The 56233-nt window shown below is 59.5% G+C and carries 59 protein-coding genes and 2 pseudogenes (2 of these 61 cut by a window edge); 22 read left to right on the forward strand and 39 right to left on the reverse strand.

Features of this window, described 5'->3' with window-relative positions; translation table 11 throughout:
• The 6 genes from AACY36_RS00540 to AACY36_RS00565 form a co-directional block, all read right to left on the reverse strand.
• Positions 1-1613 carry the 5' portion of a hybrid sensor histidine kinase/response regulator gene (locus AACY36_RS00540; protein WP_339418195.1) on the reverse strand. 655 nt of this gene lie to the left of the window's left edge, so 1613 of the gene's 2268 nt are visible here — the first part of the coding sequence; its start codon is at positions 1611-1613; its stop codon lies beyond the left edge, outside the window.
• On the reverse strand, positions 1610-2311 hold the full coding sequence (locus AACY36_RS00545) for a chemotaxis protein CheW (protein WP_339418197.1): 702 nt from the start codon (positions 2309-2311) through the stop codon (positions 1610-1612). Before AACY36_RS00545 ends, AACY36_RS00540 begins: the two co-directional genes overlap by 4 nt.
• A complete protein-coding gene (locus tag AACY36_RS00550; protein WP_339418199.1) occupies positions 2308-3567 on the reverse strand; it encodes a CheR family methyltransferase in 1260 nt (419 codons plus the stop codon). Before AACY36_RS00550 ends, AACY36_RS00545 begins: the two co-directional genes overlap by 4 nt.
• Positions 3564-4076 (reverse strand): chemotaxis protein CheW, encoded by a 513-nt coding sequence (locus AACY36_RS00555; RefSeq protein WP_339418201.1) that lies wholly within the window; start codon positions 4074-4076, stop codon positions 3564-3566. The genes AACY36_RS00550 and AACY36_RS00555 overlap by 4 nt, the downstream gene beginning before the upstream one ends.
• Positions 4076-5698 (reverse strand): methyl-accepting chemotaxis protein, encoded by a 1623-nt coding sequence (locus tag AACY36_RS00560; RefSeq protein WP_339418203.1) that lies wholly within the window; start codon positions 5696-5698, stop codon positions 4076-4078. Before AACY36_RS00560 ends, AACY36_RS00555 begins: the two co-directional genes overlap by 1 nt.
• Before the next feature lie 147 nt (positions 5699-5845).
• Complete coding sequence (locus AACY36_RS00565; RefSeq protein ID WP_065872488.1) at positions 5846-6556, reverse strand: tellurite resistance TerB family protein; 711 nt, start codon at positions 6554-6556, stop codon at positions 5846-5848.
• A 191-nt stretch (positions 6557-6747) separates the two neighbouring features.
• On the opposite strand from AACY36_RS00565, the gene AACY36_RS00570 reads away from it, so the two are divergent.
• From AACY36_RS00570 to AACY36_RS00605, 8 genes are all read left to right on the forward strand, one after another.
• Positions 6748-7659, forward strand: coding sequence for a LysR family transcriptional regulator (locus AACY36_RS00570; RefSeq protein WP_339418205.1), 912 nt, complete (start codon positions 6748-6750; stop codon positions 7657-7659).
• Between the two features lie 133 nt (positions 7660-7792).
• Positions 7793-9250: a gamma-aminobutyraldehyde dehydrogenase gene (locus AACY36_RS00575; protein ID WP_339418206.1), complete on the forward strand. Its 1458-nt coding sequence runs from the start codon at positions 7793-7795 to the stop codon at positions 9248-9250.
• 149 nt (positions 9251-9399) lie between these two features.
• Positions 9400-10551 carry a putative ABC transporter substrate-binding protein YdcS gene (ydcS, locus tag AACY36_RS00580; RefSeq protein WP_339418207.1) on the forward strand — a complete coding sequence of 384 codons (1152 nt, stop codon included), beginning with the start codon at positions 9400-9402 and terminating at the stop codon, positions 10549-10551.
• A gap of 138 nt (positions 10552-10689) precedes the next feature.
• Positions 10690-11724 carry an ABC transporter ATP-binding protein gene (locus tag AACY36_RS00585; RefSeq protein WP_339418208.1) on the forward strand — a complete coding sequence of 345 codons (1035 nt, stop codon included), beginning with the start codon at positions 10690-10692 and terminating at the stop codon, positions 11722-11724.
• A 1-nt stretch (position 11725) separates the two neighbouring features.
• A complete protein-coding gene (locus AACY36_RS00590; protein WP_339418209.1) occupies positions 11726-12655 on the forward strand; it encodes an ABC transporter permease in 930 nt (309 codons plus the stop codon).
• The gene (locus AACY36_RS00595) at positions 12645-13454 is read left to right on the forward strand and encodes an ABC transporter permease (RefSeq protein ID WP_339418211.1); all 810 of its coding nucleotides are present in this window, start codon (positions 12645-12647) and stop codon (positions 13452-13454) included. Before AACY36_RS00590 ends, AACY36_RS00595 begins: the two co-directional genes overlap by 11 nt.
• A 179-nt stretch (positions 13455-13633) precedes the next feature.
• A complete protein-coding gene (locus AACY36_RS00600) occupies positions 13634-15058 on the forward strand; it encodes a gamma-aminobutyraldehyde dehydrogenase (protein ID WP_339418212.1) in 1425 nt (474 codons plus the stop codon).
• Positions 15059-15374: 316 nt separating this feature from the next.
• Positions 15375-17000, forward strand: a complete 1626-nt coding sequence (locus AACY36_RS00605) for a glucan biosynthesis protein D (protein ID WP_339496674.1) — start codon at positions 15375-15377, stop codon at positions 16998-17000.
• Between the two features lie 49 nt (positions 17001-17049).
• Here AACY36_RS00605 and AACY36_RS00610 read toward each other — a convergent pair whose 3' ends face one another.
• The 4 genes and pseudogenes from AACY36_RS00610 to AACY36_RS00625 all read right to left on the reverse strand — a co-directional run.
• Positions 17050-17235, reverse strand: a complete 186-nt coding sequence (locus AACY36_RS00610) for a hypothetical protein (RefSeq protein ID WP_339418214.1) — start codon at positions 17233-17235, stop codon at positions 17050-17052.
• Positions 17236-17509: 274 nt separating this feature from the next.
• Entirely contained in the window at positions 17510-18616 is a 1107-nt protein-coding gene (locus tag AACY36_RS00615) for an NADH:flavin oxidoreductase/NADH oxidase (RefSeq protein ID WP_339496675.1), read from the reverse strand.
• A 126-nt stretch (positions 18617-18742) separates the two neighbouring features.
• Entirely contained in the window at positions 18743-20644 is a 1902-nt protein-coding gene (locus AACY36_RS00620) for a potassium transporter Kup (RefSeq protein WP_339418218.1), read from the reverse strand.
• A 343-nt stretch (positions 20645-20987) separates the two neighbouring features.
• Positions 20988-21496: pseudogene (locus AACY36_RS00625) on the reverse strand (helix-turn-helix domain-containing protein); the annotation flags it as partial.
• Positions 21497-21664: 168 nt separating this feature from the next.
• Between AACY36_RS00625 and AACY36_RS00630 the strand changes: the two are divergent.
• The 7 genes and pseudogenes from AACY36_RS00630 (at position 21665) to tsaA (ending at position 27297) form a co-directional block, all read left to right on the forward strand.
• Positions 21665-22609, forward strand: a complete 945-nt coding sequence (locus AACY36_RS00630; protein ID WP_339418219.1) for a fimbrial protein — start codon at positions 21665-21667, stop codon at positions 22607-22609.
• A gap of 395 nt (positions 22610-23004) precedes the next feature.
• Positions 23005-23262 (forward strand): annotated as a pseudogene (locus AACY36_RS00635) (transposase); the annotation flags it as partial.
• Between the two features lie 127 nt (positions 23263-23389).
• Positions 23390-24715, forward strand: a complete 1326-nt coding sequence (gene rimO, locus AACY36_RS00640; protein WP_339418220.1) for a 30S ribosomal protein S12 methylthiotransferase RimO — start codon at positions 23390-23392, stop codon at positions 24713-24715.
• 97 nt (positions 24716-24812) lie between these two features.
• The gene (locus tag AACY36_RS00645; RefSeq protein ID WP_339418222.1) at positions 24813-25286 is read left to right on the forward strand and encodes a GNAT family N-acetyltransferase; all 474 of its coding nucleotides are present in this window, start codon (positions 24813-24815) and stop codon (positions 25284-25286) included.
• A gap of 71 nt (positions 25287-25357) precedes the next feature.
• Positions 25358-26068 carry an rRNA pseudouridine synthase gene (locus AACY36_RS00650; protein WP_339418223.1) on the forward strand — a complete coding sequence of 237 codons (711 nt, stop codon included), beginning with the start codon at positions 25358-25360 and terminating at the stop codon, positions 26066-26068.
• Positions 26069-26136: 68 nt separating this feature from the next.
• Positions 26137-26598 carry a YehS family protein gene (locus tag AACY36_RS00655; protein WP_049709728.1) on the forward strand — a complete coding sequence of 154 codons (462 nt, stop codon included), beginning with the start codon at positions 26137-26139 and terminating at the stop codon, positions 26596-26598.
• Positions 26599-26601: 3 nt separating this feature from the next.
• The gene (tsaA, locus tag AACY36_RS00660; RefSeq protein ID WP_339418224.1) at positions 26602-27297 is read left to right on the forward strand and encodes a tRNA (N6-threonylcarbamoyladenosine(37)-N6)-methyltransferase TrmO; all 696 of its coding nucleotides are present in this window, start codon (positions 26602-26604) and stop codon (positions 27295-27297) included.
• 45 nt (positions 27298-27342) lie between these two features.
• On the opposite strand, the gene fpr is transcribed toward tsaA, so the two are convergent.
• Complete coding sequence (fpr, locus tag AACY36_RS00665) at positions 27343-28122, reverse strand: ferredoxin-NADP reductase (protein WP_003189055.1); 780 nt, start codon at positions 28120-28122, stop codon at positions 27343-27345.
• A gap of 125 nt (positions 28123-28247) precedes the next feature.
• Here fpr and AACY36_RS00670 point away from each other — a divergent pair, with 125 nt between their 5' ends.
• Entirely contained in the window at positions 28248-29174 is a 927-nt protein-coding gene (locus tag AACY36_RS00670) for a LysR family transcriptional regulator (protein WP_049709730.1), read from the forward strand.
• Positions 29175-29177: 3 nt separating this feature from the next.
• On the opposite strand, the gene AACY36_RS00675 is transcribed toward AACY36_RS00670, so the two are convergent.
• The 3 genes from AACY36_RS00675 to AACY36_RS00685 form a co-directional block, all read right to left on the reverse strand.
• On the reverse strand, positions 29178-29540 hold the full coding sequence (locus tag AACY36_RS00675) for a diacylglycerol kinase (protein ID WP_339418227.1): 363 nt from the start codon (positions 29538-29540) through the stop codon (positions 29178-29180).
• A 75-nt stretch (positions 29541-29615) separates the two neighbouring features.
• On the reverse strand, positions 29616-30266 hold the full coding sequence (gene erdR / locus AACY36_RS00680) for a response regulator transcription factor ErdR (protein WP_065872500.1): 651 nt from the start codon (positions 30264-30266) through the stop codon (positions 29616-29618).
• Between the two features lie 252 nt (positions 30267-30518).
• Positions 30519-31238 carry a tRNA-uridine aminocarboxypropyltransferase gene (locus AACY36_RS00685; protein ID WP_339418231.1) on the reverse strand — a complete coding sequence of 240 codons (720 nt, stop codon included), beginning with the start codon at positions 31236-31238 and terminating at the stop codon, positions 30519-30521.
• Between the two features lie 179 nt (positions 31239-31417).
• On the opposite strand from AACY36_RS00685, the gene AACY36_RS00690 reads away from it, so the two are divergent.
• Entirely contained in the window at positions 31418-31858 is a 441-nt protein-coding gene (locus AACY36_RS00690) for a PA3611 family quorum-sensing-regulated virulence factor (RefSeq protein ID WP_049709734.1), read from the forward strand.
• Between the two features lie 292 nt (positions 31859-32150).
• Positions 32151-33263 (forward strand): LOG family protein, encoded by a 1113-nt coding sequence (locus AACY36_RS00695; RefSeq protein ID WP_339418232.1) that lies wholly within the window; start codon positions 32151-32153, stop codon positions 33261-33263.
• Positions 33264-33394: 131 nt separating this feature from the next.
• On the opposite strand, the gene recX is transcribed toward AACY36_RS00695, so the two are convergent.
• From recX to AACY36_RS00815, 24 genes are all read right to left on the reverse strand, one after another.
• The gene (gene recX, locus AACY36_RS00700; RefSeq protein ID WP_339418233.1) at positions 33395-33862 is read right to left on the reverse strand and encodes a recombination regulator RecX; all 468 of its coding nucleotides are present in this window, start codon (positions 33860-33862) and stop codon (positions 33395-33397) included.
• An 8-nt stretch (positions 33863-33870) separates the two neighbouring features.
• A complete protein-coding gene (gene recA / locus AACY36_RS00705; RefSeq protein WP_017137075.1) occupies positions 33871-34929 on the reverse strand; it encodes a recombinase RecA in 1059 nt (352 codons plus the stop codon).
• Between the two features lie 84 nt (positions 34930-35013).
• Complete coding sequence (locus tag AACY36_RS00710; RefSeq protein WP_339418236.1) at positions 35014-35514, reverse strand: CinA family protein; 501 nt, start codon at positions 35512-35514, stop codon at positions 35014-35016.
• A gap of 81 nt (positions 35515-35595) precedes the next feature.
• Positions 35596-36066, reverse strand: coding sequence for a lysis system i-spanin subunit Rz (locus AACY36_RS00715; protein WP_339418238.1), 471 nt, complete (start codon positions 36064-36066; stop codon positions 35596-35598).
• On the reverse strand, positions 36054-36611 hold the full coding sequence (locus AACY36_RS00720; protein WP_339418240.1) for a glycoside hydrolase family 19 protein: 558 nt from the start codon (positions 36609-36611) through the stop codon (positions 36054-36056). Before AACY36_RS00720 ends, AACY36_RS00715 begins: the two co-directional genes overlap by 13 nt.
• A gap of 22 nt (positions 36612-36633) precedes the next feature.
• A complete protein-coding gene (locus tag AACY36_RS00725; protein WP_339427110.1) occupies positions 36634-37644 on the reverse strand; it encodes a contractile injection system protein, VgrG/Pvc8 family in 1011 nt (336 codons plus the stop codon).
• Between the two features lie 9 nt (positions 37645-37653).
• A complete protein-coding gene (locus tag AACY36_RS00730) occupies positions 37654-37866 on the reverse strand; it encodes a tail protein X (RefSeq protein ID WP_339418243.1) in 213 nt (70 codons plus the stop codon).
• Complete coding sequence (locus tag AACY36_RS00735) at positions 37859-38242, reverse strand: phage tail protein (protein WP_339418244.1); 384 nt, start codon at positions 38240-38242, stop codon at positions 37859-37861. The genes AACY36_RS00730 and AACY36_RS00735 overlap by 8 nt, the downstream gene beginning before the upstream one ends.
• Complete coding sequence (locus AACY36_RS00740) at positions 38242-39393, reverse strand: hypothetical protein (RefSeq protein WP_339418245.1); 1152 nt, start codon at positions 39391-39393, stop codon at positions 38242-38244. Before AACY36_RS00740 ends, AACY36_RS00735 begins: the two co-directional genes overlap by 1 nt.
• Before the next feature lie 6 nt (positions 39394-39399).
• Entirely contained in the window at positions 39400-39525 is a 126-nt protein-coding gene (locus AACY36_RS00745) for a hypothetical protein (protein ID WP_024073744.1), read from the reverse strand.
• Entirely contained in the window at positions 39522-40094 is a 573-nt protein-coding gene (locus tag AACY36_RS00750) for a phage tail assembly protein (RefSeq protein ID WP_339418252.1), read from the reverse strand. The genes AACY36_RS00745 and AACY36_RS00750 overlap by 4 nt, the downstream gene beginning before the upstream one ends.
• A 183-nt stretch (positions 40095-40277) precedes the next feature.
• Positions 40278-40784, reverse strand: a complete 507-nt coding sequence (locus tag AACY36_RS00755; RefSeq protein ID WP_339418254.1) for a phage major tail tube protein — start codon at positions 40782-40784, stop codon at positions 40278-40280.
• Positions 40784-41950 carry a phage tail protein gene (locus AACY36_RS00760; protein ID WP_339418256.1) on the reverse strand — a complete coding sequence of 389 codons (1167 nt, stop codon included), beginning with the start codon at positions 41948-41950 and terminating at the stop codon, positions 40784-40786. The genes AACY36_RS00755 and AACY36_RS00760 overlap by 1 nt, the downstream gene beginning before the upstream one ends.
• A 2-nt stretch (positions 41951-41952) precedes the next feature.
• Positions 41953-42144 carry a hypothetical protein gene (locus AACY36_RS00765; RefSeq protein ID WP_339418258.1) on the reverse strand — a complete coding sequence of 64 codons (192 nt, stop codon included), beginning with the start codon at positions 42142-42144 and terminating at the stop codon, positions 41953-41955.
• Positions 42145-42232: 88 nt separating this feature from the next.
• Positions 42233-42484: a tail fiber assembly protein gene (locus AACY36_RS00770; RefSeq protein WP_339418259.1), complete on the reverse strand. Its 252-nt coding sequence runs from the start codon at positions 42482-42484 to the stop codon at positions 42233-42235.
• The gene (locus AACY36_RS00775; protein ID WP_339496677.1) at positions 42485-43102 is read right to left on the reverse strand and encodes a hypothetical protein; all 618 of its coding nucleotides are present in this window, start codon (positions 43100-43102) and stop codon (positions 42485-42487) included.
• Positions 43103-43149: 47 nt separating this feature from the next.
• Positions 43150-43683, reverse strand: coding sequence for a hypothetical protein (locus AACY36_RS00780; protein ID WP_339418261.1), 534 nt, complete (start codon positions 43681-43683; stop codon positions 43150-43152).
• Complete coding sequence (locus AACY36_RS00785; RefSeq protein WP_339418263.1) at positions 43680-44318, reverse strand: phage tail protein I; 639 nt, start codon at positions 44316-44318, stop codon at positions 43680-43682. The genes AACY36_RS00780 and AACY36_RS00785 overlap by 4 nt, the downstream gene beginning before the upstream one ends.
• Positions 44315-45310, reverse strand: a complete 996-nt coding sequence (locus AACY36_RS00790) for a baseplate J/gp47 family protein (protein WP_339418265.1) — start codon at positions 45308-45310, stop codon at positions 44315-44317. Before AACY36_RS00790 ends, AACY36_RS00785 begins: the two co-directional genes overlap by 4 nt.
• Complete coding sequence (locus AACY36_RS00795; protein ID WP_339418267.1) at positions 45307-45639, reverse strand: phage baseplate protein; 333 nt, start codon at positions 45637-45639, stop codon at positions 45307-45309. The genes AACY36_RS00790 and AACY36_RS00795 overlap by 4 nt, the downstream gene beginning before the upstream one ends.
• 9 nt (positions 45640-45648) lie before the next feature.
• The gene (locus tag AACY36_RS00800; RefSeq protein ID WP_339418269.1) at positions 45649-46260 is read right to left on the reverse strand and encodes a phage baseplate assembly protein V; all 612 of its coding nucleotides are present in this window, start codon (positions 46258-46260) and stop codon (positions 45649-45651) included.
• Between the two features lie 9 nt (positions 46261-46269).
• On the reverse strand, positions 46270-46779 hold the full coding sequence (locus AACY36_RS00805) for a hypothetical protein (protein ID WP_339418271.1): 510 nt from the start codon (positions 46777-46779) through the stop codon (positions 46270-46272).
• Positions 46780-46800: 21 nt separating this feature from the next.
• The gene (locus tag AACY36_RS00810; protein WP_339418273.1) at positions 46801-47145 is read right to left on the reverse strand and encodes a phage holin family protein; all 345 of its coding nucleotides are present in this window, start codon (positions 47143-47145) and stop codon (positions 46801-46803) included.
• 598 nt (positions 47146-47743) lie between these two features.
• Positions 47744-48478 (reverse strand): LexA family transcriptional regulator, encoded by a 735-nt coding sequence (locus tag AACY36_RS00815; protein ID WP_339418274.1) that lies wholly within the window; start codon positions 48476-48478, stop codon positions 47744-47746.
• A 210-nt stretch (positions 48479-48688) separates the two neighbouring features.
• Here AACY36_RS00815 and mutS point away from each other — a divergent pair, with 210 nt between their 5' ends.
• Together mutS and fdxA are read left to right on the forward strand one after the other, a co-directional pair.
• Positions 48689-51280 (forward strand): DNA mismatch repair protein MutS, encoded by a 2592-nt coding sequence (mutS, locus tag AACY36_RS00820; protein ID WP_339418276.1) that lies wholly within the window; start codon positions 48689-48691, stop codon positions 51278-51280.
• A gap of 142 nt (positions 51281-51422) precedes the next feature.
• Complete coding sequence (gene fdxA / locus AACY36_RS00825; RefSeq protein WP_065872510.1) at positions 51423-51746, forward strand: ferredoxin FdxA; 324 nt, start codon at positions 51423-51425, stop codon at positions 51744-51746.
• A gap of 493 nt (positions 51747-52239) precedes the next feature.
• On the opposite strand, the gene apbC is transcribed toward fdxA, so the two are convergent.
• Positions 52240-53334 (reverse strand): iron-sulfur cluster carrier protein ApbC, encoded by a 1095-nt coding sequence (gene apbC, locus AACY36_RS00830; RefSeq protein WP_339418279.1) that lies wholly within the window; start codon positions 53332-53334, stop codon positions 52240-52242.
• A gap of 172 nt (positions 53335-53506) precedes the next feature.
• On the opposite strand from apbC, the gene metG reads away from it, so the two are divergent.
• Complete coding sequence (gene metG / locus AACY36_RS00835; RefSeq protein WP_339418281.1) at positions 53507-55558, forward strand: methionine--tRNA ligase; 2052 nt, start codon at positions 53507-53509, stop codon at positions 55556-55558.
• A 48-nt stretch (positions 55559-55606) separates the two neighbouring features.
• Positions 55607-56233: the 5' portion of an electron transport complex subunit RsxB gene (rsxB, locus tag AACY36_RS00840; RefSeq protein ID WP_339418283.1), read on the forward strand. It continues 393 nt past the right edge of the window; the window shows 627 of its 1020 coding nt (coding positions 1-627); its start codon is at positions 55607-55609; its stop codon lies off the right edge, out of view.

A 56233-nucleotide genomic window follows, 5' to 3' on the forward strand; every position in this document is an offset into this window, starting at 1 on the left:
CTCTGCCCCGCCGGGCGCTGCAACAACTGGCTGGCGGCAACCAGGCCGACATGCCGGCCCTCGTGCCAGAAATGCTGGCGGCCTTCGAGTTGCACAATATCGTCGGGCGCCAGGTCGCACATGCGCTCGATATGGGCCAGCGGGAACGCGTAGGCTTCTTCGCCGACCTCCACCACCAGGCTGCGCACCACCGACAAGGTCAACGGCACTTCCAGGTGGAAACGACTGCCCTGCCCCGCCGCCTGCTCCAGCACCACCGCACCCCGCAGTTGGCGGACCATGTGTTGCACCGCATCCAGGCCGACCCCGCGCCCGGACACTTCGGTGACCTTGTCGCGCAGGCTGAACCCCGGCAGGAACAGGAACGTCAGCAGCTCTTCTTCGCTCAGGCGCAGGGCGGTTTCCAACGGCGACAGATGTCGATCGACGATGGTGCCGCGCAAGCGCTCCAAGTCGACGCCATTGCCGTCGTCGCTCAACTCCAGCACCAACAAACCGGCCTGATGGGACGCGCGCAGGCGGATCAGGCCTTCAGCCGGCTTGCCCGCGAGCAGGCGTTGCTCAGGCATTTCAATGCCGTGGTCAACGGCATTGCGCAACAAATGGGTGAGTGGCGCTTCGAGCTTTTCCAGCACGTCGCGGTCGACCTGAGTCTTTTCACCCTCTATCTCCAGGCGCACCTGCTTGCCCAGGCTGCGGCCAAGGTCGCGCACCATGCGCACCTGCCCAGCGAGGACATCGGCAAACGGTCGCATACGGCAGGCCAGGGCGGTGTCATACAGCACTTGGGCACGCTGCCCGGCCTGCCAGCCGAACTCGTCCAGCTCGGCATGTTTTTCCGCCAGCAAGGCCTGGGCTTCGCTCAACAAGCGGCGGGTGTCGGCCAAGGCTTCCTGGGCCTCGAGGTTAAAACCCACGGTTTTGAGCTGGCCGTCCAACGTGTCGAGGGCGCGCACGCTTTGGCTTTGAATGCGTTTGAGGCGCTGTAGGCTGGCCAGGTAGGGCTTGAGCCGCTGGGTTTCCACCAGGGATTTGCTCGACAGGTCGAGCAAGCTGTTCAAGCGCTCGGCGGTCACCCGCAGTACGCGCTCGCCGCCTTCGGTCATGCGTTTGTTCTGGCGCGGCGGCTCGGCGGTAATCGGCGGAGCGGGCTCGGGTTCCGGCGGCAGTTCTTCAACGACCGGCTCCGGCGCTGCCGGCGGCGTAGCCTTGACCGGCGCCTGGGACGGGCCCAGCAGGCGCTCCATCAACGCCACATAAGCTTCGATGTCCGCCGGCCCCACGTCATTGCCCGGCGTGGCGATGCGCATCAGCAGATCAGTGCCTTGCAGCAGCGCATCAATATGTTCGGGTTGCAGGTACAGGCGGCTTTCCTGGGCGCTGACCAGGCAATCCTCCATGACGTGGGACACGCTGACTCCGGCGTCCACCCCAACGATGCGCGCGGCGCCCTTGAGCGAGTGCGCCGCGCGCATGCACGCTTCAAGCTGGTCAGCCTGGGTCGGGTTGCGTTCCAGGGCCAGCAGGCCCGCGCTGAGTACCTGGGTCTGCGCATCAGCTTCCAGGCTGAACAGTTCCAGCAGTGAGGCGTCGCGCATCTGGTCGGGGGTCATGTGAGGCTCCGGGTCACGGCGGACAACAATTGCGCCTCGTCCAGCCAACGCAGGCTGCGGCCTTTCCACTGCAGCACACCCTGGGTAAAGCGGCCGCTGGCCTGGGTGCCGGAGGCCGATGCGGCCTTCAGGGTGCGCTCATCAACAGCATGGATACCGTCGACTTCATCCACCGGCACCACCACCGGACCATCCTGGGCGGCGATGATCAACATGCGCGGCATGATGCGCCCACCGCTGGCGCTCTGGGGGGTGGCGTCCAGGCCCAGCAACTCCACCAGCGACAGGCACGCCACCAGCGCGCCGCGCACGTTGGCCACGCCAAGCAAGGCGCGGGAGCGTTGGTGTGGCAGGGAGTGAATCGGTTGCAACGGCGCCACTTCCACCAGGCAACGGGTGGCAATGCCCAGCCATTCTTCGCCGAGGCGGAACATCAGCAGGGAATGCGTGACCACCTCCTCGCCCAATTCGACCGCGTTGTACGCGCGATGCGCGTCCTGCTGCAATGCGTAGCGATCCAGCAATCGCGTGGCCGCAGCCGAGTACACCGAGCAGTTGCGGCAATGGATGTGGTCCGCCAGCAACGGGCAGGACTTGTCGCCATGGATGCCGATGCGGTTCCAACAGTCATCGATGGCTTGGGTGTCAGCCAGGGTCAGGTCCAGGCCTGCGGTATCGAGCGCCTCGGTGTTATTCATCGCTTGGACTCACTGTCAGCTCGCTCGCTCCGCGCGGCGCGCGCCTGCAAGCGGCGCGCCCCCGCGCTGTCACCCTGGGACTCAAGCAACGCGGCCAGGTGCATCAACGCCTGCGGATGCTGGGGTTCCAGGTACAAGGCTTTTCGATAATAGCCCTGGGCCTCCAGGGCACTGCCGGCCACGTCGCTGAGCAGCCCAAGCCAGTAGAACACTTGGGCGGCCGGCGGGTGGTTGTTCAGGTATTGCTCGCAAGCGGCGCGGGCATCAAGGCTTTTGCCTTCGTTGGCCAGGGAGGCGATCCGACTGAGCAGATCAGCCGCGTCGGAATGCGCCACCTTGATTGGCAACACTTGGGCGCTGACCGCGCTGAAGGGCCGCGGCCTGGTGGGAATCGGCGCCGCACTGCGCTGCGGGAAGGGCGCGGCGATAGGCACAAACACCGGCTCCGGCTTGACCGGCTCAGCCTGCCGACTGAACGCAAATGACTGCGGTACACCAATCGAACGCATGCCATGGCGCCCCAGCAGGCTGCCCTCGGCCGGGCCGATAAACAGCACGCCCTCCTCATGGGTCAAGCCTTTGAGCACATCAAACACTTGCTTCTGGGTCGGCTGGTCGAAATAGATCAACAGGTTGCGACAGAACACAAAGTCGTAGCTCGCCTCATTGGCCAGCAGCGCCGGGTCAAGCAGGTTGCCGACTTGCAGGCGCACCTGTTCGCGCACGCGGTCGGCGATGTGGTAGCCGTCACCGAATTCGGTGAAATGTCGGTCGCGAAACGCCAGATCGCCGCCGCGAAACGAGTTCTTGCCATACACCCCGCGTCGCGCGCGCTCAACCGACAGTGGGCTGACATCCAAGCCCAGCACCTTGAACTGGTGCGGAGCCAAACCGGCATCCAGCAGCGCCATGGCAATCGAATAAGGTTCTTCGCCGGTGGAGCACGGCAGGCTGAGGATGCGCAGGGCGCGCATCTGCTTGATGTCGAGCAGGCGGGCCTTGGCCAAGCGGGAGAGGGTTGCAAAGGATTCGGGATAACGGAAAAACCAGGTCTCGGGAACGATTACCGCCTCGATCAGCGCCTGCTGTTCATCCTCGCAGCTTTGCAGGTGCTGCCAGTATTCGCCGGCCCCTTGGGCATTGACGGCCTGGCTGCGTTGGCGCACCGCACGCTCGATAATGGCTTCGCCCACAGACGCAACGTCCAGGCCGATGCGCTCTTTCAGGAAGGCAAAAAAACGCGGGTCGTGGCTCATACGCTCGGCTCTGCAGAAAACAGCAAGGCGCGCACTTCGTCGGTGAGCAATTCGTTAACCCCAATCCACTGCATCAAACCCAAGGTGTCTTCACGCACCAGCCCCAGGTAAGGCGCCTCGCGGTTATCCAGGCCATAAGGCTTGAACTCGCCAAGGTCGCAACGCAGGGTGTCGGTGGCTTGTTCCAGGATCAGCCCCAGCCAACGCGCTTGAACCCAAGACTGCGGTTGATAATTGACCAGCACCAGGCGCGTGCTGGTGCGCGCCTGGGCCGGCGTACCGAAGGCCAGGGCGCTGAGGTCGATGACCGGCACCAGCGCGCCACGATGGGCAAAAATGCCCGACACCCACTGCGGTGCATGGGCAATCGGTTTGAGTGGCAGGCGCGGCAGTACCTCGGCGACTTCCGTGGCCCTGAGGGCAAAACGCTCGTCGCCGATGTGGAACACCAGGAACAACGCCTTTTTCGCTGCCGGGACGACACCGTGTCTAGCCGCGTGATCGCTCATCAGACTTTGAAACGCGACACGCCGCTGCGCAGACCGACCGCAACCTGGCTCAGCTCATCAATGGCAAAGCTGGCCTGGCGCAGCGAGTCGACAGTCTGGCTGCTGGCATCCCCCAGTTGCACCAACGCGTGGTTGATCTGCTCGGCGCCGGTAGCCTGGGCCTGCATGCCTTCGTTGACCATCAACACCCGCGGCGCCAGCGCCTGTACCTGATGGATGATCTGCGACAGCTGCTCGCCCACTTGCTGCACTTCGAACATGCCGCGACGTACTTCTTCGGAGAACTTGTCCATGCCCATCACACCTGCGGACACCGCCGACTGGATCTCGCGCACCATCTGCTCGATGTCGTAGGTGGCCACGGCGGTCTGGTCGGCAAGGCGGCGAACTTCGGTGGCAACCACGGCAAAACCGCGACCGTATTCACCGGCCTTCTCGGCCTCGATGGCCGCGTTGAGCGACAGCAGGTTGGTCTGGTCAGCGACCTTGACGATGGTCACCACCACCTGATTGATGTTGCCGGCCTTCTCATTGAGGATCGCCAGCTTGGCGTTCACCAGGTCGGCGGCGCCCATCACCGAGTGCATGGTTTCTTCCATGCGCGCCAGGCCTTGCTGCCCGGAACCGGCGGCGACCGACGCCTGGTCGGCAGCGGTGGACACTTCGGTCATGGTGCGCACCAGGTCCTTGGACGTGGCAGCGATTTCGCGGGACGTGGCGCCGATCTCAGTGGTAGTCGCAGCGGTTTCAGTGGCGGTGGCCTGTTGCTGCTTGGACGTGGCGGCAATCTCGGTGACCGAGGTGGTCACCTGCACCGACGAGCGCTGGGCCTGGGACACGAGGCCGGTGAGCTCGGTCATCATGTCGTTGAAGCCGGTCTCTACCGCACCGAATTCGTCCTTGCGCTCCAGGTTCAGGCGTTTGCTCAGGTCACCGGTGCGCATGGTTTCAAGGATCTCGACGATGCGCTGCATCGGCGCCATGATCGCGCGCATCAGCAGCAGGCCGCAAAGGCCGGCGGCAAGGATGGCGATAAGCAGCGACACAGCCATGCTGATCTTGGCCGACAAGACTGCCTCGTCGATCGCCGCCGTGGCGCGGTCAGACACGTTCTTGTTTTCAGTGATGATGTCGTTGAGTTTCATGCGCCCTTCAGTCCAGATAGGCGTCAATTGCTCCTCGACCAATACGCTAGCCCCTGGCAGGTCGTTGGCTTCGATGCGCTCCAGCACCTGGGCGAGGACTTTGTTGTACGTCGTGTGCGCCGCCTTGAAGTTATCGAATTCCATGCGGTCAGCCTGGTTATGAATGGTTTTTTCATAGTTGGCCATCTGCTGTTCGATACGCGCTTCGAAGGACTTGTAGTGCGACCTATCGTTGTTGCTGAGCGTTTTTCCGTCGCGCAGACCAATGATATCGACGGTTTCAAGGTAGCTGTCGACCCACGCGCTGCGGATCATCGAGCTGAGGTAAACGCCCGGTACCGCGTCGTCACGCACCACCTCCTGGCTGGTTTCGATCTTCAGCAACCGTGAGTAGGAGACCACAACCATTAACAGCATGATGGCGATAATGACCGCAAAGCTTGCCAAGATCCGTTGGCGCAAGGTCCAGTTCTTCACAGTAATTCCTCGAAGGGCCATTCAAATGGGGGGAGTATAGCTGAGCAGGTGCCCTCATTTATCAATGGGTTTTTATGCAGCGCGCACGAAATGCAAAAACACCCCGGGCTGCTAAGGCAGCCGGGGTGATTGTATTAACAAGCGCGTTTAAAGTGTGGCCTGGCGCACCTGTTTTTCCAGCTCCAACTTCAACCCAGGCTCGAGTTTAAGCTGACGGGCCAGTTCATCGAGGTAGGACTTCTCCATGAAATTCTCCTCATCCACCAGCATCACACTGGCGATGTACATTTCGGCGGCCATTTCCGGAGTGCCGGCTGCCCGCGCCACATCGGCAGGGTCCAGGGGTTTGTTCAGTTCGGCATGCAGCCAGCTTTGCAGCTCGCGGTCGTTATCCAGCTTGGTGAACTCGCCTTCGATCAGCGCGCGCTCGCGCTCGTCCACATGGCCGTCAGCCTTGGCTGCCGCGACCAGCGCCTTGAGAATGCCTTGGCTGTGTTGCTCAACCTGAGCCGGTGGCAGGCGGTCGATGGTTTGCGGCTCACCCTGGGGTGCATTGGCCTGTTGCGCTTGCCAGTTACCGTAAGCTTTGTAGGCAATCACCCCCAACGCCGCCAACCCACCGTAAGTCAGGGCCTTGCCGCCGAAATTGCGCGCCTTCTTATTGCCCAGCAACAGGCCCATCGCGCCGGCTGCCAGCGCACCGCCACCCGCACCACCGAGCAGGCTGCCCAAGCCGCCACCGCCGAGCAAGCCGCCAAGAGCGCCTTTATCGTCCTGTTTCCGCTGGCCGCCGGCCTTGTTTTGCAACATGTCCTGGCCAGACTTGAGCAACTGATCGAGCAATCCACGGGTATTCATTCAAAGCCTCCAGACACTTGGGTTCGTAGGACCCATAGGCCTCCAGCGTAAAACTAAGTGCCAAAAAGCCTTTGCTTAGAGTGCTTCCAGATGTAACGCAGCGCTTGCGGCTTGAAGCTTGCAACTGCCCTTCGCTTAAATCGATATACACTTGAGCAAATCTATAAAAACACCCCACTGGTAATTCCAGCATGATGACCTTGCGTCAAATCCGGCACTTTATTGCCGTGGCCGAGACCGGCTCGATCTCCGCCGCCGCGCAAACTGCGTTCATTTCCCAGTCCACACTGACCCTGGCGATCCAGCAACTGGAGCAGGAAATCGGCGTAAACCTGTTCAACCGTCACGCCAAGGGCATGACACTCACGCATCAAGGCCATCAATTCCTGCGCCAGGCGCACCTGATCCTCGCCACCGTCGACAACGCCAAGCGCAGCCTGCAACAGAGCACCGACCCAGTCGCCGGGCAGTTGGTCATCGGCGTGACCAGCCTGGTGGCCGGCTATTACCTCGCAGATTTGCTGACACGATTCCAGCGCGCCTACCCCAACGTGGAAATCCGCGTGATGGAGGATGAGCGCCCGTATATCGAGCATTTGCTGGTCAGCGGCGAGATCGACGTGGGCGTGCTTATCCTGTCCAACCTCGAAGACCGTCACGCCCTGCAAACCGAAGTACTGACTCATTCGCCTCACCGGTTATGGCTGCCGGCGCAACATCCGTTGCTGGAACACGACAGCATCAACCTGGCCGATGTGGCGCGCGAGCCGTTGATTCAGTTGAACGTCGACGAAATGGGCCATAACGCCCAGCGCATGTGGACCGGTGCGGGCCTGCAGCCGCATGTGACCCTGCGTACCGCCTCCACCGAAGCCGTGCGGAGCCTGGTAGCGGCCGGCCTGGGCGTGTCGATCCAGCCGGACATGACCTACCGCCCCTGGTCCCTTGAAGGCGACATTATCGAAGCGCGGCCGATTGCCGACCTCAGCCAAACCCTCGATGTAGGCCTGGCTTGGCGCCGCGGCACGGCGCGACCGGCACTGGTCGACCCGTTCCTGACGGTTGCGCGTGAACAGCCGCACCCACGCAAGCCATCTATTTAATCGAATGCTGCATTCAGTATTTAGTATTTGTTGACCTCGCGCCTGACCTCTACTCTCAGCTCATCCATAAGAGAAAGGTCAGGTGCCTCGTAAGAGAACGCCCATGGCCATCCAAGAAAAGAGATCGCGAAAAATGTCCGGCGCGCCCACCCCGCTGCTCACTGCGTTGCTGATCGACGGCGAACTGGTCCAGGGCCAGGGTTTTGTCGAGCCGATCCTCAACCCGGCCACCGGTGAAGTACTCACCCAGATCGCCGAAGCCAGCACCGAGCAGGTGGAGGCTGCGATCCTCGCCGCCCACCGAGCCTTTACCGGCTGGTCACGCACCACGCCGCAACAACGTTCGAACATCTTGCTGGGCATCGCCGATGCCATCGAAAAACAAGCCGACTACCTGGCCCGCCTGGAATCCCTGAACTGCGGCAAGCCCTTGCACCTGGCGCGCCAGGATGACTTGAGCGCCACTGTCGATGTGTTCCGCTTCTTCGCCGGCGCCGTGCGCTGCCAGACCGGGCAACTGAGCGGCGAATACCTGCCGGGCTACACCAGCATGGTGCGCCGCGACCCCATCGGCGTCGTGGCCTCGATTGCACCGTGGAACTACCCGCTGATGATGGCCGCGTGGAAAATCGCTCCAGCCCTGGCCGCCGGTAATACGCTGGTGTTCAAACCATCGGAGCACACGCCGCTGTCGATCCTGGCGCTGGCCCCTGTGCTTAAAGAGCGCTTGCCACGCGGAGTGATCAACATTCTGTGTGGCGGCGGCGAAGGCGTCGGCAGTCATCTGGTCAGCCACCCCAAGGTGCGTATGGTGTCGCTGACCGGCGATATCGTCACCGGGCAGAAAATCCTGCAAGCGGCCTCCAAAACCCTTAAACGCACGCACCTGGAACTGGGCGGCAAAGCGCCGGTGATCGTGTGCAACGATGCTGACCTGCATGCCGTGGTCGAGGGCGTGCGTGCCTATGGTTATTACAACGCCGGCCAGGACTGCACTGCCGCGTGCCGCATCTACGCCCAGGCCGGCATTCACGACAAGTTGGTTGCCGAGCTTGGCGCAGCGGTCAGCAGCCTGCGCTTTGCCGGTAAACGCGACGCGGACAATGAACTGGGCCCGTTGATCAGCACACGCCAGCGCGACCGTGTGGCCAGTTTTGTCGAACGCGCCCTCGGCCAGCCGCATATCGAACGCATCACCGGCGCGGCTGTGCATTCCGGCGCGGGCTTCTATTACCAGCCCACCCTGCTCGCCGGCTGTAAACAGAACGATGAAATCGTGCAGCGCGAAGTGTTCGGCCCGGTAGTGACCGTGACCCGCTTTGACGAACTGGAACAGGCGGTGGACTGGGCCAACGACTCCGAATACGGCCTGGCGTCCTCTGTGTGGACCCAGAACCTGGACAAGGCCATGCAAGTGGCGGCGCGCCTGCAATACGGCTGCACTTGGATCAACAGCCATTTCATGCTGGTCAGCGAAATGCCCCACGGCGGCTTGAAGCGCTCGGGGTATGGAAAAGACCTCTCGAGTGATTCATTGCAGGACTATAGCGTTGTCAGGCACATCATGGCCCGGCACGGAAATACACTTTAGCCGCAAGGTTCAAGCTGCAAGCTCCAAGTAAATACGGATGGGTTTTTCTTGCGGCTTGCAGCTTGAAGCCAAGGGCTACGCTAAAACAAAAAACAACACGTACAACTGCTTTTACTGCCCCGACCATAATTAAAGAAGAGGGAACCCCCATGTCCGCGCATAAGACCGCACTGCTCAGTGCCCTGACCACCGCGCTGCTCGCCAGTGCCAGCCTACAGGCCGCCGAACCGCTCAAGGCCGTTGGCGCGGGTGAAGGCCAACTGGATATCGTCGCCTGGCCCGGCTATATCGAACGTGGCGAAAGCGACAAGGCCTACGACTGGGTCACAGGTTTCGAGAAGGAAACCGGCTGCAAGGTGAATGTGAAAACCGCCGCCACCTCAGACGAAATGGTCAGCCTGATGGCCAAGGGCGGGTATGACCTGGTCACCGCGTCGGGCGATGCCTCGCTGCGGCTGATCGTCGGCAAGCGGGTGCAGCCGATCAACACCGCGCTGATCCCCAATTGGAAGAACATTGACCCGCGCCTCAAGGATGCGCCGTGGTATGTGGTCGGCCAACAGACCTTCGGCACCCCGTATCAATGGGGCCCGAACGTGTTGATGTACAACACCACGGTATTCAAGACCGCCCCCACCAGCTGGAACGTGCTGTTCAACGCCCAGAACCTGCCAGACGGCAAGCCGAACAAAGGCCGCGTGCAGGCGTATGACGGCCCGATCTATATCGCCGATGCGGCGCTGTATCTCAAGTCGACCAAGCCAGAGCTGGGCATTCAAAGCCCGTATGAACTGACCGAAACCCAGTACAAGGCCGTGCTCGAAGTGTTGCGCGCCCAGCAACCGCTGATCCACCGCTACTGGCACGACACCACCGTGCAAATGAGTGACTTCAAGAACGAAGGCGTGGTCGCCTCCAGCGCCTGGCCGTACCAGGTCAACGGCTTGCAGAACGAGAAACAGCCGATCGCCTCGACCATTCCCAAAGAAGGCGCCACCGGCTGGGCGGACACCACCATGCTGCACACCGACGCCAAGCACCCGAACTGCGCCTACAAGTGGATGGACTGGTCGCTGCAGCCCAAGGTCCAGGGCGATGTCGCCGCGTGGTTCGGCTCGTTGCCGGCGGTGCCGGCGGCCTGCAAGGAAAGCGAACTGCTCGGCGCCGAGGGCTGCAAGACCAATGGGTTCGACCAGTTCGAAAAGATCGCTTTCTGGAAAACCCCGCAGTCTGAAGGCGGCAAGTTCGTGCCGTACAGCCGCTGGACCCAGGATTACATTGCGATCATGGGCGGGCGGTAATTTCTACCAAACGACATAGAACCAATGTGGGAGCGGGCTTGCTCGCGAACGCGGTTGAACAGTGACAGACATGTTGACTGACACACCGCATTCGCGAGCACGCCCGCTCCCACAGATGCTTTTTTGGAGCACCGCACCATGACACTTGCAGTCCAATTCACCCACGTTTCCCGTCAGTTCGGCGAAGTGAAAGCCGTTGACCGGGTTTCCATCGATATCCAGGACGGCGAGTTCTTTTCCATGCTCGGCCCTTCCGGCTCGGGCAAGACTACCTGCCTGCGCCTGATCGCCGGGTTCGAGCAACCGAGCGCAGGCTCGATCCGTATCCACGGCGAGGAAGCCGCCGGCTTGCCGCCGTATCAACGCGATGTAAACACTGTGTTCCAGGACTACGCGCTGTTCCCGCATATGAATGTGCGCGACAACGTCGCCTACGGCCTCAAGGTCAAGGGCGTGGGCAAGGCCGAACGCCTCAATCGCGCCGAAGAAGCCTTGGCCATGGTCGCCCTCGGCGGTTATGGCGAGCGCAAGCCGGTGCAGCTTTCCGGTGGGCAGCGTCAGCGCGTAGCCCTGGCCCGCGCCCTGGTCAATCGCCCACGCGTATTGCTGCTGGATGAGCCGCTGGGCGCACTCGACCTCAAGCTGCGTGAGCAGATGCAGAGCGAGCTGAAAAAGCTGCAACGCCAGCTCGGCATCACCTTTATTTTCGTGACTCACGACCAGACCGAAGCGCTGTCGATGTCTGACCGTGTGGCGGTGTTCAACAAGGGTCGCATCGAGCAGGTCGACACCCCGCGCAACCTGTACATGAAGCCCGCCACGGCCTTTGTCGCCGAGTTTGTCGGCACGTCCAACGTGATTCGCGGCGAACTGGCCCAGCGCCTCAGCGGCAACCCGCAGCCCTTCTCGATCCGTCCGGAGCACGTGCGTTTTGCCGAAGGCCCGCTGGGTGCCGGCGACGTGGAAGTCAGCGGTTTGCTGCACGATATCCAGTACCAGGGCAGCGCCACGCGCTATGAGCTGAAGCTGGAAAACGGCCAGACGTTGAACATCAGCCAGGCCAACAACCAGTGGCTGGACATCAGCAGTGGCCATCAGGTCGGCCAGTCCATCACCGCCCGCTGGGCGCGGGAAGCCATGACACCGCTGACCGATATCGCAGGCGAGGTGTGACATGAGCCTGGCCCTAACCCAACCACCGATGCGCAGGTTTTCCAACCTGCTGTACCGCAAGCCCAACCTCTACCTGGCGATGCTGCTGGTGCCGCCGCTGATCTGGTTCGGCGCGATCTACCTGGGTTCGTTGCTGACCCTGCTGTGGCAAGGTTTCTATACGTTTGACGACTTCACCATGGCGGTCACGCCGGACCTGACCCTGACCAACTTCGCCGCGCTGTTCCAGCCGTCGAACTTCGACATCATTGTGCGCACCTTGAGCATGGCGATTGTGGTGTCGATTGCCAGTGCGGTGATCGCGTTCCCGATTGCTTATTACATGGCGCGCTACACCACGGGCAAGACCAAAGCGTTTTTCTACGTCGCGGTAATGATGCCGATGTGGGCCAGCTACATCGTCAAGGCATATGCCTGGACATTGCTGCTGGCCAAAGGTGGCGTGGCGCAGTGGTTCGTGCAGCACTTGGGGCTGGAGCCCGTGTTGCAGCTCGTGCTGGGCATTCCCGGCGTGGGCGGCAGCACCTTGAGCACCTCGCACCTGGGGCGGTTCATGGTCTTCGTTTATATCTGGCTGCCGTTCATGATCCTGCCGATCCAGGCGTCCCTGGAGCGTTTGCCGCCGTCGCTATTGCAAGCCTCGGCTGACCTTGGGGCCAAACCGCGCCAGACGTTTATGCAGGTGATATTGCCGCTGTCGATTCCGGGGATTGCCGCCGGTTCCATCTTCACGTTCTCGCTGACCCTGGGCGATTTCATCGTGCCGCAACTGGTGGGCCCACCGGGTTACTTCGTCGGCGGCATGGTTTACGCCCAGCAAGGCGCCATCGGCAATATGCCCATGGCCGCAGCGTTCACGTTGGTGCCCATCGTGCTGATCGCGGTTTACCTGTCCATCGTCAAACGCCTGGGGGCCTTCGATGCACTCTGAAAAATCCAGTTTGAGTTTGAAGATCGCAGCCTGGGGCGGGTTGGTGTTTTTGCACTTCCCGATCCTGATCATCTTCCTCTACGCCTTCAACACCGAAGAAGCCGCGTTCAGCTTTCCGCCCCAAGGCTTTACCTTGAAGTGGTTCAGCGTGGCCTTCGCCCGGCCGGACGTGCTGGAGTCGATCAAGCTGTCCTTGCAGATCGCCGCCATCGCCACCCTGATTGCGATGGTGCTCGGCACGTTGGCGTCGGCCGCGTTGTATCGCCGCGAGTTCTTCGGCAAGCAAGGCGTGTCGTTGATGTTGATCCTGCCGATTGCGCTGCCGGGGATCATCACCGGTATCGCGCTGCTGGCGACGTTCAAGACGCTGGGCATTGAGCCGGGGATGTTCACCATTATCATCGGCCACGCGACGTTCTGCGTGGTGATTGTCTACAACAACGTCATTGCCCGCTTGCGCCGCACCTCCCACAGCCTGATCGAAGCCTCGATGGACCTGGGTGCCGACGGCTGGCAAACCTTTCGCTACATCATCATGCCCAACCTCGGCTCGGCGCTGCTGGCTGGCGGCATGCTCGCGTTTGCGCTGTCGTTCGACGAAATCATCGTCACCACCTTCACCGCCGGCCACGAGCGCACCTTGCCGCTGTGGCTGCTCAACCAGCTCAGCCGCCCACGCGATGTGCCGGTGACCAACGTGGTGGCGATGCTGGTGATGCTGGTGACGATGGTGCCTATTCTCGGGGCTTATTACCTGACGCGCGGTGGTGAAAGCGTGGCGGGGAGTGGCGGTAAATAACTTGGCGACTGGAGGAACGCGGTTTAAATGTGGGCTTGCTCGCGAATGCGGTACATCAGATACACATGTGCCGACTGACACACCGTATTCGCGAGCAAGTCGAATCGTCGCACCGCCGCTCCCACATTTAGAGCCAGTTTCTTCAGAGAAATAACACGCGTTTTTAGGAGAGCTGAACCATGCAGACCAAACTTTTGATCAACGGCCAACTGGTAGAGGGCGAAGGCCCGGCCCAGGCCGTGTTCAACCCGGCACTCGGCCGCGTACTGGTGGAGATCAAGGAAGCCAGCGAAGCCCAGGTCGACGCCGCCGTGCGCGCAGCGGATGCCGCCTTTGAAGGCTGGTCACAAACCGCGCCCAAGGATCGCTCGCTGTTGCTGCTGAAGCTGGCGGACGTGATCGAAGCCCATGGCGAAGAGCTGGCCAAGCTGGAATCGGACAACTGCGGCAAGCCTTACAGCGCCGCGCTGAACGATGAAATCCCGGCGATTGCCGACGTATTCCGCTTCTTTGCCGGCGCCAGCCGTTGCATGAGCGGCTCGGCCGGCGGTGAGTACTTGCCCGGGCACACCTCGATGATCCGCCGCGACCCGGTGGGTGTGATTGCCTCCATCGCACCGTGGAACTACCCACTGATGATGGTCGCCTGGAAAATCGCCCCGGCCCTCGCCGCCGGTAATACCGTGGTGCTCAAGCCGTCGGAACAAACCCCGCTGACCGCGTTGCGCATGGTCGAACTGGCCGCTGAAATCTTCCCGGCCGGTGTACTCAACTTGGTGTTCGGCCGTGGGCCAACCGTCGGCAGTCCACTGGTGAATCATCCGAAAGTGCGCATGGTCTCGCTGACCGGCTCCATCGCCACCGGTGCAAACATCATTTCCAGCACCGCCGACAGCGTGAAGCGCATGCACATGGAGCTGGGCGGCAAGGCGCCGGTGATCATCTTCAACGACGCCGATATCGATGCTGCCGTAGAAGGCATTCGCACCTTTGGCTTCTACAACGCCGGCCAGGATTGCACCGCTGCATGCCGGATTTATGCGCAAGCAGACATCTACGATGCGTTCGTCGAAAAGCTCGGCGCCGCGGTCGCCAGCATCAAGTACGGCTTGCAGGATGATCCCGCTACCGAACTGGGGCCGCTGATTACCGCGCAACACCGCGATCGTGTCGCCGGGTTTGTCGAACGCGCCGTGGCACAACCGCACATTCGCCTGGTCACCGGCGGCAAGGCGGTGGAAGGCAATGGTTTCTTCTTTGAGCCGACCGTGCTGGCCGACGCGCAGCAGGACGACGAAATCGTGCGTCGCGAGGTATTCGGGCCGGTGGTGTCGTTGACCAAGTTCACCGATGAAGCCCAAGTGCTGGGCTGGGCCAACGATTCGGATTACGGCCTGGCGTCATCCGTGTGGACCGCCGATGTAGGGCGCGCCCATCGTTTGGCCGCGCGCTTGCAGTACGGCTGCACCTGGGTGAACACCCACTTCATGCTGGTCAGCGAAATGCCCCACGGCGGTCAGAAACTGTCCGGCTACGGCAAGGACATGTCCATGTACGGGTTGGAAGACTACACCACCGTTCGCCATGTGATGTTCAAGCACTGAAGCTTTTACCCCTGCGAATGCGGAGAATCAGTCGGTAGATCCTGTCACTGACACACCGCATTCGCGAGCAAGCCCGCACACATTTGATCTTCATAAAGATCAAGTACTGTGTTGGCATCAGAGCCGGAAATGTCTTGTCGCACTTGCAACTCAATCACCCCGCTATCAATCAATTTTCCTACGTCATCGAACCGCTTAAGCTATCCGGCGTCTGTTTAATGTCCGTTGCGTTTGGCCGAAGGCATGTCCGAACCGTAATTTCTGATCCGCTACGTGCCAGGAACGGCGCGGGATTTGCTCACGACAGGTTGTCTCTATGCACCGTAGGAATTTGCTCAAAGCGTCCATGGCCATTGCGGCTTACACTGGTTTGTCGGCCAGCGGCCTGCTAGCCGCCCAGGCTTGGGCCGGGAACCGTGCCGCCGATGGCAAGGCCGTGGCGTTCGATTTCGAATCGCTGAAGGCCCAGGCCAAGCAACTCGCCGGGACCGCTTACAAAGACACCAAACAAGTGCTGCCGCCCACCCTGGCGACCATGACCCCGCAGAATTTCAACGCCATCGGCTACGACGGCAACCACTCGTTGTGGAAGGAATTGAACGGCCAACTCGACGTGCAGTTCTTCCACGTCGGCATGGGATTCAAGACGCCGGTGCGTATGCACAGCGTCGACCCCAAGACCCGCGAAGCCCGCGAGGTGCATTTCCGCCCTTCGCTGTTCAACTATGAAAAAACCACGGTCGACACCAAACAGCTGACCGGCGACCTGGGTTTCTCCGGCTTCAAGCTGTTCAAGGCGCCAGAACTGGGCCGCCATGATGTACTGTCGTTTCTCGGCGCCAGCTACTTCCGCGCAGTGGATTCCAGCGGCCAGTACGGCCTCTCCGCCCGTGGCCTGGCCATCGACACCTACGCGAAAAAACGCGAGGAATTCCCTGATTTCACGCAGTTCTGGTTCGAAACCCCGGACAAGAACGCCACCCGCTTCGTGGTCTACGCCCTGCTCGACTCGCCGAGCGCCACCGGCGCCTACCGCTTTGATATCGACTGCCAGGCCAACCAGGTGGTGATGGCGATCAATGCACACATCAACGCGCGTACCGCCATCGAACAACTGGGTATCGCGCCGATGACCAGCATGTTCAGCTGCGGTACCCATGAGCGCCGCATGTGCGACACCATCCACCCGCAAATCCACGACTCGGACCGCCTGGCGATGTGGCGCGGCAATGGCGAATGGATCTGCCGCCCGCTGAACAACCCGGCCAAGCTGCAGTTCAACGCGTTTGCCGACACCGACCCCAAAGGCTTTGGCCTGGTGCAGACCGACCATGAGTTCGCCAGTTACCAGGACACCGTGGACTGGTACAGCAAACGCCCGAGCCTATGGGTCGAACCCACTACGGCCTGGGGTGAAGGCTCCATCGACCTGCTGGAAATTCCTACAACCGGCGAGACCCTCGATAACATCGTGGCCTTCTGGACCCCGAAAAAACCCGTAGCAGCCGGCGAATCACTGAACTACGGCTACAAGCTGTACTGGAGCGCCCTGCCACCGGTGAGCACGCCGTTGGCCCAGGTTGACGCGACCCGTTCAGGCATGGGTGGCTTTATCGAAGGTTGGGCGCCGGGTGAGCACTACCCTGAGGTGTGGGCGCGCCGTTTCGCCGTGGACTTCAAGGGCGGTGGCCTGGACCGCCTGCCACCCGGCACGGGGATTGAGCCAGTGGTGACGTGCTCCCATGGCCAGGTCAAGGATTTCAGCGTGCTGGTGCTGGATAACATCAAGGGCTACCGCATCCTGTTCGACTGGTACCCGACCAGCGACAGCGTAGAGCCGGTGGAACTGCGCCTGTTTATCCGTACCCAGGACCGCACCTTGAGTGAAACCTGGTTGTATCAGTACTTCCCGCCGGCACCGGACCAGCGCAAGTACAGCTGATACCGGTGGGAGCTGGCTTGCCAGCTCCCACCTTGTTTAACGACGATCCTCAGAACCGCGACACACTCTTCATCGCCCCAATCAAATAGCGCATTGCCATCTGATCGTTCTCGGTCAGGGCGCGGTACTGCGCCAGCAATTCCATTTCATCTGAGCTCAACCTTCGGCCCCGCAACGACATCCTGCGGGTCAGAAAAGACGTCACCACACCCGCTACACCATCGGACTTGGCCATGGACTGGTTCTCCTGATATCCATCGAATACTCCTGTTGCCCATTACCCGCCTCCCATGAAGCGCAATGCCTCAGTGAGCAAACCCACTGACTTCCTGGGCCAGAAATCAGGCTCACCCTAAGCGTAGAAAAAAACTGCTCTCGTGTGGGATTTTTTTAGAGTATTAACTTAAATAAATTGCTTAGGTAACAAATACCTACAGACATATCCGACACCTGCGCGCGTAAAAAAACCCACCGGGTCAGGGTGGGTTTCAGTCAGCGCCAACAGCGGATTAGTCGCGCAGATCAGACTCATGAATCGGCTGGTCGCGATGGGTCGCCCTTTGATACTGCGCCGGCCAGATCGCCTTGCGCCCGCCCAGGTCGTCGTCGGCATGCAGCGGCCAGTAAGGATCACGCAGCAGCTCGCGTGCCAGGAAGATGATATCGGCCTGGCAGGTGCGCAGGATGTGCTCGGCCTGGGCCGGCTCGGTGATCATGCCAACGGTGCCGGTAGCCATGCCCGACTCTTGGCGCACCCGCTCGGCGAAACGGGTCTGGTAGCCGGGGCCGGTGGGGATCTCGGCATTAGCGGCCGTGCCACCGGACGATACGTCAATCAGGTCCACGCCAAGGGTTTTCAGGCGACGCGCCAGTTCCACGGTTTCGTCGGGGTTCCAGCCATCTTCCACCCAGTCGGTGGCCGACACCCGCACAAACAACGGCAGCTCCTGAGGCCAGGCTTCACGCACGGCCTCTGTGACCTGCAGCACCAGGCGGATACGGTTTTCAAACGAGCCGCCGTACCTGTCCTGACGCTGATTGCTGATCGGCGACAGGAATTGATGCAACAGGTAACCATGCGCCGCGTGGATTTCCACCACTTCAAAACCCGCGGTCAACGCACGCTTGGCGGCGGCGACAAAATCGGCGATGATTTGTTGGATCTGCCCCTCATCCAACTGTGTGGGTTGAGTGTGCTGAGGGTCGAAGGCAATCGGCGAGGGCCCTACCGGCACCCAGCCGCCCTCCTCCGCCTTGACACTGCCATGCTTGCCGATCCAGGGCCGATGGGTGCTGGCCTTGCGCCCGGCGTGAGCCAGTTGAATGCCGGCCACCGCGCCTTGGGCTGCAATAAAACGCGTGATGCGTCGCAGCGGTTCGATCTGCGCGTCGTTCCACAAGCCCAGGTCCTGGGCGGTGATGCGGCCATCAGCGGTGACAGCGGTGGCTTCGGTAAAAATCAGCCCCGCACCGCCGACCGCACGGCTACCAAGATGCACCAGGTGCCAGTCGTTGGCCAGGCCGTCGACCGCCGAATACTGGCACATCGGCGAAACCGCGATGCGATTGAGCAGGGTTAATTGGCGCAGGGTATAGGGTTCGAGCAGCTGACTCATGGCGCACCTCTTCTGGGTTCTATGGGCACTGTTCAACAGTGCTTAGAGCCTAGTCGACAACGCTGGATTGCACAGGGTTCAGAAAGAGAAGCGGGAGCCGATTACCGGCTCCCGCGTTGCAAAAGCTTACATTTCGACCTGGGTGCCCAGCTCGATCACTCGGTTTACCGGGAGTTTGAAGAAGCGCAGGTTGCCGTTGGCATTCTTCAACATGAACGCGAACAACGCCTCGCGCCAGCGCGCCATGCCCTTGATGCGAGAGGCGATCACCGTCTCGCGGCTGAGGAAGTACGTGGTGCGCATCGGGCTGAAATCCAGGTCATCCAAGTGACACAACTTCAGCGCTTCGGGCACGTCCGGCTCGTCGGTAAAACCAAAGTGCAGGATCACGCGGAAGAAGCCTTCGCCGTAGGAATCCACTTCGAAGCGCCGTGCCGCCGGCACGCGAGGAATGTCTTCGTAGACCACCGTCAGCAACACCACTTGTTCATGCAACACCTGGTTATGCAGCAGGTTGTGCAACAGCGCGTGGGGCACAGCGTCCGGGCGTGCGGTGAGAAACACGGCGGTACCCTGCACCCGGTGGGGCGGCTGGACGCGAATGCTGCTGATAAAAATCGGCAATGGCAGGCCGCCTTCGTCGAGGCGCTCCACCAGCAATTGTTTGCCGCGCTTCCAGGTGGTCATCAGCACGAACAACACAATCCCCGCCAAAACCGGGAAGGCACCGCCCTGGATGATCTTCGGCACGTTGGCAGCGAAGTAGAGCCCGTCCACCAGCAGGCAGCAGACCAAGACCGGCACGGCCAGAATCGGAGGCCATTTCCATAGCAGCAACATCACCGCCGACACCAGGATGGTGGTCATCAGCATGGTGCCGGTTACCGCCACGCCGTAAGCTGACGCCAGTGCGTTGGAGGATTCGAAACCCAGCACCAGCAGGATCACACCCACCATCAGCGACCAGTTCACCGCGCCGATGTAGATCTGGCCCTGCTCGGCACTGGAGGTGTGCTGGATATGCATCCGCGGGATGTAACCCAACTGGATCGCCTGGCGCGTCAACGAGAACGCACCGGAAATCACTGCCTGGGACGCAATCACCGTGGCCAGGGTGGACAACACCACCAGCGGGATCAACGCCCAGCTGGGTGCCAGCAGGTAGAACGGGTTACGCGCGGCTTCCGGGTCACCCAGCAGCATCGCGCCCTGGCCGAAATAATTGAGTACCAGCGCCGGCAGCACCAGCATGAACCAGGCGCGGGCAATGGGTTTGCGGCCGAAGTGGCCCATGTCGGCGTACAGTGCTTCGGCGCCGGTCAGTGCCAGCACCACCGCGCCAAGGATAGCCACGCCAATGCCCGGGTGAGCCTCGAAGAATCGCACCGCCCACATCGGGTTCATGGCACTGAGCACCTCAGGATGCAGGGTGATGCCATACACACCGAGACCGCCCAGGACCAGGAACCAGGTCACCATCACAGGCCCAAACAGCTTGCCGATGTGGTCAGTGCCGTGCTTTTGGATCAGGAACAAGGCCACCAGCACGACAAGGGCGATGGGCACGACCCATTTTTCCAAGCCGTCGAACGCCAGCTCCAGGCCTTCGATCGCCGATAACACGGAAATCGCCGGGGTGATCATGCTGTCGCCGTAGAACAGCGCCGCGCCGCACAGGCCACACACCACCAGGAAGCTGCGCAGCTTCTTGCGCTCCCCCGCCGCCCGTCGCGCCAGTGCAGTCAGGGCCATGATGCCGCCCTCGCCTTGGTTGTCGGCGCGCAGCACAAACAGCATGTATTTGATCGAAACGACCCAGATCAGCGACCAGAAGATCAGCGCCAGGATCCCCAACACACCGTCATGGTTGACCTGAACCCCATAGCCGCCGCTGAACACCTCTTTAAGGGTGTAGAGCGGGCTGGTCCCGATATCGCCGTAAACCACCCCGACCGCTGCCACCAGCATGCCAATCGGCTTTGCGGTGGAATGCTCGGCGCCTGCCGCCGGACTACTTGCCTGACCCATCAACCACTCCTGCCCTTCTGACCTGCGGTCTTTATAAACAACGCCTCTAAGCGGACCCTAGCATGCGCTGTTTTACTTCTCGTAACAGACGTTTTGTTGACCTTAGGATTTTACCTACGCGCAACGGCGCGAAGCATAGCGCAGCACTCGTCGCTTTTCGCTGCATAAAGCTGGTCAAGTGCGCTGCCCGTCGCTAGAATTGCGCACTTTTTGATCAGAGGCACACTTCAAGTGCCCATCCGTTGTCTCGTCGTGCACGACCGGCAGCGTCATTCAATACCGAGGTTAGACATGTCCACCACCATCGCAAAAGCCAACCCCAAGGTTGGCTTTTTTTCCCTGGGTTGTCCGGGGGACTCAGATAGAATCCGACCACATCAATGACCTTTTCGGCGAAGTGCGGATCATTGCTGACCTTGAATGTCTTCAGTAGGTGCGATTTGAGATCGGGCGCCGCCCAGATTTGTCGAACTCGCCAGGTGGTAACGTGCGCGTATTTGGCCATCAACCGAACGCTCCAATGCGTTGCCTCCTTCGAAACCCGCTGAGTTGTCAAGATCAGGATTTATTTGACTTTCTCAGCGCCCGGTTTCAAGGGCTGACCGCTACGCGGAAGGTCGCTCAGCCCCCTCGATTTCCTACTCAAGGTAGCGTTTTTTGCCACTTGAACACCGTCGGCGAAGTGATCTGTAGCTCCCCACAGATGGCCATGGGCGTCACCCCGTCAGCGAGCAAAAGGAGTATCCGCGCCCACCGACCGAGGCTTTGCTCCAGCGTACTCATGCGCAACCAACCTTGAAGCGTAATTACGTCGGCGAGTTGCAGTGCAAAAGGAGCAACTGGTCGAGGCATGCGTGGAACCATCTCGAGGCGAGGGGCACACAGTATATCTTTACACGCTAGAAAATGAACTAACCGCTCACGACACTAGCCGGACTCTTTAAGAAACGTCTTATTCGCCCCTCACCAAAAAAACCATAAAATACAATCCAATTTTTATAAAAGACGCTGCACCCCACTATGAAAATTAAAAATTTATTACTACTGTTTTTTATCTGCAGCACAACAACGAATGCAATCGCAGCAACATGCCAATTCTACCCAGGCAGCTCTGCCTTTACGAAAAACATCACACTACCCCAAACTGCATCGATACCTAGAGACGCACCTGACGGCCAAATCATATATGAAAGCTCGCCAATTACAATCACCAATCAGGACAAATACATTTGCGCCGCCCCATATTTGCTAGGGACCAAGAATTACTTGGGTAAGGACGTGCCCGGAAGCATACAGCCTATTGGAGACACCGGTATTGGGTGGCAATGGATTCATGACGGAGAAGCATATAACGGAGTGGCAAGCAATTATATTAGACCCGACTTCGGAAGCGCAATTTATTTCACAGGCGCATCTTTCGCGTTAAGATTTGTAAAAATAGGAGCGATAAAAAATAACGCTCGAATACCTGCTGGAGAAATTGGAGCACTCCAAAGAGGGACGATTTTTCCGGTTACACTCACAACCAATGGAATGTCTATAGTAGTACCCTCATGCGAAACGCCCGATGTAACTGTGGACATGGGAAGCATGGACTTGAGTCAAATTTTCCACAACGATGCGTCGAAGCGCTTCAACATAAAACTCAACAACTGTCCAGCCGGCATCCAAAAAGTAAATTACAAACTTATCGCAACATCAACAGCACCTGCGATAGATCCAACTTCAGGAATTATTAACCTGAATTCCACTTCAACTGCCAAAGGCATTGCGTTGCAACTAATGGACAGTAGCGAGCAACCAATAAATCTCAACTTAACACATGCATTCAACGACTACTCAAATGGCGGGGGAAATTTCGAAATCCCCATGTTCGCACGATACTTTAAGAAAGCAGGAGGAACTGGAGAAATAAAAGCTGGAACCGCAAACTCGGAGATCACCTTCATTATGAGTTACTTATAAATTCGCTCAGTTACCTTATCACATAAAACGACTTAAAGAGCCCTCTATCATGCCTATCGTAATCCAACCTAAACAGCTGAAAGACCCTATTTTTTTCGAGTTCTAACGAAATAGCGGAACTCGTGAGAAAAAAACCTCATTGTTCGGCAGCCGTGTTGATCCATGTGTATGGATGGCAAACTTCGAATTCATCAAGTCGAACAAGTCAAGCAAATCGCTTAGTATCGTCAATACATTTACCTCCTCAGATTCTATCCAACTCTTAGGCGCGACTAGACGCTGGGCCATTATCGCCACGCTTGTCCGCGTACCTAGAATTCTCTGATCCATATGTAGTGGTCGAATGAAACCGGACACTCATTTAGACGAGAATGCTCGCAAGATCGAGGTGTCAAATGACCAAACAACGCCGTACCCTTTCTGCTGAATTCAAACGCGAGGCTGCCGACTTCGTACTCAGGCAAAACTACAGCTACATCGAAGCCAGCCCTTCACTCGGTATTGGCGAGTCAGCGTTGCGCCGCAGGGTTGACCAGGTTCAGAAAGAGCGCCAAGGCGTCACTCCGCAGAGCAAGGCGCTGACCCCAGAGCAGCAGAAAATTCAGGAGCTGGAAACCCGGATCGCCCGGCTTGAGCGAGAAAAATCCATACTAACTTCAGTCTCTCCATACGCGCTAACAATACTCATTAGCAACAATTGTTTTTGCGCATTATTTGATCAACGCTTAGAATCGCGCGCCACGAATTTCGACCAGGGCTAACCCTGCAGGCTGTGAGTATATGAGTAATAATCCACGTGTAGGGTTTGTGTCGCTAGGGTGCCCGAAGGCTCTGGTTGACTCCGAGCGCATCCTCACGCAACTGCGCATGGAAGGCTATGACGTTGTGTCCACTTACCAGGACGCTGACGTGGTGGTGGTCAACACCTGCGGCTTCATCGATTCGGCCAAGGCTGAGTCGCTGGAGGTGATCGGCGAGGCGATCAAAGAGAACGGCAAGGTCATCGTCACCGGTTGCATGGGCGTGGAAGAAGGCAATATCCGTAATGTGCACCCAAGCGTGCTCGCGGTGACCGGCCCGCAGCAGTACGAGCAGGTGGTCAACGCCGTGCACCAAGTGGTGCCGCCACGCCAGGACCACAACCCGCTGATCGACCTGGTGCCGCCGCAAGGCATCAAGCTGACCCCGCGCCACTACGCGTACCTGAAGATATCCGAGGGCTGCAACCACAGCTGCAGCTTCTGCATCATCCCGTCGATGCGCGGCAAACTGGTGAGCCGCCCGGTCGGTGATGTGCTTGACGAAGCCCAGCGCCTGGTCAAATCCGGTGTGAAAGAGCTGCTGGTGATCTCCCAGGACACCAGTGCCTACGGCGTCGACGTGAAATACCGCACCGGTTTCTGGAACGGCGCGCCGGTCAAAACCCGCATGACCGAACTCTGCGAAGCCTTGAGCAGCCTGGGTGTGTGGGTGCGCCTGCACTACGTTTACCCGTACCCGCACGTGGACGAGCTGATCCCGTTGATGGCCGCCGGCAAGATCCTGCCGTACCTGGACATCCCGTTCCAGCACGCCAGCCCGAAAGTGCTCAAGGCCATGAAGCGCCCGGCGTTCGAGGACAAGACCCTGGCGCGCATCAAGAACTGGCGCGAGGTCTGCCCGGAGCTGATCATCCGTTCGACCTTCATCGTCGGCTTCCCCGGCGAAACCGAAGAAGACTTCCAGTACCTGCTGGACTGGCTGACAGAAGCCCAACTGGATCGCGTCGGCTGCTTCCAGTATTCGCCGGTTGAAGGCGCCCCGGCGAACCTGCTGGACCTGGCCGTCGTGCCGGACGACGTCAAGCAGGACCGTTGGGAGCGTTTCATGGCTCACCAGCAAGCTATCAGCTCGGCGCGCCTGCAACTGCGCATCGGCAAGGAAATCGAAGTGCTGATCGACGAAGTCGACGAGCAAGGCGCGGTTGGCCGCTGCTTCTTCGATGCGCCGGAAATCGATGGTAACGTGTTTATCGACGATGCCAACGGTTTGAAGCCGGGTGACAAGGTCTGGTGCACCGTGACGGACGCCGACGAGTACGATTTGTGGGCTGAAAAGCGCGACTGATCGGCGACAAAATCAAAAGCCCTGCATCTGATCAAGATGTGGGGCTTTTTTAGGTCTATCGTTTGCCCATCGCCCATCACTGGCAGGAAGCAGCGGCATGCGTCAGCATTCGGTTATCCATACCCCCAAAACCAGCGATTATCAAAAACTGACTGAAATCTGGGAGTCCTCAGTGCGGGCCACCCACGATTTTTTGCCGGACAGCTACATCGAGCGGCTGAGGCATCTGGTGCTGACCCATTATCTGGACACGGTGATGCTGATCTGCACCAAGGACTCGCACCAATGCATCACCGGGTTCGCTGGCGTGGCCGCGGGCAAGGTCGAAATGCTGTTTATCGACCCGCAGCGCCGCGGCCAGGGCCTTGGCCGGCAATTGCTGCGCTATGCCATTGAACGCATGAACGCCGACGAACTCGAGGTGAACGAACAGAACCCCCAGGCCCTGGGCTTTTACCTCAAGCAAGGCTTCGAGGTAGTCGGACGCACGGAGCATGATGGCCTCGGCCAGCCTTATCCGTTGCTGCGTCTGCGTTTGCGCCAGGCGCAACAACAGGCCCGCCAGGGTTAAATGAAATAGGGCCGGGATTAACCGGCTCCAGGCAGGTACAATAGCCGCCCCCTTTTGTTACGGCCCTTGTCATGACTGACCCCATACGCCTCTCCAAACGTCTAATCGAACTGGTCGGTTGCTCCCGTCGGGAGGCTGAGCTGTTCATTGAAGGCGGCTGGGTCTCGGTGGACGGTGAAGTGATTGACGAGCCGCAGTTCAAGGTCACCACCCAGACGGTCGAACTCGACCCCGAGGCCAAGGCCACCGTGCCTGAGCCGGTGACCATCCTGCTGCACGCCCCTGTGGGCGTGGAGGCCGAAACGGCCATGGCGTCGATCAGCGCCGAAACACTCGCGGAAGAACACCGCTTTAGCAAGCGCCCGCTCAAGGGCCATTTCCTGCGCCTGACCGCCAGCGCCGACCTTCAAGCCAAGGCCAGCGGCCTTCTGGTGTTTACCCAGGATTGGAAGATCCTACGCAAGCTGACCGCCGATGCCGCCAAGATCGAGCAGGAATACGTGGTGGAAGTCGAAGGTGACATGGTTGCCCACGGCCTCAACCGCCTGAACCACGGCCTGACATACAAAGGCAAGGAACTGCCGGCCGTCAAAGCCAGCTGGCAGAACGAAAACCGCCTGCGTTTTGCAATGAAAAACCCGCAGCCGGGTGTAATCGCGCTGTTTTGCGAAGCGGTTGGCCTCAAGGTCATCGCCATTCGTCGTATCCGCATCGGCGGCGTGTCCATCGGCAAAGTGCCGGTTGGCCAATGGCGTTACCTGTCCGGCAAAGAGAAGTTCTAAGCCGCTCCCCTATTATCGACACCGCCTGCCTGGGCGGTGTCCACCGTTGAAAACCAGGATTGCCCACCATGATTCACAATGACGTACTGCGCAGCGTGCGCTACATGCTCGACATCAGCGACAACAAGATGGTCGAGATCACCAAGCTCGGCGGCATGGACGTAACCAAGGAAGACCTGCTGACCTACCTCAAGAAGGATGAGGAAGAAGGTTTCGTGTTCTGCCCGGATGAAGTCATGGCGCACTTCCTTGATGGCCTGGTGATCTTCAAGCGCGGCAAGGACGAAAGCCGTCCGCCGCAGCCGATTGAAACCCCGATCACCAACAACATCATCCTCAAGAAGCTGCGCGTGGCCTTTGAACTGAAGGAAGACGACATGCACGCCATCCTCAAGGCGGCCGAGTTCCCGGTGTCCAAGCCTGAGTTGAGCGCGCTGTTCCGCAAGTTCGGCCACACCAACTACCGGACCTGCGGTGACCAGTTGCTGCGCAACTTCCTCAAGGGCCTGACCCTGCGGGTTCGTGCGTAAGCCATGAATTACCACGTCTCGCCCGTCGGTTTCGTGCGCTCCTGCTTCAAGGAGAAGTTCGCGATCCCGCGCCAACCGCAGCTGGCACCCGCCGCGCGGGGCGTGCTGGAATTGGTGGCGCCGTTCGACGGGGGTGAGGCGGTGCAGGGCCTGGAGCAGGTCAGCCATGTGTGGCTGTTGTTTCTGTTCCACCAGGCCCTGGAAGACAAGCCACGCCTGAAAGTGCGCCCGCCGCGCTTGGGTGGCAACACCTCCATGGGCGTGTTTGCTACCCGCGCGACTCATCGCCCCAATGGTATTGGCCAGTCGGTGGTGAAACTGGACAGGGTCGAGCCAGGGCGATTGTGGATTTCCGGGATAGACCTGCTTGATGGCACGCCGGTACTGGATATCAAACCGTATGTGCCGTATGCCGACATTGTCGACACGGCCACCAACGGGATCGCCAGCGCTGCGCCGCAGCTGATTCCCGTGCAATGGCTGAAGACTGCGCTGCATCAGGCGCAGAGCCACGCTCAGCGCTTGGATGAGCCGCTGGTGGCGTTGATTGAACAGTGCCTGGCGCAGGACCCGCGGCCGGCGTATCAGACGCCGGGGCCGGAGCGAGAGTACGGCGCGCAGTTCTGGGATGTGGATGTGCGTTGGCACTATCCCGAGGCTGGGCTGATTTGTGTGTTGGAAGTGCTTCCAGCCAACTGAAGAAACCGGAAGCATTTTTTGATCTGTGTTTTTACTAACCCAGTATCACTTCTCGACGAACGCGCGCTCGATCAGGTAATCACCTGGCTCACGCATGCGTGGCGACACTTTCAGGCCGAAGCTGTTCAACACCTCACTGGTTTCATCCAGCATGCTCGGGCTGCCGCACAGCATGGCGCGGTCGTCCTCGGGGTTGATCGGTGGCAGGCCGATGTCGCTGAACAACTTACCGCTGCGCATCAGGTCGGTCAGGCGGCCTTCGTTTTCGAAAGGCTCGCGCGTCACGGTTGGGTAGTAGATCAACTTGTCACGCAGGGCCTCGCCGAAGAATTCGTTCTGCGGCAGGTGCTCGGTGATGAATTCGCGGTAAGCGACTTCGTTGACGTAACGCACGCCGTGGCACAGGATCACTTTTTCAAAGCGCTCGTAGGTTTCCGGGTCCTGGATCACGCTCATGAACGGAGCAAGGCCGGTACCGGTGCTGAGCAGGTACAAGTGTTTGCCCGGCTTCAAATCGTCAAGCACGAGGGTGCCTGTCGGTTTCTTGCTGATGATGATCTCGTCGCCTTCCTTCAAGTGCTGCAACTGGGAAGTCAGCGGGCCATCTGGCACCTTGATACTGAAGAACTCCAGATGCTCTTCCCAGTTCGGGCTGGCAATGGAGTAAGCGCGCATGAGCGGGCGGCCGTTGGGCTGTTGCAGGCCGATCATCACGAACTGACCGTTCTCGAAGCGCAGGCCCGGATCACGGGTGCACTTGAAGCTGAACAGAGTGTCGTTCCAGTGATGAACACTGAGGACACGCTCGTGGTTCATGTTGCTCATGTACGGGGGACTCCTGGAAATGGGTCTGCGCCAAAGGTGTAGATGCGCAATTGCACAGCATTCTAATGGCGGCGACAATATCTGTTAACTGGATTATTAAGATAAGGGTTATCGGTTATATCGATATGCGATTTACTCTCCGTCAACTGCAAGTCTTCGTCGCCGTCGCCCAGCAGGAAAGCGTCTCCCGCGCTGCTGGCCTTCTGGCCTTATCTCAATCCGCCGCCAGCACCTCGATCACCGAGCTGGAGCGTCAATCCAGCTGCCAATTATTCGACCGTGCGGGCAAGCGCCTGAGCCTCAACGCCCTCGGTCATCAGCTGTTGCCCCAGGCCGTAGCGCTTTTGGACCAGGCCAAGGAGATCGAGGATCTGCTTAACGGCAAGTCCGGTTTTGGCTCCCTGGCGGTCGGCGCCACCCTGACCATCGGAAATTACCTCGCCACGCTGCTGATCGGCAGCTTTATGCAGCAACATCCCGAGAGCCAGGTGAAGCTGCATGTGCAGAACACTGCACATATCGTGCACCAAGTCGCGCACTACGAAATTGACTTGGGTCTAATCGAAGGCGATTGCAGCCACCCGGACATCGAGGTGCAAACCTGGGTGGAAGATGAGCTGGTGGTGTTTTGTGCGCCGCAGCATCACCTGGCCAAGCGTGGCGTGGCGACCATGGCAGAGTTGACTCATGAAGCCTGGATTTTGCGCGAACAAGGCTCAGGCACGCGCTTGACGTTTGACCAGGCCATGCGCCATCACCGCAGCGCGCTGAATATCCGCCTGGAGCTGGAACACACTGAGGCCATCAAACGGGCGGTGGAGTCAGGGTTGGGGATTGGCTGTATTTCGCGGCTGGCGCTGCGCGACGCGTTCCGACGTGGCAGTTTGGTGCCGGTGGAAACCCCGGACCTGGACCTGGCCCGGCAGTTCTACTTCATCTGGCATAAACAGAAGTACCAGACCTCAGCGATGCGCGAGTTCCTGGAACTTTGCCGGGCCTTTACCGCTGGAGTCCAGCGCAGCGACGAGATCGTGCTGCCGAGCATTGCCTGAGCCTTAGATCAGGATCACAGCCCACACCAGCGTGATCATGGTCAGCGCGACAAACTGCGCAGCGCTGCCCATGTCCTTGGCGTTTTTCGACAGCGGGTGGCGGTCCAGGGAGATGCGGTCGATGGCGGCTTCAACCGCCGAGTTGAGCAGCTCGACGATCAAGGCCAGCAGGCACACGGCGATCAACAACGCGCGTTCGACGCGGCTGACAGTCAGGAAAAAGCTCAGCGGGATCAGGATGACGTTCAGCAACACCAACTGGCGGAATGCTGCCTCGCCTGTGAAGGCCGCGCGCAGGCCATCCAGGGAATAACCCCCTGCATTAAAGATACGCTTGATACCGGTTTGACCCTTGAAAGGCGACATAGACGTAGGCAACTGAACCAAAGAAGTGGGGAAACTAGATCACGCCAAGTCAAAAAAGCGTGAACCGCTCAACGCTTAATGCTGCGAGATTGACTCAAGTTGTTGTAGGAGCAATGCCGCCTGGGTGCGCGTACGCACGCCCAGCTTGCGGAAGATCGCCGTGACATGGGCCTTGATGGTCGCTTCAGATACGCTCAGCTCGTAGGCAATCTGCTTGTTCAACAAACCTTCGCAAACCATGGTCAGCACACGAAACTGCTGCGGCGTCAGGCTGGCCAGTCCATCGCGCGCGGCCTTGGCTTCGTCGGACACGTTAATTTCTTCAAACGCTTGCGGCGGCCAGGACACATCGCCATCAAGCACGGTGCGCACGGCTTTCTGGATATCTTCCATGGCACTGGACTTGGGGATGAAACCACTGGCGCCAAACTCCTTGGAGCGCACCACCACATCGGCGTCTTCCTGGGCCGAAACCATCACCACGGGGATCTGCGGGTATTGCCCGCGCAACAGCACCAGCCCGGAAAAACCATAGGCGCCGGGCATATTCAGGTCGAGCAGCACCAAGTCCCAGTCGGACTTTTCGGCAAGGCGGGCTTCCAGCTCGGCAATGCTGGCCACTTCGACCAGCCGCACGTCCGGGCCAAGGCCCAGGGTCACGGCTTGATGCAGCGCACTGCGAAACAGCGGGTGGTCATCGGCTATCAGGATTTCGTATGTGGCCATTGATTAAATGATCCTGTTTTTTATGGGAGCCCTGATGGGTTCAGGGCTCGCCAGTACACAAGGCGGCAGCCAGGCAGCTGTCGCCACAGGGCACGCTCAACGTCAAAAGCACCTGAAACGACGTCGAAAATTCACGGTTGCACCCCAATCGGCGCTCAGCATGCCCAGCGTAGCCTGGGGGGTCAAGCACTACGCCCACGGGCATTTTAGCGGCGTGCGGGTTTAGGGTGCCATCATGCAAACGTCGTCTGGCTATCCCGCAGGTATATAGGGAGCAAGACGAGTATGGACGATGTCCGTCGGGTCCAGGGGTAACTGGAATTTGGCCGCCAGGTAATGCGTGCTGAACACGTCGAGGTAGGCATCGAGTACTTCGCAGGCAGCCTGGTCATCGGCCAGTTCGAGGCACAGGGCGGCGACTTCGGCGGTGCAAAAATGATCATCACGCTTGGACCGGCGCAGTTTATAGCGCGACAGTTGCTCCGGCGCCAGGCTGAGTACCGGCAAATGCTCAAGGTAGGGGCTTTTGCGGAACATCTTGCGCGCTTCACTCCAAGTGCCATCCAGCAAGATGAACAACGGGCGCTTGCCCTCCTCCACCTTTACTTCACTGACAACACGCTCGGGCGCCACAAATTCACCAGGGAACACGATGTAGGGCTGCCACTGCGGATCGGCCAACAAGGTGAGCAAGTCCGGATCGACTTCGGTGCGCGACCAGGCGAATGCGGTGGTGTCGTTGATTACGTCGGCGATCAGCCAGCCGGTGTTGCTGGGCTTCATCGGTTCCACGTCATGCATCAGTAGACACATGGCAGATCGGGCCTCGACTTCGGGGCGCCAGGCACACAGGCAGTATTGCGGGATGACCCGGCAACCGGGGCAGCGTTCGGCACGCGAACCACGATTGAGGAACGGCCGCACGGCGCGAGCCAGACGCTGGGTACGCAGGCGGGAGACGGCGTGGCTCATCGGATGCGCCGGTGAAACGGGTAAATCGACACGGTGGAAACTCGTGAAAGGCTTAAGTGGCCGCAGTTTACCAGCGATACGCCTGGCTGTAGTGGCAAGGGCACACCTATAATTGCGCGCCACTGAACGCACAGCACAGTGGCTGGTCTATGCACCAGTAACCGAATCAGGAGAGTTTCATGCTGCGTTCCATGCTGCGTCTTGTCGCCCCATCCGTCGCCCTCGCGCTGGTATTGCCCGTGTGCGCCCAGGCGGCCTCGCTGCTGGAGGCCCAAATGAACAGAAAGCTGCAAAGCGTCGCGGCTGAGAGCAATAAGGACCTGCCCCGGGAAATCGACGAAAAAACCCTGGAAGTGGCCTACACCGTTGAAGGCATGCAACTGATCGATCACCTGAGCGTGATGTCCGACCGCGCCGAACAGATGCGCGCCAACCCCAAGGCTGTGTACTTCCAGCTTGGCCAAAGCGTGTGCCTGAACAAAGGCTACCGCGAACTGATGGCCAAAGGTGCAGTGATGCGCTACGAAATCACCGAGAACAAGACCAACCGTCCTGTGGCGTCGGTCAAATTCGTTGAAGCAGATTGCCCGGCACCGGCTGCGGCGAAAAAGAAAAAGTAGCCGTTTTACCTTCGCGCGCTGCTGTCCGGCAGCGCGCACTCCCCCCGCGCCAACTCCTTCCAGGCAACTAAGCCCCCCCTATTGAGCGACCAATAAGTGGTTGCCAGCCAAGGGTTTTTCGGCACATGATCAAGTCATTCCAGCCATTTATTCACAGCATTGTTCATGCTGTTCTGTAACATTTTCAGGGCAAAAGAAGGTTGCCCCTGCGGCAAGCAGCGACACATGCAGTGTCGTAGCCTCCGGCGAACCTCTCGTCGGCCACCCGGGCCCTGCAAGAAGGAGACGTTGAATGCCTTACGAACCGAATGACCGCCTGCTTCGACATTTTGAAGAGAACGGGGCCGACCTCACGCAGCAGGTCGAAGCTCAACTCCAACTGATCGCTCCCAACAGCCCGAATATCCCCCTGTATCGCGACATGATCCTCACCGTGCTGCGCATGGCCCAGGACGACCGCAACCGCTGGAACGCCAAGATCACCCTCCAAGCTATCCGCGAATTGGACCATGCCTTCCGCGCGCTCGAACAGTTCAAGGGTCGCCGCAAAGTGACAGTGTTCGGCTCGGCACGCACTCCAGTGGAAAGCCCGCTGTACGCCCTCGCCCGGGAAGTCGGCGCAGCGCTGGCACGCTCGGACCTGATGGTGATCACCGGCGGTGGCGGCGGCATCATGGCCGCCGCCCATGAAGGCGCCGGCCTTGAACACAGCCTGGGGTTCAACATCACCCTGCCGTTTGAACAGCATGCCAACCCGACCATTGATGGCACTGAGAACCTGCTGTCCTTCCACTTCTTCTTTACCCGCAAGCTGTTCTTCGTCAAGGAAGCCGACGCATTGGTGTTGTGCCCAGGCGGTTTCGGCACGCTGGATGAAGCGTTGGAAGTGTTAACCCTGATCCAGACCGGCAAGAGCCCGCTGGTACCGGTAGTGCTGTTGGACGCGCCAGGCGGCGGGTTTTGGCAGGGTGCCCTGGATTTTATCCGCAGTCAGTTGGAAGCCAACCGCTATATCCTGCCTACCGACCTCAAGCTGGTACGCCTGGTGTACAGCGCCGAAGAGGCAGTGGAAGAGATCAACCAGTTTTATGCCAACTTCCACTCCACGCGCTGGTTGAAACGTGAGTTTGTAGTACGCATGAATCATCCGCTCAGTGAGCGGGCATTGGCCCATTTGCAGAGCGAGTTTGCCAGCTTGCGGCTGAGTGGGGACTTCCAGCAGCACGGGTATACCGGCAAAGAACATGACGAGCCAAGGTTCAGTCATTTGACGCGACTGGTGTTCAACTTCAACGGGCGCGACCAGGGCCGGCTACGGGAGCTGGTGGATTACATCAATTTACCGGAGAACTGGGCGCAGGCTCAGGGAAAGGCTCAGCAGCGGGTGGCGCCGGAGCCGGCGTGATTTTTTGAGCAAAAAAAAGGCCCACTATTTTCATAGCGGGCCTTTCTTATGGCGGCTTAGGTATCTACACACTGTTGTAGTGAGCGGGCTTGTCGAATCGTCGCAGCGCCCGTTAACTAGACCAACTGCGTTCAGTCGTCCATATCCCGACCGCTCAACAAGCGACTGATCATCTCCATCGAAAACCCGCGATAACTCAGGAAGCGTCCCTGCTTCGCACGCTCTCTGGCATCGATCGGAAGATGGCCAGAAAACTTGCGCCGCCAGGTGTCTTCCAGCTGCGCCTGCCAGCTGATACCGCACTCACGCAGGGCAAGATCGATATCCGCACGCTGCAAGCCACGCTGGCTCAGTTCTTCGCGAATACGCGCAGGGCCATAGCCGGAGCGGGCTCGATAGGAGACAAAGCTTTCGAGGTAACGGGCTTCCGAAAGCAGCCCCTCTTCCGTCAAACGGTCGAGGGCAGTTTCGATCATCTCGGGTTCCCCGCCGCGCTGACGCAATTTACGCGTCAGCTCGACTCGACCATGCTCGCGTCGAGCGAGCAGGTCCATCGCGGTGCGCCGAACGGCGACGAGTGTATCCAGTACAACTGTCATCGTTTGCTTCAGATATCAGTGTCGACTTCTTCCACTTCTTCAACCGGCTCACGGTTGGCGGCAGCTTTCACGTCTGGCGCAGGGGTCAGCAGCTTGTCGCGGATCTGCTTCTCAAGCGTGGCCGCGATGTCCGGGTTGTCTGCCAGGAACTTGGCCGAGTTGGCCTTGCCTTGACCGATCTTGCTGCCATTGTAGGCATACCAGGCACCGGATTTTTCGACGAAACCGTGCAGCACGCCTAGGTCGATCATTTCGCCGTTCAGGTAGATACCCTTGCCGTAGAGAATCTGGAATTCGGCCTGACGGAAAGGCGGGGCCACCTTGTTCTTCACGACTTTAACGCGGGTTTCGCTACCCACAACCTCGTCACCTTCTTTCACCGCGCCGGTACGGCGGATATCAAGACGGACCGAAGCGTAGAACTTCAACGCGTTACCACCGGTGGTGGTTTCCGGGCTGCCGAACATCACGCCGATCTTCATACGGATCTGGTTGATGAAGATCACCAGGCAGTTGGCGTTCTTGATGTTACCGGTGATTTTACGCAGCGCCTGGGACATCAGACGGGCCTGCAGGCCCACGTGCATATCGCCCATTTCGCCTTCGATTTCAGCCTTGGGAACCAGGGCAGCCACGGAGTCGACCACGATCACGTCAATGGCGTTGGAGCGCACCAGCATGTCAGTGATTTCCAGGGCTTGCTCACCTGTGTCCGGCTGAGAAACCAGAAGGTCGTCCACGTTGACGCCCAGTTTGCCGGCGTATTCAGGGTCCAGTGCGTGCTCGGCGTCGACAAACGCACAGGTGGCGCCCATTTTCTGCGCCTGGGCAATCACTGACAGAGTCAGGGTAGTTTTACCGGAAGATTCAGGACCGTAGATTTCAACGATACGGCCTTTTGGCAGGCCGCCAATGCCGAGCGCAATGTCCAGACCCAGAGAGCCAGTGGAAATAGCCGGGATCGCCTGACGGTCGTGATCGCCCATACGCATTACGGCACCCTTGCCGAATTGACGTTCGATCTGACCCAGGGCCGCAGCCAAGGCTTTCTTCTTGTTGTCGTCCATTAAAGTCCTCACGTAATCAATAAGGCCGGGGCGGCCAACACCTGTATAAGTAGACAGTATTGTTCCACAAAGATCGGAGATCGCCTACCCCTGATTTTCTATTTCTGCTGCAGCTCGTCGCAACAAACCCTCTAGCGCGGCTTTTACCGTTTGTCGGCGGACCTCGTCGCGGTTGCCGGTAAAGTGTTCGAGTTCGGCCGTGACGTCCTCACCCACGCCAAAGGCCAGCCAGACGGTGCCCACCGGTTTGTCCGGCGAACCGCCATCCGGCCCCGCCACACCGCTGACCGCGACAGCAAATCGCGCCAGGCTCTTTTCCTGCGCGCCACGCACCATTGCTTCCACCACTTCCTGGCTGACGGCGCCAACTTTTGGAAACAACGTTTCCGGCACATTCAATTGCCGCGTCTTCTGCCGATTGGAATAAGTGACATAACCCGCCTCGAACCAGGCCGAACTCCCCGGAATACGCGTGATAGCTTCCGCGATACCGCCGCCGGTGCAGGACTCGGCAGCGGTGATATGGGCGTTCAGCACCTGTAGACGGCGACCCAGTTCAGCAGCCAGTTGAGTGATTTCATTCACGGTCGTCTCCAGACGTAGGCGGGGGTTTGCTTACCCTACAGGAGCCAATCGCACGCGCAAGTGACGAACTGTCTCAAGAAGCTAGCGGGCGACGGCGCGCACGTACGCCTGACAGGCGCGCAAGGCGATCAGGGCGTTATCACCATCGTCGGTGATGCCGATAATTCGCTGAGCATGCGCCGGGTCAAGTCGGGCTCGCGGGGTTGCATGAACCAGGCTGCCGGTGGCGGTGGCGGCTGGCACTGAACAGTCACTGGATGCGTCGAGAAGGACTGACAACCGCACATCAGCAGTGGCCAGCCGGTCGCGCAAAACAGCCTGATGATGGTGTGCATCGCTTAACTCCCGAGCATGTTGTGTGTCGCTGGTGCTGAGTTGTTGCTCCAGGGCCAGCCGTCTGGCCTGTTCAGCCCTCTGTTGTTGCAGGGTTGCCTGCGTCTGTGTTGCCGACAAACGTTCAATCTGCGCCCCGTACCGCCAGGCCTGCACTTGCCAGATAACGGCTATCAACAGGCACACGCCGATCAGTCGGCACACACTCAGGAAACGCACAAAACCTCCTTCGCCCGCGCCCACAGCCGCAAGCGATCCTCCAGCCCATTGAGCCCGCCGTTGATACGCCGCGTGATGGTGGTGAACTGGTCCTTGTCGGCCAGTTCGTTCAGGCCATTGCTCTGCCAGAACCAGGCCGCCGACTCGACAGCCCATTGCGGCTGCTCCAGTAACGTCGGGGCCTGTAACAAACGCTCATCGCCGAACAGCGCCCGGCTGCAGGCCAAGTAATTGCGCCGCCCGGTGATCTGGATCAGGCCCCTGCCCCGGTACTTCTGGCCGTCGCCGTCCGCTTCGGGCGTATTGCCCAAACGCGCAGCCAACAAACCCGTGTCGTACTTGCTCAGATACTGCTCGCTGCCCAGTTCGCATACGTAGCGCAACGCCCCGGACTCGTGGCCGACTTGCGCGATAAATGCTGCCGCACGACGAGCGCTATCAATCTCGTACCGGGCAAACGCAGCATTGAACGCAGTCAGAAAAAGGCTCGCCCCACGGAAGGCTCCAGGCAGGATTTGAATCAGTTGTGGCAGTGTAATCAGCATCTATCTCACCCTGAAGAAACGTCTATTCCGACAAACCGCCCGCGGTGATCGAACTGCGATACCCCGTCACTGGGTCACCCACATTAATCACCTGGGTGATCGACCAACGCCCCTGCATATACCCAGGCCAGGTCTCATCGAGCCGCAACAACCCTTCGGCGGCCAGCAAAGGATTGCCAGGGCAATCGATCACTAACTCCAAGCCCTCACGGCCGACCCGGCGCAATTCAGCCTCGGCGACGGCGCGGGCTTCCGCTTCATTCTGAAAGCGCTGGCGCAAGGTCTTGAAGGGTGCGATCCCGACTTCAACGACGTGTTGCTTGCCTGCGGCTGCATCCCACCACGTCACGCGGCTGCCCTGGTATTTCGACCGCGTTTTATCGTTGAGCGTGGCGGTGATAAAGGCTTGATCACCAGGGTGGTTGTCCCGGGTCACAGACAACTTCACTTCCGGCAATTGCTGAAGGGTCAGTGTCCGGGTTTTTCCGGCCTCGGCGAGCACATACAGTTCGTTGAACGGTTTAGTGATCGCACAGTAGCGCTTGGCCAGACGCGTGATGAATGCCATGTCGCTTTCATTGGATTGGTCGATATGAGGCACCGCAATGCTCTCCAGAGACGGCGCCACACGCGGCGAAAACCCATGCCGGCTGACCAGTTGGCGAAACAGCGCCCCTAGAGTGGTTGGCCCGTAGCTGGCTGATCGGCGCTGGCGGTAGCCGCTTGGGTCACTTTCGCTGAAGGGCGCCGCAGTCGCGATGATCATCAAGCGCATGGGAAACAGCACGGGTGTGCGCTGGCTAATGAGAAACTGGCCTTTTTCCACCAGCCCCGACTCTTTGTAACCGACGCGCAAGCCTATCTTGCCGCTCAAGCTCGGCAAGCCATCGAGCCCTTCGATATTGAGGGTCAGTTCGAGCCGATCAGACTGGATGCCCACCCCGTCGGTGTGGCTCCAACGCATGATGCGTTGGTTGAGCAATGCTGCGTTAGCGCCGTAGAACTCTACGATTGGCGTAAATCCCTGTGCCATAAACCCTCCTCAATCCCACGCCAGAACAGGCCGAACCGCTGCCGGCCGCGCTTGCATTTCCGGCACGATCACCCACACACACGCTGGCAGTACGGGACCGTGCTCGGCCAGTGTGGGGTTCAAGCGCCACAGGGTTTCTTCGGCCGCATCATCGCAACGCCCCAGCTCACGGTAGAGCAGCAGGTTGACCGAATCACCCGCGATACTTCGGACTCTACGCATTGACGAATTCCTCCAGCTCAAGGGTCCAAGTCATCACCATCGCGGTGCCGTCGTCGATCACATTGCTCTGGGTTTCGAGCACCGAATTGATCCGCCACAGGCCCCAGTTACGGCCAATGCCGTCCACCAGCGGCAGCGGCGCTCGCTCATTTTGCAGCGCGCGCAATTCGTCCAACCGCTGCATACCTACGCCGTACATGGCCATACCATTGAATGTGAGTTTTTCCAGCTTCTGGCCGCTCTGCCGCGACTGCGACTTGCTGGCAATAATCGCCAGGTCGCTCCAGCCGCCGTCGCTGCTACGGGAAAGCGAGGAATAAGCGAAGCCCCGGGACAAACCAAAAATAAAATCGCCCAACACCATTTGTTGTCGCATCAATCACCTCCTGGATCGGCCAGTGCCGCGTTGCGTCGGATGCCCAGAGCGTCGGGAACCATCGGCATGCATTGAAATTGCAGGGCCTGGATCACTTGGTTGACGACCTGTTGGGCGTCGGCGGGGTTTACGCCCGTGATCTGGATACTGGGGGCGATAGTGACTTGGACGTTATCCGTGCGCGCCGAGCTGAGCTCCTTGCTCACCGCATTGGGCGCAGGCAGGCGATCACTCGGGCCAAACAGTTTGCCACCCAGCCAGGCGCCCGCCTCACCGCCCAGCAAGCCACCGATTGCACCACCGACAGCCGTACCGACGCCGGGAAAAACCAGCGTGCCGATGGCCGCCCCGGCGGACGCGCCTGCCCAGGCACCGCCGGCGGTACTCAGGCCGGAGCCGATGGCGTTGGTGTCGCCATTGCGCACGCCCCGGATTACGGTCAGGGTGGCCTCGGCGGTCCTCAGAGGCGCGAGCCGCCGAATGCCGACGGATTCGAGTTTGGAGACGGCATTGGTCAAGGCACCCGAGGGTACGTTTGGCTGCGTTGGCATTGGCGCTGCGACGCTTGCCCCGGCAAAGGATTGAAAGCCTTGTGGGTTCGCCGCCCTTTGAACGGCCATGGACGAGCTGCCGAAGGCCTGGCGACTTTGTTCGAACAGGTCGCGTCCCCCTGCACTGCGCCCGCCGTTTTTTTTGCGACCTTTGTATTTCTTGGTAGCCGTGTCCAAGACCAGATCAATCGCTTTTTCTGCAACCTTGCTTGTCAGCGCGTCCCACAATTCGCCGCCGGCCGCCTTGATCGTGCTCATCACCGCACCGTCAGCGGGTTTCTTGGGCTCATCCTTCGGCGCGCTCGTGGCGACATCGGTCGCCTTGGGCACCAGAGCATCGCTGTTGATGAACAACGTAGTGTTGAGCGTCTCCAACGTCTCGCGCAACCGCAGTTGTTCCTGGGTCAAGGCGCTGATATCCACACTGAGCGTGACCAACGCAGAGCGCAGCTCCACCTGCGGCTGCGTTGCACCCTCCAGGCTTACAGGTGCCGCTGCGCTCGTGGAAAACGGCGCGAGCACATTGCCAAGGTCCGCGTCGCCGATCATCCAGCGGAAGTCCTCCTGGGCGAGCCTGATCCCATACTTAGTTTCTTGCATCCCGCTCTACTCCTGTTTAACGCCAAGGCGAGTGATCGCGATGTCGTAGCGGCGCAATGCTTTGGCGGCATCCCACTCCAGGATCTCCGCCTCATTTACCGAGTAAACCAGCGGCACCACATCGAGGATCACGTCGATGTCGCGTTGCGAAAGAAAGCCGCTGGTTGATTTAAAAAATCGTCGATGCGCTCCTGCAGTTCGGTCCAGTCGGGCACGGTCAGGCCGGCGAGATCGGGGATCATCAGGCCGCTGCAGTGAGCGGTAATGAACTCGGCGCGCTCTTTGTTGGTGGCGAGTTTTTTCATCACCTTGGTGGCGCGCAGGGCGGGCATTTCCAGGGACAGCTCGGTGAAAGTGCGGCCGGCAGCATCGAGGGGCAACAGCAGTTGAACGGGCTGGTCGTGGGTCGATTCAGACTGCTCGCCCAGGAAGAACGACGCAGGACGCGTCGACATCTCGTGTACGTATTGGGCGATGGTCACGTAGTCCGGGCGCTTGAGTTGATCAAGCTCTTTTTCCGACAGGCCGGTGGCGAGTTTCGCCAGTTCGAAAAACTGGTCGTCCTCGTCCTCACCGGCCCGGGCCAGCGCATCTTTTTGCGCGGCGTAGTACAGCGGTTTGAGTTGCACCTGCTCAATCGTCGCGCCGGTGTCGGCGGTGATCGGCGAGAGCAGGCGGTGCAGCGGTGGCATCCAGGCCATGGAGCAATTCCTTGTTCAAACATCGTTGAAAAATGCCGGATATCTCAGAGCGAACACGATCAATGTGGGAGCTGGCTTGCCTGCGATGACGTCAACTCGGTGCAACTGACAAACCGAGTCGCCTGTATCGCGGGCAAGCCCGGCTCCCACATTGATCGTGCCCACTTCAGATCACGCTCGCGTTTAAGGCATCAGCACCGCGCGGCGGGCATCGCCCAGAATGTCGACGCCGTTGAGCACGAACTTCTGGGTGCGCACGTCGATGTCGATCACCGGGATACCGTTTTCCAGGCGGGTGTAGGTGCGGCAGGACAGCTCCAACGTAGTGGCAGGTTTTTCACCCATCTTCAGCGCAGTTTCGCCCAACGACTTCAACTTGCCGCCGACCGTGTGGTAAGTGAAATAGGTCTTGCCGTCCTGGTCCTGACCGGCTTCGCGCACGTTGAGCAGGATGTCATCACCCAGGCGAACGCCCAGGGCCAGCATGACTTCCGGGCCGGCGCCTTGCAGTTCCAGGGACGCATTCAGCGCCTTGGCACTCTTGGCCATTTCCTCTGCGATAAAACGTCCGCCGGTCATCGGCTCCATGTCGAAGTCAATCTTCGGCGGAGAGAAAGAGGTGACCGTCGCGGACAACGGCAAACCTTGAAGGGTGGCCGCAATGGCCTGTCTGACTCGATTGGTAAACATTAGAGAACGTCCTCCAGGAACTGCTCGATGATTTCATCGCGGGCGTTGAGTTGATAAATCATGTGTTCGTTTGGCGCGTAGCGGCCGTAGTCGATGACGATGAACCAGGTGCCGTTCTTGTACTTCTCGACACTGTTCAGTTCCGGGTGCAGGTACACGCTGCCGCCGGGGATGGTTTCGTCGGCGACCAGGGTTTGCAGCCAGTCGTTGATGCGCTTGACCTCCTGATCCATGAAGGATTTGGTGAGGTTCTTGGCCATGGCTTTTTGACCAGCCTTGACCAGCTTGCGGCTGATGGCATCTTCCAGGCCGACGTAGCTGATGAACTTGCCGGTGATGGAACGGTTACCCAGCAGCGAGAAGCCGCCGAGAATAGTGCGGGCGTAGTAGCTCACGCCGTAGCGGTTGAGCAGGTCGCCCTCGGTGGAAGTGTCGAGGATGTTGTACTCGACCACGCGGGAAACGTCCTCGGCGAACGTCACCTGATTGCCTGGGCTTTCCCATTGCTTGACCTTGGCCAATGCGGCAATGGCGAGGGTCGATGGTGAGAGAAACACGTTTTTCTTGGCGGCCTTGGAGTACACCGATGGCATGTTGTGCACCAGCAGGCAACGGTCGAACCCCAGGTCGGCACCGCCCAGTTCGCCGCTGTAAGTCACTTGGTCGGCGACGCTCGCGTCTTTGCCATCCAGCACCACACGCGCCTTGATGCGCTTGCCGAACGAGGCGAACTCACCGGCCACGGCCTTGGTGCCGGTAAAGCCTGGAGCGCCAATGATGGTCAGGTCTTCCGGCACGCTGGCCAGGGCAGCCAGGCCGAGCTTGCGACCGGTGACCGGCTCATCGCCGCCAATCACGTTGTTCTGGGTGTCGGCCGGTGTGGCGCCCTCTTCCACGATCACCACATAGACCGGCACCTTCACCACTTTGAGGATCTGGTACACCGCGTGGAACAGCGTACCCGACTCGGTACCGGTCGGGTCCAGCAGCGCTTGGGTGGTAAAGCTGTTGATGCGGAACGGGGAATTTTTCGGGATCGACGCATGGGCCTTCGGCGCGGTGCCGACCAAGCCGATCACGTTGTCACCCAGGCCACCCATGGCCTCAGGGGATTCAGTCGCATTGACGGTGATGCCGTTGTGCTCGAAGTTCAAAACCTCAGCCATGATCAGTCAGCCTTCTTGGTGGTGGCCTTTTTGGCCGGGGTGGGGTTGAGGACGCTGGTCAGTTCCAGGCGGCCGGCGGTGCGCAGGGCGGAGGCTTCGACGTCCAGGAGGTCGAGTTCCTGACCGACGGAAGACCAATGGCCGGCGCCAGTGGGGAATGGGATGAGGACGGTGTAGGTTTGGCGGTCAGACATGAGTGAAATTCTCCGGGCGAAAAACGCCAAAGCCCCTGCGAGAGGGGCTTTGGGGAGGCGAAAAAAAACCGCTTTCGCGGTGGTTTAATTATTTAAGAGCGTCCGGTTTAACTGGCCAGACAACTGAGAAGGGGTCGCCCACATCCTGCGGGACATCACGCAACAGTTTGCGATAGGCAGCAACTTGAACACGTTGAATCTCACTTAAAGGACTGTCCTGCACTTGTGTGTGATCCGTTTCCCGCAACAACTGGTCGCGACGAACACGAATGGAGGACCACTCCAAAAGCTCCAGGCCTTCTTTACTAGGAGTGAGCGACGGCATAGTGTCTATAGTCATTTAGAAAGCCACCGTTGGTGAAAGAGATAGTTTTGATTTTATATCACCCAACTTGATTGCGCGATAACGACCTACCTGCATCGTATCAATCCGCAAGAAAGTTACGTAAACATTGGGTATCTTAATACGACAAATGGCATTACCCGCGGCATCCGCATAAATAGACGGTTCAAACTTACCAAAGCAGGACTGATTAATCACTGCTCGCTGCGGAGAATATACATAGCCCGCGAACGTCTCGTCCAGCACCAACGAACTACCGTAGCTATAACCACGTATATTCAACCAAAACATCGCGTCATCCGTATTAATGGAAAACGGCAGTTTGAAGTGAGCGTAGACCGCGAGTGAAGACCCTAGATCCGACGCGACTATTCCACCGGTAGCACCGACATCATAGGGTAGTCCAGTGCCCCAGATAAGTCCCTGAAACACACTCATGAGCAGCGTTCCAGGCTCGCCGGCTTCTCCCACAACATCCTTTAGCAAACGAAACTGATCAAATTCTGCACGCGCTTGATACATCCGCTCGTCAATGTCGCCAATTTTACCGTTCACCACGCCGGTCAGGCTGTTGGCCGCCTGTACCAAACTGGCAATTTGCGTTTCCGTACTCACAATAGTTACTCCTTCACTTCGATAATATATACATCGATCTCGTATTGTTACGACTTACCTTCGAGTGTCATCACCCGAAATAGAACTCCGAGATAGCGTGACATGTTGTCGATATTAGCAGTGGCGATAATCGCCAACTCTTGGACGATAAGAATATTGATATTATCCGAGCCAACCACCACTGTTACGCTATCCGCCGGCAACGGCGAAATATCCAGCGTAAACTTCTGTAGCACCCGCGCCGTCGCCGCTTTATACGTCAGCAGCTTCCCTGCCACGGAATACACCGCCAACAAGGTCCCACTGGCAAGATAAAAACCAAACTCACCAATCTCATATTCACCCTCGCCATCAAACAGCGCGGCCATCCTGAGCTGGCTGTCCCCTAGGTCTTCGTAGTCCACAATGGCGACCCGTTGACGCTCGTCACGCAAGGCCACTTCTGTGCCGTCTGGGTTGTAGCGGCCGGTACCGGCACCGATATGGGTGATCTCGCCTTTCAAGCCCTGGTTCTTTGCCTGCAGCAATTCATCCAAACCCTTGGAGGTGAAGCGCACTTGGCGCGTAATGTCATCTGTCATGGCTGCGCCCTAAGGTCGTAGTCGTTAATGGTGTAGTGCTGGGCAACCCCGGCACCGTTAAGTCGGCCAACCAACACCAATTCCGGCAGCGCGCCGCACAGATACAGCTCGCTTTCGCTTAATGGTGCGTGGAAGACTTGGGTGAGCGCTAGCCGACCTTGCGTTTCGTGAACGATGGTGATGGTTGCCTGATCCCGCTCGCTTTTCGCGGCATTGATGCGCCGAATCAGCCGGTTGTGATCACCGCTGGACCAACTGCGCCCGATGATTGCCTGCACGTCGAAGGTGTAAGGCAAACCTGACGGTCGCTGCTGGTACCAAGCGCTGATATCGGGCGTGAAGCCCAATGACTCCACCGCATGACTCAAGGCTTTGGGCGTGCCCGCCTGGCGTTGGATCTGCCAGGATAAGGTGACAGTCAGGCGCTTCTCCGCCTCGCTGGCGTCGGCATCCCATTCACTGACTCCACGGTCGGCGGCCAGGTAAGGCAGGAACTCGGTGGGTGTCTGCAGCGGGTTCATCAAGGCTGGAAACGGCGGCATCACCCGGTCCAACAGTTTGCCAAAACCCAGGTCCAAGGCTTTTTCCAACGGTGAGCTATTGGCCGGCAACAGGCTCGCTTTGGGCTCACTCATAGCGTGCGCACCTCCACCTCGACGCCCGTGCAATACGGGGCCTGGAACGCCGAACTGATGATCGGCTCCAGCGGTTCGAGGATCTGCAGTTGCGCGGCACCTGCGCTGTGGATCGCGTAGTCGATCCAGCTCGGGTCAACCCGCCCTTCAAGGCGATGGCAGGAGTCGGCGTAGGTTTGCAGTAGTTGCTGCGCAGCGACTTGGGTCAACCCCGAATCGGGGCCGGCGTTGATCTTGGCCACGACGCGAATTTTGTAGGGCTGAATCTGCGCGCCTTGGACACTGACGAGGTCAGTCTCTGGGCGTACATCCGGCCGTGCGAAATGGCGACGAACACCGTCAAGCAAATCGGCAGACGGCGTGCCATCTCCGTCCCTTGAAAGCACGGTGACCACCACTTCACCCGGCGCGGTGCGTCGACCATTACCGTCCTTGACCTGGGCCGCATAGCCGTCCGGGTCAAAGGTGTAGCTGACGGTCACCACGCCGGGCGTGGCGCTTTGCACCTTGACCGAAGGCCGCTCGCCAAGGGTGAACACCTCACGGCGATACTGCATGCGCGACCCCGCCGCCGGGGCATGCGGTGCCAGGTAGTAACGCAGGCGGGCGTCGTCGTCGCTCTCCAGAATCGGCAGCACCGGCGGGAAAGCCGCTGGGTCGCCGGGGTCGAGTACTTGGCGCTCCAGGCCCATATCGGCCAGGCGCGCATCCAGGTTGCTGCCGGTCGCCCACCACGCCAACATCTGCTTGATGCGGGCGTTGTACTTGCGCTCATGGGTTTGCAGCCGCACGCAAAACGCCTCCAGGGCCAGGGTCAGCAGCTCGCTTTCATTGTCGAGACTGACCTTGAGTTTGGCCGCGCTTGGCGGCGCTCGGGTGGCCACGTAATCGACGACGAAGGCCTTGAACTCAGCCAACAAAGGTTCGAACTCATCGACCGCGATAATCGCCGGTTCCGCCAGTTGGTTCTGGCCAGGGATCAGCATGCTCATGTCACGACCTCGAAAGATTGTTGGCGGTTTTTCCAGGTACCGGCAAAACGCAGCAACAGGCCGGCGCCCTGGCGGGTGGCGACGATGACCTGGGGTTGAAAGTCGGCGATGCCGTTCTGGGTGTTGTAGAACGCCTGAGCGGCGTGGCTTTGGGCGAGGATCAGCACGTCGTCGCCAAGGTTCTGGCCAAGCAGTTGTGGTATCAGCGACCCATACAGCGGACGCTTCTGGCGAGTGCCCACGGGAGTGGTCAGCGCTCGGGTGGCGCGCTGCACGAATTGCAGCCAGTCATCGACGGCTACCCCGGTGTTCCTATCGATTCCGATCATGGCAAATCCTTATGCGCTACTGATCACGCGGCCTTGGTGATCCACCACCGGGCCGCTCAAATGCACACCGGCAGCATCCAGCAATAAGCCGCAGGCGCCGAGTTGCAGGGTGATGCTCTGGGCATTCATCGTCAGGCTGGCGGCGCCGACCTTGACGTCGACCTGTTCGCGGGAGCCGCTGAACGTGGTTGGGCCGTTAACCCAGTTGAAGACGTGGCTGGCGTCGTCGTAATCGCTTTGGGTGCCGTCCTGATGGCGACGTCGCGTCAATGAGGTAACACCGGAAACAGGCGGAAAGAGACTACTGTTGAGGCCGAACAAGGCTACGGACTGCGCGCCCCCTTCCCCGCCGCCGTAGTTGAGCAGCAAGCATTGTTCACCCACTGACGGGATACGGGTTTCCGTTTGCGCCCCAGCGCTCGGGTTAAAAAACCGGATCGCCGGGCTGAGCAAATCTCCGTGGCTGACCTTGCAGGTATTGCTGGCGGCGTCGACCTCCTGACACACGCCAATGCGGCAGAAACTTTCTGCGCGTCGATACAAGTCTTCGAGCTGGGCTTCCATTTCCGCCAGACGCTCGACAATCGGCCCCAACTGCATGCGTAACAATGCGTCAAACATGGACTACTCCTACAGCGGGCGATATTGATCCGGATCGTCGATGTCGGAGACTTCCCAGGTGCGGGCAAACAGCGGTTTACCTGTGGGATCTTCGAGCAGCGACGGGCCGAGGTAGATGTTTTGGGTAAAGGACACGGTCCAGGTGTCGTAGTCCGTTTCCGCCCCGTTAAGACCAGAAGGCGCCGCGACAATCGTGGCGGGCAAATCACACTGATCGGGCGGCAGGCCCCAACGGTTATCCAGGGCCAGGTCCATCAATTGGCTGGCCAGGTCGCAGGCGTCAAAGGGCGCGGACCCGCTGGCGACCATGGCCTTGAGTGAAACCGACAAAGCGTGTGCCTTGCGCCCGGCAAGGGAGCGCCCCCCCGGGCCGTTGCGCTCCACGCTGATCAAAATCCCGGTTTTATCTCCTGTTCCGGAGAAGTCCTGGTGGTTGCCTACTAGCAGTTGTGGGAAAGCGCTTTTCAGCGCGTCCGCAATCGCCACGGGCAGTTGGGAAGGTTTTTCGAGAAGTGTCATCTGCTTGCATCCTTGCAGCGGTTACTGCTGATCCGGGCGAGAGTTCGGGGGCTCGTTGACCCCAATGCGCTTGGCCGCCCAGCGTTCATAGAGCCCGATGGCCACGTCCGCGCCGGCCATGGCGGTCAGGCAACCTATGGCGCCGGCGGTCCAGATCGACATGCCGGCGGCGTAGCACAGCATCAACGCCGATACCCCGCAGACCATGCACGCCCCGGACCGCAGCGCCAGGCGCCGGATCAGCGACCAACCGCGGGCGCCCTCCTTGTCGGCGCGCCACATTTCGCCGGACACCCCACCCACCAGGGCCAGTGCGATCACCAGCCAGATAGGCATTTCCGCTAACACTTGCTGCTCGTTTGTCATGTCACGCCTCCTGGCTGAGCCTGCCGGCAAAGGGCCGGTTTCTGGGTAAATCCATTTACAGGTAGGCATTCCAAAAAGCCCGGTTGCCCGGGCTTTTCAGTAATGCGGTCCCGCTTCGAACTGTCGGCGCTACTGGCGCGGTACGGTTCTTTCCTCAATTTTTTTCCGACCACGATCCCTGTCTGCCGGATAACTGCTTCTGGTGCTTTACGCTGCACACCCGGGTCAGTTGCCAACCCTCTGAACCGTTGAGGCCGGTTCATCGCTGCCTGTTCTTGTAATGCGGTGAAACTAAAGAGCGTCGGCATCCTTGCCGGTGTTACCTGGCGTCCCTGCCATCGCTCAGATGGCATCCTTGCCGATGTTGCGTGCCGTCCTTGTCTTCCTTGGCAGCATCCTTGCCGCCTCCACCAGGCCTTGTTGGCTGGCTTGAGATGGAGAATATGCATGTATGCATATACAGTCAATGCACAAATGCATTTATTTTTACCATTAAAATGCATTAATGCATTTTCAGCCTTGCACACCGAGGGTTTGGGGATTTTCTACGGGCGAAAAAAAACCCGCGCATTGGCGGGCTTCGTCTTACGTGAGGAGGTTAACGGGCGTACATGCCCCACCAGAATACATGGCCGAGAATGCTGATCTGCTCATCTTGGATATCCTGAAAACTGTAGTCCTCATCCGGATGCTCATCACGGTTGAAACTGCGCAGGCGAATCCCGGAAGGCAGGCGATAGAGCTGTTTCACGCGCAGTTGGCCATTGTGATTGATGGCATACAAGTCGCCATCGATGATGTCACCAATGCCACTCTTGCCCGCATTCACCCCAACCGTCGCGCCATCACGCAACACCGGCAACATGCTGTTGCCGCGCACCGTCACACACTTGGCCTGGTCGAACTGGACACCGTTATGCCGCAGGCTGCGCTTACCGAATCGCAGGCTGGCCTTCTCACTTTCCTCGATGACGAATCTTCCTGATCCAGCAGCCAATTCAACCTCGCGCAGAAAGGGGATCGACACCTCGTCATCATTAACGGGCGTGTCGTCGTCCCACAGGCTTATGTCCTTGAGTTCCGAATGCATCGGGTCGCGCCCGTCATCGCGCAAAGCCCCCACCGCCGCGCGGCCGCGCAGTTGGTCGGTGCTCACGCGGAAGTACTCGGCGATGCGCGAGATGTGCTTGTCCGACGGATCAACGATCTTGCCGCTGAGGATCCGGGACAACGTGGATTGAGGCACGCCGGTACGCCGGTGAAGCTCCGTGGGGGAGATCCGGTCGCGGTCCAGCAGCTCGCGTAAGACGATAGAAACGTTGCGTTTTTGCATAACGGGGATAGTGACGGGAGTTTTTGGGGCTGGCAAATGCTAATTTGCATTCTTATGCATAAATCATGCATTTACCAGTCCGACCTACCTATCTTGATGTGGACTGCGAACCCCCGACCTCGCGTGTTAACCTTGCGCCCATTGCAAAATCAGCTGGGCCGAGCGCCCCACCTTTGCCCTATCACTTTCAACGAATTTGCCTATTACCTAATGAGTAAAAACACCTCCGATCTGTCCTCCCACACCCCCATGATGCAGCAGTACTGGCGCCTGAAAAACCAGCACCCTGATCAGTTGATGTTCTATCGCATGGGCGACTTCTACGAGATCTTCTACGAAGACGCGAAAAAGGCCGCCAAATTGCTGGACATCACCCTGACCGCGCGCGGGCAGTCGGCGGGGCAGTCGATTCCAATGTGTGGGATTCCTTACCATTCGTTGGAAGGCTACCTGGTCAAGCTGGTGAAACTGGGCGAGTCGGTGGTGATCTGTGAGCAGATCGGCGATCCGGCGACCAGTAAAGGGCCAGTTGAGCGTCAGGTGGTGCGCATTATTACGCCGGGGACGGTGAGCGATGAAGCGCTGCTGGATGAGCGTCGCGATAACCTGATCGCCGCGGTGCTGGGTGATGAGCGTCTGTTCGGGCTTTCGGTGCTGGATATCACCAGTGGCAACTTCACTGTGCTGGAGATCAAGGGCTGGGAGAATCTGCTGGCGGAGTTGGAGCGCATCAATCCGGTGGAGTTGTTGATTCCGGATGATTGGCCGAAGGACCTGCCAGCGGAAAAACGTCGTGGGACCAAACGTCGTGCCCCGTGGGATTTTGAGCGTGACTCGGCGTTGAAAAGTCTGTGCCAGCAATTCTCGGTGCAGGACCTCAAAGGCTTCGGCTGCGAAACCCTGACCCTGGCCATTGGTGCCGCCGGTTGCTTGCTTGGCTATGCCAAGGAAACCCAGCGCACGGCCCTGCCGCATTTGCGTAGCCTGCGCCATGAGCGTCTGGACGACACCGTTGTGCTCGATGGTGCGAGCCGTCGCAACCTGGAGTTGGACACCAACCTGGCCGGCGGGCGCGATAACACCCTGCAATCGGTGGTTGACCGTTGCCAGACCGCCATGGGCAGCCGTTTGCTGACCCGTTGGCTGAACCGTCCGTTGCGGGATTTGAGCGTGCTGCAAGCGCGTCAGTCGTCTATTACCTGCCTGCTGGACGGCTATCGCTTTGAAAAGCTGCAGCCGCAGTTGAAGGAAATCGGCGATATAGAGCGCATTCTGGCGCGGATCGGCCTGCGCAACGCGCGCCCGCGTGACTTGGCGCGTCTGCGCGATGCCCTCGGCGCCTTGCCGCAACTGCAAGTAGCGATGACTGAACTGGATACGCCGCACCTGCAACAGCTTGCGGTAACCGCTGGCACCTACCCGGAACTGGCGACGCTGTTGGAAAAAGCCATCATCGACAACCCGCCCGCGATCATCCGCGACGGTGGCGTATTGAAGACCGGTTACGACAGCGAGCTGGATGAACTGCAATCCCTGAGCGAAAACGCCGGGCAGTTCCTGATTGACCTGGAAGCCCGCGAAAAAGCCCGCACCGGCCTGGCCAACCTGAAAGTCGGCTATAACCGCGTGCATGGCTACTTTATTGAGTTGCCCAGCAAGCAGGCCGAGTCGGCACCTATCGACTATCAACGTCGCCAGACCCTCAAGGGTGCTGAGCGTTTTATCACGCCGGAGCTGAAAGAATTCGAAGACAAGGCGCTGTCGGCCAAGAGCCGCGCCTTGGCTCGGGAAAAAATGCTCTACGAAGCGTTGCTGGAAGACTTGATCAGCCAACTGGCGCCGCTGCAGGACACCGCCGCCGCCCTGGCCGAACTGGACGTGCTGAGCAACCTGGCCGAACGTGCGCTGAACCTTGACCTGAACTGCCCGCGTTTTGTCAGCGAGCCGTGCATGCGTATCGTGCAAGGTCGCCACCCTGTTGTAGAGCAGGTGCTGACCACCCCCTTCGTCGCCAACGACCTGTCGCTGGACGACGACACCCGCATGCTGGTCATCACCGGTCCGAACATGGGCGGTAAATCCACCTATATGCGTCAGACCGCCTTGATTGTGTTGCTCGCACATATCGGCAGTTTTGTCCCGGCCGCGAGTTGCGAGCTGTCACTGGTTGATCGCATTTTCACCCGGATCGGTTCCAGCGATGACCTGGCCGGTGGCCGTTCGACCTTTATGGTGGAAATGAGCGAAACCGCCAATATTTTGCACAACGCCACCGAACGCAGCCTGGTATTGATGGACGAAGTGGGACGCGGTACGAGCACCTTCGACGGCCTGTCCCTGGCCTGGGCGGCGGCCGAGCGCCTGGCGCATTTGCGCGCCTACACGCTGTTCGCCACCCACTATTTCGAACTGACCGTTCTACCGGAAAGCGAACCACTGGTGGCCAACGTGCACTTGAACGCCACCGAGCACAACGAGCGCATCGTGTTCCTGCACCATGTGTTGCCGGGGCCTGCCAGCCAGAGTTACGGCTTGGCCGTGGCACAACTGGCCGGTGTGCCGAACGATGTGATCACCCGCGCTCGCGAACACCTCAGCCGGCTGGAAACCACGGCGCTGCCCCATGAAACCGTGGTCGCCAGCGCTGCCAAAACCTCCAACAAGCCGGCCGCGCCGCACCAGAGCGATATGTTCGCGAGCCTGCCCCATCCGGTACTGGATGAGCTGGCAAAGCTTGACCTGGACGACTTGACGCCGCGAAAAGCGTTGGAATTGCTCTATGCACTGAAGACACGGGTCTAACGCAGACGCTTGCAAGCTGATATTATCTCGCGCGGTTTGGGATGCTGCGGGCGTTTAGCCTGGCCTGCAGATTATCGCTCCCGAACCTCGCGAACCCCGCCATAAGGGGTTTCGCTGCCGCCGCCTGAGGAGAAAATTAGAAATGACCTTCGTCGTCACCGACAACTGCATCAAGTGCAAGTACACCGACTGCGTAGAAGTGTGTCCGGTGGACTGCTTCTACGAAGGCCCGAATTTCCTGGTTATCCACCCGGATGAGTGCATCGATTGCGCCCTGTGTGAGCCTGAATGCCCGGCCGTCGCTATTTTCTCCGAGGATGAAGTCCCGGCAGAGATGCAGCAATTTATTCAGTTGAACGTCGAGCTGGCGGAAATCTGGCCGAACATCACTGAGCGCAAGGACCCGATGCCGGACGCAGCGGAGTGGGATGGCAAAAAAGGTAAGATTGCAGAGCTCGAACGCTAATAGCGTCGCCCCCCTAAAAGGCCCCTTGCGGGCCTTTTTGCGTTTCTGGATGGCGGGTTTCACTTTTCTACAGACAAAAAAAAGGGGCGGTATGACCCGCCCACATTTTTTCCCTAGTCCCTTTATTCCTTTTCATCATCCTGATGAGTCGCATCCTGCGACGTTCCTTCAACCATCGTTCCTTGATGGCTGTGCCAATCCGTGGACACAGGGCTGATGTTAGAGAGTTCCAAAGAAAGTTCAACGGCATCTAACCCATTGGCTGGCAGGCTCTCGCGGGCACCATGAAATAATTAATTGTTATATTTCAATCAGATAGAGAAAGCTCTCGAAGAACTGGGCCGCACAAGACGGGTAAAAAAACCAATCGCTTACGAAAAAGTAAGTAAATGCTTACACGACCAATTGCGTAAATGCGTAACCGCCACCGCTTGACCGCCCTCCAGACATGAGAAAGCCCCGACAGGGTCGAGGCCTTTTCCCTGCATCACCCTCAGTCGTCGCTGACGGTAATAGTCGGCATGGCCGGTGCTGCTGCTTCCTGCAGGACGATTCGCGCGCCGACGTGACGTGCGAGTTCCTGATAGATCATGGCGACCGGGCTATCCGGTTCGGCTACTACGGTGGGCTTGCCGCCGTCCGCCTGCTCACGGATCAGCATTGACAGCGGCAACGAGGCCAACAGCTCCACACCGTATTGAGTCGCCAGTTTCTCGCCACCGCCCTCACCAAACAGATGCTCGGCGTGGCCGCAGTTGGAGCAGATATGCACCGCCATGTTCTCAACCACGCCCAGCACCGGGATATTGACCTTGCGGAACATCTCCACGCCTTTTTTCGCGTCGAGCAGCGCTAGGTCCTGGGGGGTGGTGACAATCACCGCGCCGGCCACCGGGACTTTCTGCGCCAGGGTTAGCTGGATATCGCCGGTGCCTGGCGGCATGTCGATCACCAGGTAATCCAGATCACCCCAAGCGGTCTGGGTGACCAGTTGCAGCAACGCGCCGGAAACCATCGGCCCGCGCCAGACCATCGGCGTGTTGTCATCGGTGAGGAAAGCCATGGACATCACTTCCACGCCCAAGGATTCGATAGGCACGAACCACTTCTGGTCCTTGACCTTCGGCCGAGTGCCTTCGGTAATGCCGAACATCACACCTTGGCTAGGGCCATAGATATCGGCGTCGAGAATGCCCACGCGCGCACCTTCACGAGCCAGGGCCAGCGCCAGGTTGGCCGCCGTAGTGGACTTACCCACGCCGCCCTTGCCGGACGCCACGGCGACAACGTTCTTGACGTTGGCCAGGCCCGGAATCTGCGCCTGGGCCTTGTGCGCGGCGATCACGCATTGAATGTCGACCTTGGCCGACCGTACGCCGTCCAGGCCTTCGATGGCCATTTGCAGCATCTGCGCCCAACCGCTCTTGAAAAGGCCTGCGGCATAGCCCAATTCCAACTGGACCGACACCTGGTCGCCGCGGACTTCGACGGCGCGCACACAGCCGGAGCTGACCGGGTCCTGGTTCAAATAGGGGTCGGTGTACTGGCGAAGAACGGCTTCCACCGCTGCGCGATTGACGGCGCTCATGGGCTACTCCCGAAAAAAGACTGACTGAAACAGGCGGCTATCCTAACCGTTCCAGCCGCCCAACGGCATGCTTTCGCAGGTTCGGAAGATTCTGAAACGGCGCCACGGGGTGAAATATATTTCCCGGCGCTTTATAGTGGCCGACCTCCGTTTCATCAAGTAGCCGAGCCCCATGTCCGAGCCACGCAAGATTCTCGTCACCAGCGCCCTGCCCTATGCCAATGGTTCGATCCATCTTGGCCATATGCTTGAGTACATCCAGACCGATATGTGGGTGCGCTTCCAGAAGCATCGCGGCAACCAATGCATTTATGTCTGCGCGGACGACGCCCACGGTTCGGCCATCATGTTGCGCGCCGAAAAGGAAGGCATCACCCCGGAACAACTGATCGCCAACGTGCAGGCTGAACACAGCGCCGACTTTGCCGAGTTCCTGGTGGATTTCGACAACTTCCACTCAACCCACTCCGACGAAAACCGCGAGCTGTCGAGCCAGATCTACCTGCGCTTGAAAGACGCCGGACACATTGCCCAGCGTTCGATCACGCAGTATTTCGATCCGGAAAAGAAAATGTTCCTGGCCGACCGCTTCATCAAGGGCACCTGCCCGAAATGCGGCACCGAAGACCAGTACGGTGACAACTGCGAAAAATGCGGTGCTACTTATGCACCGACTGACTTGAAGGATCCGAAGTCGGCGATCTCCGGCGCCACGCCGGTGCTCAAGGATTCCCAGCACTTCTTCTTCAAGCTCCCGGATTTCCAGCAGATGCTGCAAACCTGGACGCGCAGCGGCACGCTGCAGGACGCCGTCGCCAACAAGATCGCCGAATGGCTGGATGCCGGCTTGCAGCAGTGGGACATCTCCCGCGACGCGCCGTACTTCGGCTTCGAGATCCCGGGCGAGCCGGGCAAGTACTTCTATGTGTGGCTGGACGCGCCGATCGGCTACATGGCCAGCTTCAAGAACCTGTGTGATCGCACGCCTGAGCTGGACTTCGATGCCTTCTGGGCCAAGGATTCCACCGCCGAGCTGTACCACTTCATCGGCAAGGATATCGTCAACTTCCACGCCCTGTTCTGGCCGGCGATGCTTGAAGGTTCGGGCTACCGCAAGCCAACCGGCATCGCGGTGCACGGCTACCTGACGGTCAATGGCCAGAAGATGTCCAAGTCCCGTGGCACCTTTATCAAGGCGCGCACCTACCTGGACCACCTGTCGCCGGAATACCTGCGCTACTACTACGCCTCCAAGCTGGGCCGTGGCGTCGATGACCTCGACCTGAACCTGGAAGACTTCGTACAGAAGGTCAACTCGGACCTGGTCGGCAAGGTCGTCAACATCGCCAGCCGTTGCGCCGGGTTTATCCACAAGGGTAACGCCGGTGTACTGGTGGCCGAGAACGCCGCGCCGGAACTGACGGAAGCGTTCCTGGCCGCTGCGCCAAGCATCGCCGACGCCTATGAAGCCCGCGACTTTGCCCGCGCGATGCGCGAGATCATGGGCCTGGCCGACCGCGCCAACGCGTGGATCGCCGACAAGGCGCCGTGGTCGCTGAACAAGCAGGAAGGCAAACAGGCAGAAGTCCAGGCGATCTGCGCCACGGGCATCAACCTGTTCCGCCAACTGGTGATTTTCCTCAAGCCGGTGCTGCCATTGTTGGCCGCGGATGCCGAGGCGTTCCTCAATGTGGCGCCGCTGACCTGGAATGATCACGCCAGCCTGCTCAGCAACCATCAGTTGAACGAGTTCAAGCCCCTGATGACCCGTATCGACCCGGTTAAAGTCCAGGCCATGACCGACGCTTCGAAAGAAGACCTGGTCGCCAGCCAGACCGACACCGGCTCGGCTGCGCCAGCCGGCAACGGTGAGCTGGCCAAAGACCCGATCTCGCCGGAAATCGACTTTGATGCCTTCGCTGCCGTGGACCTGCGTGTCGCGCTGATCGTCAAGGCTGAAGCCGTGGAAGGCGCCGACAAGTTGCTGCGCCTCACACTGGACATCGGTGACGAGCAACGCAATGTGTTCTCCGGGATCAAGAGCGCTTATCCAGACCCGTCCAAGCTCGACGGTCGCCTGACCATGATGATCGCCAACCTCAAGCCACGGAAAATGAAGTTCGGTATTTCCGAAGGCATGGTCATGGCGGCCGGCCCTGGCGGCGAAGAGATCTACCTGCTGAGCCCTGACAGCGGCGCCAAGCCGGGTCAACGGATCAAGTAAGCCTATGGGCCTGCTGCAAGCGAATTAGGTCTACTGTAGGAGCCCGGCTTGCCGGGCGCCTACAAATCCACAACGCACCCGTTCGCTCAATGGCATGCCAATGATAACCCCATGAATCTGATTAAACGTATCGACGCGCTGCTGCCGCAAACCCAGTGCGGCAAATGCGGGCATCCCGGCTGCACACCTTACGCCGAGGGTATTGCTCAAGGCGAGGCGATTAACAAGTGCCCGCCTGGCGGACAGGAGACCATTGCTGGCCTTGCGCAACTACTGCGTGTGCCCGTGCTGGAACTGGATACGAGCCGTGGGGAAGCTGCGGCCCAGATCGCCTATATTCGCGAGGCCGAGTGCATCGGCTGTACCAAATGCATCCAAGCCTGCCCGGTGGATGCCATTGTTGGCGCTGCCAAGCTGATGCACACCGTGCTCATCGACGAGTGCACCGGTTGCGACCTCTGCGTTGCACCATGCCCTGTAGACTGCATTGAAATGCGCCCGACAGCCACCGTATTGCCAATTGTCGGCGGCCTGGCCGCCAATGATCAGCAACGCCATGAACGAGGGCTCAAGCGCGATCGCGCAAGACGGCGTTATGAACAACGCAATGCGCGGCTGCAGCGGGAAGAATCGCAAAAACTCGCCGAACGCCTGGCTCGGGTCAAACGCCCAGTA

The organism is Pseudomonas sp. EA_15y_Pfl1_P101 (assembly GCF_963970835.1).
In the GTDB taxonomy this organism is placed as follows: Bacteria; Pseudomonadota; Gammaproteobacteria; order Pseudomonadales; family Pseudomonadaceae; genus Aquipseudomonas; species Aquipseudomonas tritici.

Coding starts and splice junctions, on each gene's coding strand:
- AACY36_RS00545 (WP_339418197.1), bottom strand. CDS start 2,311: ATGAATAACACCGAGGCGCTCGATACCGCAGGCCTGGACCTGACCCTG.
- AACY36_RS00550 (WP_339418199.1), bottom strand. CDS start 3,567: ATGAGCCACGACCCGCGTTTTTTTGCCTTCCTGAAAGAGCGCATCGGC.
- AACY36_RS00555 (WP_339418201.1), bottom strand. CDS start 4,076: ATGAGCGATCACGCGGCTAGACACGGTGTCGTCCCGGCAGCGAAAAAG.
- AACY36_RS00565 (WP_065872488.1), bottom strand. CDS start 6,556: ATGAATACCCGTGGATTGCTCGATCAGTTGCTCAAGTCTGGCCAGGAC.
- AACY36_RS00570 (WP_339418205.1), top strand. CDS start 6,748: ATGATGACCTTGCGTCAAATCCGGCACTTTATTGCCGTGGCCGAGACC.
- AACY36_RS00575 (WP_339418206.1), top strand. CDS start 7,793: ATGTCCGGCGCGCCCACCCCGCTGCTCACTGCGTTGCTGATCGACGGC.
- ydcS (WP_339418207.1), top strand. CDS start 9,400: ATGTCCGCGCATAAGACCGCACTGCTCAGTGCCCTGACCACCGCGCTG.
- AACY36_RS00585 (WP_339418208.1), top strand. CDS start 10,690: ATGACACTTGCAGTCCAATTCACCCACGTTTCCCGTCAGTTCGGCGAA.
- AACY36_RS00590 (WP_339418209.1), top strand. CDS start 11,726: ATGAGCCTGGCCCTAACCCAACCACCGATGCGCAGGTTTTCCAACCTG.
- AACY36_RS00595 (WP_339418211.1), top strand. CDS start 12,645: ATGCACTCTGAAAAATCCAGTTTGAGTTTGAAGATCGCAGCCTGGGGC.
- AACY36_RS00600 (WP_339418212.1), top strand. CDS start 13,634: ATGCAGACCAAACTTTTGATCAACGGCCAACTGGTAGAGGGCGAAGGC.
- AACY36_RS00605 (WP_339496674.1), top strand. CDS start 15,375: ATGCACCGTAGGAATTTGCTCAAAGCGTCCATGGCCATTGCGGCTTAC.
- AACY36_RS00610 (WP_339418214.1), bottom strand. CDS start 17,235: ATGGCCAAGTCCGATGGTGTAGCGGGTGTGGTGACGTCTTTTCTGACC.
- AACY36_RS00615 (WP_339496675.1), bottom strand. CDS start 18,616: ATGAGTCAGCTGCTCGAACCCTATACCCTGCGCCAATTAACCCTGCTC.
- AACY36_RS00620 (WP_339418218.1), bottom strand. CDS start 20,644: ATGGGTCAGGCAAGTAGTCCGGCGGCAGGCGCCGAGCATTCCACCGCA.
- AACY36_RS00630 (WP_339418219.1), top strand. CDS start 21,665: ATGAAAATTAAAAATTTATTACTACTGTTTTTTATCTGCAGCACAACA.
- rimO (WP_339418220.1), top strand. CDS start 23,390: ATGAGTAATAATCCACGTGTAGGGTTTGTGTCGCTAGGGTGCCCGAAG.
- AACY36_RS00645 (WP_339418222.1), top strand. CDS start 24,813: ATGCGTCAGCATTCGGTTATCCATACCCCCAAAACCAGCGATTATCAA.
- AACY36_RS00650 (WP_339418223.1), top strand. CDS start 25,358: ATGACTGACCCCATACGCCTCTCCAAACGTCTAATCGAACTGGTCGGT.
- AACY36_RS00655 (WP_049709728.1), top strand. CDS start 26,137: ATGATTCACAATGACGTACTGCGCAGCGTGCGCTACATGCTCGACATC.
- tsaA (WP_339418224.1), top strand. CDS start 26,602: ATGAATTACCACGTCTCGCCCGTCGGTTTCGTGCGCTCCTGCTTCAAG.
- fpr (WP_003189055.1), bottom strand. CDS start 28,122: ATGAGCAACATGAACCACGAGCGTGTCCTCAGTGTTCATCACTGGAAC.
- AACY36_RS00670 (WP_049709730.1), top strand. CDS start 28,248: ATGCGATTTACTCTCCGTCAACTGCAAGTCTTCGTCGCCGTCGCCCAG.
- AACY36_RS00675 (WP_339418227.1), bottom strand. CDS start 29,540: ATGTCGCCTTTCAAGGGTCAAACCGGTATCAAGCGTATCTTTAATGCA.
- erdR (WP_065872500.1), bottom strand. CDS start 30,266: ATGGCCACATACGAAATCCTGATAGCCGATGACCACCCGCTGTTTCGC.
- AACY36_RS00685 (WP_339418231.1), bottom strand. CDS start 31,238: ATGAGCCACGCCGTCTCCCGCCTGCGTACCCAGCGTCTGGCTCGCGCC.
- AACY36_RS00690 (WP_049709734.1), top strand. CDS start 31,418: ATGCTGCGTTCCATGCTGCGTCTTGTCGCCCCATCCGTCGCCCTCGCG.
- AACY36_RS00695 (WP_339418232.1), top strand. CDS start 32,151: ATGCCTTACGAACCGAATGACCGCCTGCTTCGACATTTTGAAGAGAAC.
- recX (WP_339418233.1), bottom strand. CDS start 33,862: ATGACAGTTGTACTGGATACACTCGTCGCCGTTCGGCGCACCGCGATG.
- recA (WP_017137075.1), bottom strand. CDS start 34,929: ATGGACGACAACAAGAAGAAAGCCTTGGCTGCGGCCCTGGGTCAGATC.
- AACY36_RS00720 (WP_339418240.1), bottom strand. CDS start 36,611: ATGCTGATTACACTGCCACAACTGATTCAAATCCTGCCTGGAGCCTTC.
- AACY36_RS00725 (WP_339427110.1), bottom strand. CDS start 37,644: ATGGCACAGGGATTTACGCCAATCGTAGAGTTCTACGGCGCTAACGCA.
- AACY36_RS00730 (WP_339418243.1), bottom strand. CDS start 37,866: ATGCGTAGAGTCCGAAGTATCGCGGGTGATTCGGTCAACCTGCTGCTC.
- AACY36_RS00735 (WP_339418244.1), bottom strand. CDS start 38,242: ATGCGACAACAAATGGTGTTGGGCGATTTTATTTTTGGTTTGTCCCGG.
- AACY36_RS00740 (WP_339418245.1), bottom strand. CDS start 39,393: ATGCAAGAAACTAAGTATGGGATCAGGCTCGCCCAGGAGGACTTCCGC.
- AACY36_RS00750 (WP_339418252.1), bottom strand. CDS start 40,094: ATGGCCTGGATGCCACCGCTGCACCGCCTGCTCTCGCCGATCACCGCC.
- AACY36_RS00755 (WP_339418254.1), bottom strand. CDS start 40,784: ATGTTTACCAATCGAGTCAGACAGGCCATTGCGGCCACCCTTCAAGGT.
- AACY36_RS00760 (WP_339418256.1), bottom strand. CDS start 41,950: ATGGCTGAGGTTTTGAACTTCGAGCACAACGGCATCACCGTCAATGCG.
- AACY36_RS00765 (WP_339418258.1), bottom strand. CDS start 42,144: ATGTCTGACCGCCAAACCTACACCGTCCTCATCCCATTCCCCACTGGC.
- AACY36_RS00770 (WP_339418259.1), bottom strand. CDS start 42,484: ATGACTATAGACACTATGCCGTCGCTCACTCCTAGTAAAGAAGGCCTG.
- AACY36_RS00780 (WP_339418261.1), bottom strand. CDS start 43,683: ATGACAGATGACATTACGCGCCAAGTGCGCTTCACCTCCAAGGGTTTG.
- AACY36_RS00785 (WP_339418263.1), bottom strand. CDS start 44,318: ATGAGTGAGCCCAAAGCGAGCCTGTTGCCGGCCAATAGCTCACCGTTG.
- AACY36_RS00790 (WP_339418265.1), bottom strand. CDS start 45,310: ATGAGCATGCTGATCCCTGGCCAGAACCAACTGGCGGAACCGGCGATT.
- AACY36_RS00795 (WP_339418267.1), bottom strand. CDS start 45,639: ATGATCGGAATCGATAGGAACACCGGGGTAGCCGTCGATGACTGGCTG.
- AACY36_RS00800 (WP_339418269.1), bottom strand. CDS start 46,260: ATGTTTGACGCATTGTTACGCATGCAGTTGGGGCCGATTGTCGAGCGT.
- AACY36_RS00805 (WP_339418271.1), bottom strand. CDS start 46,779: ATGACACTTCTCGAAAAACCTTCCCAACTGCCCGTGGCGATTGCGGAC.
- AACY36_RS00810 (WP_339418273.1), bottom strand. CDS start 47,145: ATGACAAACGAGCAGCAAGTGTTAGCGGAAATGCCTATCTGGCTGGTG.
- AACY36_RS00815 (WP_339418274.1), bottom strand. CDS start 48,478: ATGCAAAAACGCAACGTTTCTATCGTCTTACGCGAGCTGCTGGACCGC.
- mutS (WP_339418276.1), top strand. CDS start 48,689: ATGAGTAAAAACACCTCCGATCTGTCCTCCCACACCCCCATGATGCAG.
- fdxA (WP_065872510.1), top strand. CDS start 51,423: ATGACCTTCGTCGTCACCGACAACTGCATCAAGTGCAAGTACACCGAC.
- apbC (WP_339418279.1), bottom strand. CDS start 53,334: ATGAGCGCCGTCAATCGCGCAGCGGTGGAAGCCGTTCTTCGCCAGTAC.
- metG (WP_339418281.1), top strand. CDS start 53,507: ATGTCCGAGCCACGCAAGATTCTCGTCACCAGCGCCCTGCCCTATGCC.